Source organism: Rhizobium grahamii (genome assembly GCF_009498215.1).
Classification (GTDB): Bacteria; Pseudomonadota; Alphaproteobacteria; order Rhizobiales; family Rhizobiaceae; genus Rhizobium; species Rhizobium grahamii_A.
This window is the reverse complement of sequence record NZ_CP043498.1, coordinates 3354305-3411975: the sequence shown is the minus strand read 5'-3', so window position 1 is coordinate 3411975 and position 57671 is coordinate 3354305. Positions and strand designations below refer to the sequence as shown.

The 57671-nt window shown below is 58.7% G+C and carries 47 protein-coding genes and 2 pseudogenes (2 of these 49 running past the window's edge); 21 read left to right on the top strand and 28 right to left on the bottom strand.

Going from position 1 to position 57671, the window contains the following annotated elements; translation table 11 throughout:
• The 3 genes from addB to trxA form a co-directional block, all read left to right on the top strand.
• A protein-coding gene (addB, locus tag FZ934_RS16390) for a double-strand break repair protein AddB (RefSeq protein WP_153271936.1) crosses the window boundary here: on the top strand, window positions 1-1087 show its end. Its footprint begins 2108 nt before the window's first position; the window shows 1087 of its 3195 coding nt (coding positions 2109-3195); its start codon lies off the left edge, out of view; the stop codon is at window positions 1085-1087.
• Window positions 1080-4631 (top strand): double-strand break repair helicase AddA, encoded by a 3552-nt coding sequence (gene addA, locus FZ934_RS16385; protein WP_153271935.1) that lies wholly within the window; start codon window positions 1080-1082, stop codon window positions 4629-4631. Before addB ends, addA begins: the two co-directional genes overlap by 8 nt.
• A 73-nt stretch (window positions 4632-4704) precedes the next feature.
• Complete coding sequence (trxA, locus tag FZ934_RS16380; RefSeq protein ID WP_007528746.1) at window positions 4705-5025, top strand: thioredoxin; 321 nt, start codon at window positions 4705-4707, stop codon at window positions 5023-5025.
• A gap of 51 nt (window positions 5026-5076) precedes the next feature.
• Here trxA and FZ934_RS16375 read toward each other — a convergent pair whose 3' ends face one another.
• The 10 genes from FZ934_RS16375 to FZ934_RS16330 form a co-directional block, all read right to left on the bottom strand.
• Window positions 5077-6429: a bifunctional folylpolyglutamate synthase/dihydrofolate synthase gene (locus FZ934_RS16375; protein ID WP_153271934.1), complete on the bottom strand. Its 1353-nt coding sequence runs from the start codon at window positions 6427-6429 to the stop codon at window positions 5077-5079.
• A 21-nt stretch (window positions 6430-6450) separates the two neighbouring features.
• Window positions 6451-7353 carry an acetyl-CoA carboxylase, carboxyltransferase subunit beta gene (gene accD / locus FZ934_RS16370; protein WP_153271933.1) on the bottom strand — a complete coding sequence of 301 codons (903 nt, stop codon included), beginning with the start codon at window positions 7351-7353 and terminating at the stop codon, window positions 6451-6453.
• A gap of 39 nt (window positions 7354-7392) precedes the next feature.
• Window positions 7393-8232, bottom strand: a complete 840-nt coding sequence (gene trpA, locus FZ934_RS16365; RefSeq protein ID WP_153271932.1) for a tryptophan synthase subunit alpha — start codon at window positions 8230-8232, stop codon at window positions 7393-7395.
• A 3-nt stretch (window positions 8233-8235) separates the two neighbouring features.
• Window positions 8236-9456 carry a tryptophan synthase subunit beta gene (gene trpB / locus FZ934_RS16360; RefSeq protein WP_153271931.1) on the bottom strand — a complete coding sequence of 407 codons (1221 nt, stop codon included), beginning with the start codon at window positions 9454-9456 and terminating at the stop codon, window positions 8236-8238.
• 2 nt (window positions 9457-9458) lie between these two features.
• The gene (locus FZ934_RS16355; RefSeq protein WP_153271930.1) at window positions 9459-10127 is read right to left on the bottom strand and encodes a phosphoribosylanthranilate isomerase; all 669 of its coding nucleotides are present in this window, start codon (window positions 10125-10127) and stop codon (window positions 9459-9461) included.
• 74 nt (window positions 10128-10201) lie between these two features.
• A complete protein-coding gene (locus FZ934_RS16350; RefSeq protein ID WP_153271929.1) occupies window positions 10202-10963 on the bottom strand; it encodes a M48 family metallopeptidase in 762 nt (253 codons plus the stop codon).
• 93 nt (window positions 10964-11056) lie between these two features.
• On the bottom strand, window positions 11057-11491 hold the full coding sequence (locus tag FZ934_RS16345) for a DUF2852 domain-containing protein (RefSeq protein WP_153271928.1): 435 nt from the start codon (window positions 11489-11491) through the stop codon (window positions 11057-11059).
• Between the two features lie 146 nt (window positions 11492-11637).
• The gene (locus FZ934_RS16340; protein WP_153271927.1) at window positions 11638-12915 is read right to left on the bottom strand and encodes a polyhydroxyalkanoate depolymerase; all 1278 of its coding nucleotides are present in this window, start codon (window positions 12913-12915) and stop codon (window positions 11638-11640) included.
• A 204-nt stretch (window positions 12916-13119) separates the two neighbouring features.
• Complete coding sequence (locus tag FZ934_RS16335; protein ID WP_153271926.1) at window positions 13120-13962, bottom strand: fumarylacetoacetate hydrolase family protein; 843 nt, start codon at window positions 13960-13962, stop codon at window positions 13120-13122.
• 96 nt (window positions 13963-14058) lie between these two features.
• Window positions 14059-15012, bottom strand: a complete 954-nt coding sequence (locus tag FZ934_RS16330) for a glutathione S-transferase family protein (protein WP_153271925.1) — start codon at window positions 15010-15012, stop codon at window positions 14059-14061.
• A 206-nt stretch (window positions 15013-15218) separates the two neighbouring features.
• Here FZ934_RS16330 and FZ934_RS16325 point away from each other — a divergent pair, with 206 nt between their 5' ends.
• Window positions 15219-15812 (top strand): nitroreductase family protein, encoded by a 594-nt coding sequence (locus FZ934_RS16325; protein WP_153271924.1) that lies wholly within the window; start codon window positions 15219-15221, stop codon window positions 15810-15812.
• Window positions 15813-15875: 63 nt separating this feature from the next.
• Here FZ934_RS16325 and gyrB read toward each other — a convergent pair whose 3' ends face one another.
• The 5 genes from gyrB to FZ934_RS16300 all read right to left on the bottom strand — a co-directional run bounded on the left by gyrB (window position 15876) and on the right by FZ934_RS16300 (window position 21204).
• On the bottom strand, window positions 15876-18311 hold the full coding sequence (gene gyrB, locus FZ934_RS16320; RefSeq protein ID WP_153271923.1) for a DNA topoisomerase (ATP-hydrolyzing) subunit B: 2436 nt from the start codon (window positions 18309-18311) through the stop codon (window positions 15876-15878).
• Window positions 18312-18442: 131 nt separating this feature from the next.
• Window positions 18443-18820, bottom strand: a complete 378-nt coding sequence (locus tag FZ934_RS16315; RefSeq protein WP_153271922.1) for a helix-turn-helix domain-containing protein — start codon at window positions 18818-18820, stop codon at window positions 18443-18445.
• Window positions 18817-19389, bottom strand: coding sequence for a Smr/MutS family protein (locus tag FZ934_RS16310; RefSeq protein ID WP_153271921.1), 573 nt, complete (start codon window positions 19387-19389; stop codon window positions 18817-18819). The genes FZ934_RS16315 and FZ934_RS16310 overlap by 4 nt, the downstream gene beginning before the upstream one ends.
• Entirely contained in the window at window positions 19386-20507 is a 1122-nt protein-coding gene (mltA, locus tag FZ934_RS16305; RefSeq protein ID WP_153271920.1) for a murein transglycosylase A, read from the bottom strand. The genes FZ934_RS16310 and mltA overlap by 4 nt, the downstream gene beginning before the upstream one ends.
• Entirely contained in the window at window positions 20500-21204 is a 705-nt protein-coding gene (locus tag FZ934_RS16300) for a Tim44/TimA family putative adaptor protein (RefSeq protein WP_153271919.1), read from the bottom strand. Before FZ934_RS16300 ends, mltA begins: the two co-directional genes overlap by 8 nt.
• A 127-nt stretch (window positions 21205-21331) precedes the next feature.
• Between FZ934_RS16300 and FZ934_RS16295 the strand changes: the two genes are divergently transcribed.
• Together FZ934_RS16295 and secB are read left to right on the top strand one after the other, a co-directional pair.
• On the top strand, window positions 21332-21823 hold the full coding sequence (locus FZ934_RS16295; protein ID WP_153271918.1) for an FxsA family protein: 492 nt from the start codon (window positions 21332-21334) through the stop codon (window positions 21821-21823).
• 89 nt (window positions 21824-21912) lie between these two features.
• Window positions 21913-22389 (top strand): protein-export chaperone SecB, encoded by a 477-nt coding sequence (gene secB / locus FZ934_RS16290; RefSeq protein WP_113359836.1) that lies wholly within the window; start codon window positions 21913-21915, stop codon window positions 22387-22389.
• A gap of 48 nt (window positions 22390-22437) precedes the next feature.
• Here the strand turns inward: secB and dnaQ are convergent, their stop codons facing one another.
• The 5 genes from dnaQ to FZ934_RS16265 are packed head-to-tail and all read right to left on the bottom strand — an operon-like array spanning window position 22438 to window position 26056.
• Window positions 22438-23151: a DNA polymerase III subunit epsilon gene (gene dnaQ / locus FZ934_RS16285; RefSeq protein WP_113359837.1), complete on the bottom strand. Its 714-nt coding sequence runs from the start codon at window positions 23149-23151 to the stop codon at window positions 22438-22440.
• Window positions 23144-23755 carry a dephospho-CoA kinase gene (gene coaE / locus FZ934_RS16280; RefSeq protein WP_153271917.1) on the bottom strand — a complete coding sequence of 204 codons (612 nt, stop codon included), beginning with the start codon at window positions 23753-23755 and terminating at the stop codon, window positions 23144-23146. The genes dnaQ and coaE overlap by 8 nt, the downstream gene beginning before the upstream one ends.
• The gene (locus FZ934_RS16275) at window positions 23755-24612 is read right to left on the bottom strand and encodes a shikimate dehydrogenase (protein WP_153271916.1); all 858 of its coding nucleotides are present in this window, start codon (window positions 24610-24612) and stop codon (window positions 23755-23757) included. The genes coaE and FZ934_RS16275 overlap by 1 nt, the downstream gene beginning before the upstream one ends.
• Window positions 24605-25204 (bottom strand): Maf-like protein, encoded by a 600-nt coding sequence (locus FZ934_RS16270; protein ID WP_153271914.1) that lies wholly within the window; start codon window positions 25202-25204, stop codon window positions 24605-24607. Before FZ934_RS16270 ends, FZ934_RS16275 begins: the two co-directional genes overlap by 8 nt.
• A gap of 30 nt (window positions 25205-25234) precedes the next feature.
• Window positions 25235-26056 carry a pyruvate, water dikinase regulatory protein gene (locus tag FZ934_RS16265; protein ID WP_153271913.1) on the bottom strand — a complete coding sequence of 274 codons (822 nt, stop codon included), beginning with the start codon at window positions 26054-26056 and terminating at the stop codon, window positions 25235-25237.
• Between the two features lie 426 nt (window positions 26057-26482).
• On the opposite strand from FZ934_RS16265, the gene hemE reads away from it, so the two are divergent.
• The 8 genes from hemE (at window position 26483) to FZ934_RS16225 (ending at window position 35265) form a co-directional block, all read left to right on the top strand.
• Complete coding sequence (gene hemE, locus FZ934_RS16260) at window positions 26483-27496, top strand: uroporphyrinogen decarboxylase (protein WP_432443589.1); 1014 nt, start codon at window positions 26483-26485, stop codon at window positions 27494-27496.
• Window positions 27496-28032: a protoporphyrinogen oxidase HemJ gene (gene hemJ / locus FZ934_RS16255; protein ID WP_153271911.1), complete on the top strand. Its 537-nt coding sequence runs from the start codon at window positions 27496-27498 to the stop codon at window positions 28030-28032. Before hemE ends, hemJ begins: the two co-directional genes overlap by 1 nt.
• A gap of 185 nt (window positions 28033-28217) precedes the next feature.
• Window positions 28218-29483, top strand: coding sequence for a transcription termination factor Rho (gene rho / locus FZ934_RS16250; RefSeq protein WP_113359851.1), 1266 nt, complete (start codon window positions 28218-28220; stop codon window positions 29481-29483).
• 115 nt (window positions 29484-29598) lie between these two features.
• Window positions 29599-30912 carry a tRNA uridine-5-carboxymethylaminomethyl(34) synthesis GTPase MnmE gene (gene mnmE, locus FZ934_RS16245; protein ID WP_153271910.1) on the top strand — a complete coding sequence of 438 codons (1314 nt, stop codon included), beginning with the start codon at window positions 29599-29601 and terminating at the stop codon, window positions 30910-30912.
• Window positions 30913-31020: 108 nt separating this feature from the next.
• Window positions 31021-32883 carry a tRNA uridine-5-carboxymethylaminomethyl(34) synthesis enzyme MnmG gene (mnmG, locus tag FZ934_RS16240; protein WP_153271909.1) on the top strand — a complete coding sequence of 621 codons (1863 nt, stop codon included), beginning with the start codon at window positions 31021-31023 and terminating at the stop codon, window positions 32881-32883.
• 35 nt (window positions 32884-32918) lie between these two features.
• Complete coding sequence (gene rsmG / locus FZ934_RS16235) at window positions 32919-33536, top strand: 16S rRNA (guanine(527)-N(7))-methyltransferase RsmG (RefSeq protein WP_153271908.1); 618 nt, start codon at window positions 32919-32921, stop codon at window positions 33534-33536.
• Window positions 33537-33554: 18 nt separating this feature from the next.
• Window positions 33555-34349: a ParA family protein gene (locus FZ934_RS16230; protein ID WP_153271907.1), complete on the top strand. Its 795-nt coding sequence runs from the start codon at window positions 33555-33557 to the stop codon at window positions 34347-34349.
• Between the two features lie 31 nt (window positions 34350-34380).
• Window positions 34381-35265, top strand: coding sequence for a ParB/RepB/Spo0J family partition protein (locus FZ934_RS16225; RefSeq protein WP_153271906.1), 885 nt, complete (start codon window positions 34381-34383; stop codon window positions 35263-35265).
• Between the two features lies 1 nt (window position 35266).
• Here the strand turns inward: FZ934_RS16225 and holA are convergent, their stop codons facing one another.
• From holA to leuS, 3 genes are read right to left on the bottom strand one after another with little or no spacing between them, the layout of a single operon-like run.
• Window positions 35267-36301, bottom strand: a complete 1035-nt coding sequence (holA, locus tag FZ934_RS16220; RefSeq protein ID WP_153271905.1) for a DNA polymerase III subunit delta — start codon at window positions 36299-36301, stop codon at window positions 35267-35269.
• A 10-nt stretch (window positions 36302-36311) separates the two neighbouring features.
• Complete coding sequence (lptE, locus tag FZ934_RS16215; RefSeq protein WP_153271904.1) at window positions 36312-36833, bottom strand: LPS assembly lipoprotein LptE; 522 nt, start codon at window positions 36831-36833, stop codon at window positions 36312-36314.
• Window positions 36823-39453, bottom strand: a complete 2631-nt coding sequence (leuS, locus tag FZ934_RS16210) for a leucine--tRNA ligase (protein WP_153271903.1) — start codon at window positions 39451-39453, stop codon at window positions 36823-36825. The genes lptE and leuS overlap by 11 nt, the downstream gene beginning before the upstream one ends.
• Before the next feature lie 198 nt (window positions 39454-39651).
• On the opposite strand from leuS, the gene FZ934_RS16205 reads away from it, so the two are divergent.
• Together FZ934_RS16205 and FZ934_RS16200 are read left to right on the top strand one after the other, a co-directional pair.
• The gene (locus tag FZ934_RS16205) at window positions 39652-40311 is read left to right on the top strand and encodes a YggS family pyridoxal phosphate-dependent enzyme (RefSeq protein WP_153271902.1); all 660 of its coding nucleotides are present in this window, start codon (window positions 39652-39654) and stop codon (window positions 40309-40311) included.
• Between the two features lie 81 nt (window positions 40312-40392).
• Window positions 40393-42303, top strand: a complete 1911-nt coding sequence (locus tag FZ934_RS16200; RefSeq protein ID WP_153271901.1) for a propionyl-CoA synthetase — start codon at window positions 40393-40395, stop codon at window positions 42301-42303.
• Between the two features lie 56 nt (window positions 42304-42359).
• Here the strand turns inward: FZ934_RS16200 and FZ934_RS16195 are convergent, their stop codons facing one another.
• Window positions 42360-43061: a DUF1013 domain-containing protein gene (locus FZ934_RS16195; RefSeq protein ID WP_153271900.1), complete on the bottom strand. Its 702-nt coding sequence runs from the start codon at window positions 43059-43061 to the stop codon at window positions 42360-42362.
• Window positions 43062-43283: 222 nt separating this feature from the next.
• Between FZ934_RS16195 and acs the strand changes: the two are divergent.
• Window positions 43284-45238: pseudogene (gene acs, locus FZ934_RS16190) on the top strand (acetate--CoA ligase).
• A 26-nt stretch (window positions 45239-45264) separates the two neighbouring features.
• Here the strand turns inward: acs and FZ934_RS28190 are convergent.
• Together FZ934_RS28190 and FZ934_RS16180 are read right to left on the bottom strand one after the other, a co-directional pair.
• A complete protein-coding gene (locus FZ934_RS28190; RefSeq protein ID WP_246737899.1) occupies window positions 45265-45513 on the bottom strand; it encodes a hypothetical protein in 249 nt (82 codons plus the stop codon).
• A gap of 249 nt (window positions 45514-45762) precedes the next feature.
• A complete protein-coding gene (locus FZ934_RS16180; RefSeq protein ID WP_153272476.1) occupies window positions 45763-45990 on the bottom strand; it encodes a DUF1674 domain-containing protein in 228 nt (75 codons plus the stop codon).
• A 119-nt stretch (window positions 45991-46109) separates the two neighbouring features.
• On the opposite strand from FZ934_RS16180, the gene htpX reads away from it, so the two are divergent.
• The 4 genes from htpX (at window position 46110) to purH (ending at window position 51947) form a co-directional block, all read left to right on the top strand.
• A complete protein-coding gene (htpX, locus tag FZ934_RS16175) occupies window positions 46110-47072 on the top strand; it encodes a zinc metalloprotease HtpX (RefSeq protein ID WP_153271898.1) in 963 nt (320 codons plus the stop codon).
• Window positions 47063-48457 (top strand): RsmB/NOP family class I SAM-dependent RNA methyltransferase, encoded by a 1395-nt coding sequence (locus FZ934_RS16170; RefSeq protein WP_153271897.1) that lies wholly within the window; start codon window positions 47063-47065, stop codon window positions 48455-48457. The genes htpX and FZ934_RS16170 overlap by 10 nt, the downstream gene beginning before the upstream one ends.
• 110 nt (window positions 48458-48567) lie before the next feature.
• Window positions 48568-50238: a heparinase II/III family protein gene (locus FZ934_RS16165; protein ID WP_153271896.1), complete on the top strand. Its 1671-nt coding sequence runs from the start codon at window positions 48568-48570 to the stop codon at window positions 50236-50238.
• Between the two features lie 92 nt (window positions 50239-50330).
• The gene (gene purH, locus FZ934_RS16160; RefSeq protein ID WP_153271895.1) at window positions 50331-51947 is read left to right on the top strand and encodes a bifunctional phosphoribosylaminoimidazolecarboxamide formyltransferase/IMP cyclohydrolase; all 1617 of its coding nucleotides are present in this window, start codon (window positions 50331-50333) and stop codon (window positions 51945-51947) included.
• Window positions 51948-51960: 13 nt separating this feature from the next.
• On the opposite strand, the gene FZ934_RS16155 is transcribed toward purH, so the two are convergent.
• The gene (locus FZ934_RS16155; RefSeq protein ID WP_153271894.1) at window positions 51961-53346 is read right to left on the bottom strand and encodes an MFS transporter; all 1386 of its coding nucleotides are present in this window, start codon (window positions 53344-53346) and stop codon (window positions 51961-51963) included.
• A gap of 31 nt (window positions 53347-53377) precedes the next feature.
• A pseudogene (locus FZ934_RS16150) lies at window positions 53378-57671 on the bottom strand (NAD-glutamate dehydrogenase); it runs 481 nt beyond the window's last position.

The window sequence follows — 57671 nt, the reverse complement described above, 5'->3', positions numbered from 1 at the left end:
GAACGGCACCCGCCATCTGGTCTACTCCCGCGCGCTGCGCCAGGGATCAACGCCAACGGTTGGTTCGCGCTGGCTGCAGCGCTTGCTGGCTTTCGGCGGCAAGTCATTGGAAGCGGAGCTGAAAGCGCGTGGTGCGCGTTTCATTCATTGGGCAAATCTCATTGATCAAGGCGATCGGCAGGCTCCCGCCCAGCGGCCAAGCCCGACGCCGCCAAGAGAGATGCAGCCGAAATCCTACTCCTTCAGTGAAGTCGGCAGGCTGCGGCGCGACCCCTATGCGATTTACGCAAGGCGCGTCCTGCGGCTCGATCCGGTTGCGCCCTTCAATCGCGATCCTGGTGCGGCTGAGCGAGGAACGCTCTACCACACGATCATCGATCGCTTCATCCGGGAAGGCCATATGGCCGGGACTGATGATGCAGCCGACGCGATGGAGCGCATCCTGAACGAGCTCTTCGACATGGAGCAGTTGCCGCCGCATATCGATGCCGTATGGCGGCCACGTTTCCGCGAAGTTGCCAAGGCATTCCTGAACTGGGAAGCTGAACGGCGGCCCGATGTTCGCCGCACGCTGACAGAAGTTCGCGGCGGCGTCGAGCTGGAGACTGTCAATATCCGCCTCAGCGGTGTTGCCGACAGGATCGACATCAGGGGCCCTGGCGCTGCCGATATCATCGACTACAAGACGGGGTTCAACCCTTCTCCGGCTCAAGCCCGTGCCCTTCTCGACCCGCAGCTCGCACTCGAAGCCGCTGCGCTTAGCGCAGGTGCGTTCCGAGAGGCGGGAAGCCTTACGCCTCAAGACTTGCTCTATGTGAGGCTCCGGCCGGGCACCCGTTTTCAGGTCGACACCGTCAACAACGAGTTCTCAGGCAAGGGCGACAAGGCCAAATCGGCTATGGATCTTGCCGGCGATTCCATTGATCAGCTCATCAAGTTCGTATCTCTGCTGCAATCAGGCGAAAAGGGATTTACCTCCCGTCTCATCCCCGCACAGCAGTTCGAGTTCGGCGGTGATTACGACCATCTCGCGCGCGTATCGGAGTGGTCGACCGCCGAAAGCGACGAAGGAGGCGACGATGAATGATGAAACGACGCTGCCGGAGGGCGATGATCCTATCGCATGGACAAGCTGGACAACAATCCAGCAGTCGGTTGCCTCGGACCCAGAGCGTTCTGCATGGGTTTCGGCCAACGCCGGATCCGGCAAGACGCACGTCCTGACGCAACGGGTCATTCGCTTGCTGCTTGCCGGCGCGCGCCCCTCGGCAATTCTCTGCCTGACTTATACCAAGGCTGCGGCCTCCGAAATGTCCAACCGCGTGTTTGACCGACTGGCTGATTGGGCCGTCCTGTCAGACGACGATCTGAGCCAGCGGATCGGCCAGATCGAGGGCAAGCGGCCTGATCGCCTGAAGCTCGCCGAAGCGCGTCGGCTGTTTGCAAGGGCGCTCGAAACGCCGGGCGGATTGAAAATCCAGACAATCCACGCCTTCTGTGAAGCCCTGCTGCACCAGTTTCCGCTGGAAGCTAACGTCGCGGGTCATTTTTCGGTTCTCGACGACCGCGCTGCCGTCACTCTGCTTGCCGATGCGCGGCGTTCGCTCCTGACGGCGACGACGCCTGAAGATGATGCCACGTTGGCCGAAGCCTTCACCTATGTTCTCAATCTCGGCGACGAAAGCGGCCTGGAAAACCTGCTGAGTGAGATCGTTGCAAACCGCAACGCGATCCGCAGATTCACGCTCGCAGCGGAGCGCGCCGGCGGCCTTGATCTTGTTCTTCGCGACAGGTTGGGACTTCTTCCTGATGAGACAGAAGCAGCAATCGTCGCCAGCTATTGGCCGTTGCCAGTACTATCGGGCCCCGTGCTCGACCGCTATCTCGATCTCGCGGATGAGAAAGGTGGCGTCAAGGCTCAAGACGTTGCCGCGAACCTCCGGGCTGCGGGCAGAGAACGAGACGCGAAACGCCGCATCGCGCTTCTCGAAAAGACGTTCCTGACCGTCAAGGGCGAGGCGAAGGCGGATTCGCAGTTCTTCGTAAAGGCGATGCTGAGCGAAGCGCCGGCACTGGCAGATGCCATTGCGGCGGCACGATCGCACATTCTCTCTCGCCGCGACCGACTGAAGATCATCCGGATGCATGATGCGACGCGGGCAGCGTTGATCCTGGCTGATCGCCTCAATCGCGACTACGAGGACCTCAAGAAGCAGCGAAGCCAGCTCGACTTCGAGGACCTGATCACGCGCACGGCGGATCTGCTCAACAAGAGCGATGTCGGGCCCTGGATCCACTACAAGCTCGACCAGGGCATCGATCATATTCTTGTCGACGAAGCGCAGGACACCAGCCCGATCCAATGGAGTGTCATTCAGTCGCTGGCCGAAGATTTCTTTTCGGGAGAGGGTGCCCGAAGTGTTGTGCGCACGCTGTTTGCGGTTGGCGACGAGAAGCAGTCGATCTACTCGTTTCAAGGTGCACGGCCCGAGCGGTTCTCCGAAGAGAGCCGTCGGACCCGTCACCGCGTAGCCCAAAGCGGGCTTGCCTTTTCGACGGTTCGCCTGCCGCTATCCTTCCGCTCCACCGCCGATGTTCTGGCAGCCGTCGACCACATCTTTACACCCGAGGGTAACGCCCGCGGGCTGAGCGCTTCCAGCGAGCCCGTCGTTCACCGTTCCAACCGTATCGGTCATCCCGGCGCCGTCGATCTTTGGGAGATGATCGCTCCTGAAGTGACCGTCAAGGAAGAGGACTGGACCGCGCCCTTCGACGCGACGCCCGAAAGCGCGCCAGCAGCCGTTCTTGCTCGCAGGATGGCGCACACGATCGGCAATCTGGTCGGCAAGGAAACCATCATTGAGAAGGGTAAGGAGCGCCTGATCGAAGCCGGAGACATCCTCGTCCTGGTGCGGAAACGCGATTCCTTCGTCAATGCGTTGACCCGTGCCTTGAAGCGTCGTGACAACATTCCGGTTGCGGGCGCCGACCGCTTGAGGCTGACAAGCCACATCGCCATTCAGGACCTCGTCGCCCTCGGCCGGTTCCTGCTTCTGCCGCAGGACGACCTGTCGCTGGCGGCACTGATGAAAAGCCCCCTGCTCGATCTCAGCGAAGACGACATCTTTGCCGTGGCGGCGCTCCGTCCGGACGATGAGAGCGTTTGGACACATCTGCTGAAATTTGCGGACGATGGCAACGAGCGGCTGCAGGTCGCGGTTCGAAAGCTGAAGCTGTTCCTGAATGAATCGAAAAGCCTCTCTGTCCATGACTTCTACGCCCATGTGTTGGGGAGCAACGGTGGACGCCGACAATTTCTCGCTCGCCTGGGCACCGAGGTCAGCGATATTCTCGATGAGTTCCTGACCTTCGCGCTCGACCACGAGAATTCCGGCCTCCCTGGCTTACAATCGTTCATTTCGACGCTCGAACTGGAGGCCCCGGAGGTCAAGCGCGAGCAGGACAAAGGCCGCAACGAAGTGCGGATCATGACCGTCCACGCCTCGAAGGGCCTGGAAGCGCCGATCGTCTTCCTCGTCGACGGTGGCTCGAAAGCCTTTACGCATAGCCATATGCCGAAGCTGCGGCTGCTGGAGCAGCCGGGCGACGAGCCGCCGATGCCGGCATGGGTGCCGCTCGGGGATCTCAGCAACTCGCTGACACAGGCTGACGCGAGCCGCATTCAGTTGCTGGCCGAGGAAGAGTATCGCCGGCTGCTTTACGTGGCGATGACGCGAGCCGCCGACCGGTTGATCGTTTGCGGCTACCGCGGCGTGCGGCCGAACAGCGATACTTGGCATGCGATGATTTCAGCGGCGATGACTGATAGCCACCCACACGTCGCGGCGGCAACGTTCTCCGGTCCCGACGGCACCTGGTCTGGAATCAAATGGCGCGTTCCGCACATCGGAAGGAACTTCGAGCGGGCCGCACCACCTGAGCTGGCACAAACGAATGAAAGATTGCCCGAAAACCTCAGCAGACCGCTGCCGCCGCAGAGACAGTTGCCGCGACCTCTCAGCCCTTCCGGCGCGGGCACGGTCATTGATGAGCAGGCAGACGACCTGCTCGTCACATCCCCACTATTCGGCGACAAAGCAAAATCCGACCGCTCCTTGCTAAAGGGCCGGCTCCTGCACCGCATGCTGCAGACGCTACCGGACTTTTCACCGACAGATCGCCTGGCCGCCGCGCAACGCTATCTGGAGCGTTCGGCCCGGCGCTGGTCGCAGGACGAGCGCGAAACGCTGATCCGATCTGTCTTGCGACTGCTGGAAGCACCGACACTGCAAGGCGTATTCACCGGCCACGCCCAACCCGAAGTCTCGATCATGGGAACGCTATCCCTGAAAGGCCGCGACTACGCAGTCTCTGGCCGCGTCGATAGAATGGCGGTCTTCGACGATCGCGTTGTCGTACTCGACTACAAGACCAATCGCGTCCCGCCGCAGACAGCGGAAGCAATCCCCTTTGCTCACAAGGCGCAGCTTGCCATTTATCGGGAGATCCTGGCGCCGCTCTACCCAGGCAAGCGCATCGATTGCGTGCTCGTCTACACCGAAAATGGCTCCGTTCACACGCTACCGCCGGATGCCCTGGCGTCGGCGCTTGCGCAACTCGAGACAAAGTGAAATACCGGGCATTGAAATTCCCGCGCCGCACGCTCACATGTGCTTCAACAGGAAATCCGTAAAGGAGCAGCCTATGGCTACCGTAAAAGTCGATATCAACAACTTCCAGTCGGAAGTTCTGGAATCCGCAGAACCCGTCGTCGTCGATTTCTGGGCTGAATGGTGCGGCCCGTGCAAGATGATCGCCCCCAGTCTCGAAGAACTCGCTGTCGAGTTTCAGGGCAAGGTGAAGGTCGCCAAGCTCAACATCGACGAGAATCCGGAATTGGCCGCTCAGTTCGGCGTCCGTTCCATCCCGACGCTCGCCATGTTCAAGGCCGGCGAAGTTGCCGACATCAAGGTTGGCGCTGCACCGAAGACCGCCCTTTCGAGCTGGATCTCGAGCGCCGCCTAAGCATTGCGCATAAGCAGACAAGAAGAAGCCCGGCATTTGACCGGGCTTTTTTCATTTCGGGGGTGTGCCGTTGTCGGCAAGCACATCGCCGACGAGATAGAGAGAGCCGCCGATCAGGATGCGCGGCGGATGGTCCTGTTCGAACGCGCCTTCCTTGATTGCTTCCAATGCGTCGCTGACAGTCGACATCGGCTCTGCCACAAGGCCGGCATCATAGGCGGCATTCGCCAGGATGACCGGATCGATCATCGCGTCGCTACCACGGATCGGCACGCAATAGACCTTCTCGGCCAAGCCCTTGAACGCCTTGAAGTAGCCAACCGGATCCTTGGTGTTGATCATGCCGATGATTAGGAAGAGCGGCCGTGGCTGCTTTTCCTCGAAGTTCGCCATTGCTTCAGCGATCACCTCGCCGGCGCCGGGGTTGTGACCGCCATCGACCCAGATTTCCGCTTTTGCCGGAGCGCTGGCCATCAGGTTGCCGTCGCTCAGACGCTGAAGACGGCCCGGCCACTCGACCGAGAGCAGCGCCTTCTCCATCATCGTCTCGGTGACTGTGAAGCCGGCAGCCTTGACGGCGCGGATCGCGGCCGCGGCGTTGGCATACTGGTGACGGCCAGGAAGGCGCGGCAATGGCAGATCGGCCAGGCCGAACTCGTCCTGATAGACGAGGCGTCCGTATTCTTCATGCGCCATATAGTCCTGACCGAAGACGGCCGTCGGGCAGTTCAGCCGTTCGGCGGTCGACATCAGCACGTCGAGCGCGGCGTCATATTCCTGCTTACCGATGACAACGGGATGCCCGCGCTTCATGATCCCGGCCTTCTCCGCCGCAATCAGTTCGACACGATCGCCCAGATACGGCTGGTGATCGAGCGAGATCGGCATGATGACCGAGACGGCGGGATCGGAGATGACGTTGGTGGCGTCGAAACGACCACCGAGGCCAACCTCGAGGATAGCGGCATCCGCCGGATGCTCTGAAAACAGAATGAAAGTGACTGCCGTCAGGATCTCGAAAACAGTGATCTTCTGGCCATCATTGGCGGCCGCAACGCGTCGGACGGCCTCAGCGAAGACGGCATCATCCACCAGTTGCCCACGACCGCCTTCGACACCTATCCGATAGCGCTCGTGCCAGTTTACGAGATGCGGAGAGGTGTGGACATGGGCGCTGTAGCCGCCGGCCTCCAACAAGGCACGGCAAAAGGCGGTTACCGAGCCTTTGCCGTTGGTGCCCGCCACATGAATGACGGGCGGCAGCTTCTTCTGCGGATCACCGAGAACAGAAAGCAGACGGGTAATGCGATCCAGGGACAGATCAAAGCCCTTGGGATGCAATCCCAAGAGCTTATCGATTTCCTGCGCTGCTTCGCTCACTACGGCTTGGCCCCTTGGTATCATCGCGCGACCCGCCTAGTTGGATCAGGCGCTCGCGGCTATGGCGAGCGTCCCGCTTTCCTTGTTGAGGTTTGCTGCAGGCTTCTTGGTCAGGATTTTCAGGACGCGTGCCAGCGTATCCGGAATATCGTGGCGCTTGACCACCATGTCGACCATGCCGTGTTCCAGCAGGTACTCAGAGGTCTGGAAGCCTTCCGGCAGTTTTTCGCGGATCGTCTGTTCAATGACGCGCTTGCCGGCAAAGCAGATTTCCGCGCCAGGCTCTGCCAGATGAAGATCGCCAAGCATCGCATAGGATGCCGTGACGCCACCCGTGGTCGGGTTTGTCAGAACGACGATGTATGGAAGTCCCGCTTCCTTCAGCATGTCGACGGCAACCGTCGTGCGCGGCAGCTGCATGAGCGAGAGGATGCCTTCCTGCATGCGGGCACCACCCGATGCCGGGAACATGACCAGCGGGCATTTTTCAGCGATGGCTCGCTCGAACGCCTTCACGATTGCCTCGCCGGCAGCAATGCCGAGCGAGCCGCCCATGAAGTTGAATTCGTGAACGACCGCGACGAGCTTCAGGCCGCGAACCTTGCCGACGCCGGCAACGATCGTGTCTTCCTGCTCGGTCTTGATGCGGCTGTCCTTCAGGCGATCCGCGTACTTTTTGGAATCGCGGAACTTCAGCGGATCCTGCGGGACCTTCGGCTGGACCAGCGCTTCATAGGCGCCGTCATCGAAAAGATCGGCAAGGCGAGCCTTCGCCGGCATCTTCATGTGATAGCCGGAGGCCGGGATAACCCACTTGTTGTTCTCCAGATCCTTATGGAAGACCATTTCACCCGTTTCCGGGCACTTGATCCAGAGGTTCTCCGGCACTTCGCGGCGGCCCAGCATGGAATTGATGCGGGGGCGGACGTAGTTGGTGATCCAGTTCAAGTCGAAAACTCCTGATTGACTATTGCCAATGTGGGGAAACTATTCGGCAGCAACAAGGCGCGCCGAACGTGTACCCGTTGACAATCCACGAACAAGCGTGGCGACGGCCTGGACGGTATCGGCTGTTGCCTTCCCATCCTTGGTGAGGCTCGTTGCCACCTGATTGACAATTGCGGTGCCGACGACGACACCATCGGCCGAGTTGCCGATAACCTTCGCGTGGTCGGCGGTCTTGACGCCGAAGCCGACGCAGACAGGCAGATCGGTATGCTGCTTGATGCGCTTGACGGCGCCCGATACCAGCGAAGGATCCGGCAACACCGAGCCGGTGATGCCATTCATCGAGACGTAGTAGACGAAGCCTGAAGTGTTCCGCAGAACGGTCGGCAGACGCTTCTCATCGGTCGTCGGCGTTGCCAGACGGATGAAATTGATCCCCTTCCTGAGAGCGGGGATGCAGAGCTCGTCATCCATTTCTGGCGGAAGATCGACGACGATCAGGCCATCGATGCCGGCTGCCAACGCGTCATCCAGAAACGTCTCGACGCCGTAAATGTAGATCGGGTTATAATACCCCATCATCACGATCGGCGTTGCGTCATCGGTCTTGCGGAAGTCGGCCGCAAGCTGCAGCGTCTTCTTCAACGTCTGGCCGCCCTTGAGGGCACGCTGGCCGGCCATCTGGATCGCCGGGCCGTCAGCCATCGGGTCGGAGAAAGGCATTCCGAGTTCGATAACATCGGAGCCTGCTTCCGGCAGCGCCTTCATGATGCCGAGCGAGGTTTCATAGTCCGGATCACCGCCCATGAAATAGGTAACGAGTGCCGGCCGGCCTTCCGCCTTCAGATCGGCGAAGCGTTTGTCCATACGTGCGGTCATGACTTACTCACCCATTCCCAGAAGCTTGCCGACAGTGAAGATGTCCTTGTCGCCGCGGCCGGAGAGGTTCATCAGGATGATTTCATCCTTGCCCATCTTCGGCGCGCGCTTGATGACTTCGGCCAGCGCATGCGACGGCTCCAGCGCCGGAATGATGCCTTCGAGGCGTGTGAGCGTCTGGAAGGCTTCCAGCGCCTCATGGTCCATGATCGGGACGTATTCGACGCGACCGATATCATTCAGGTAGGAATGCTCAGGGCCGATGCCGGGGTAATCGAGACCGGCGGAAATCGAGTGACCTTCTTTGATCTGGCCGTCGCCGTCCTGCAGCAGATAGGTGCGGTTGCCGTGCAGAACGCCCGGCGAACCCGCGGTGATCGAGGCGCAATGCTCGTCGCCACTCAAGCCCTTGCCGCCGGCTTCGACGCCGACGATCTTGACGCCTTCATCATCGAGAAATGGATGGAAAATCCCGATCGCATTCGAACCGCCGCCGACGGCAGCGATGACGAGATCCGGCAAGCGTCCTTCGGCTTCCAGGATCTGCTGACGAGCTTCTGTACCGATGACGGCCTGGAAGTCGCGGACCATCTCAGGATAGGGATGCGGGCCGGCGGCCGTGCCGATCAGGTAGTAGGTATCGTCGACGTTGGTGACCCAGTCACGCAGCGCCTCGTTCATCGCGTCCTTCAGCGTGCCGTGGCCGGCCGTGACAGGCTTCACTTCGGCGCCGAGAAGCTTCATGCGAAACACGTTGGGCGCCTGACGCTCGACGTCGGTTGCGCCCATGTAGACGACGCAAGGAAGGCCGAAGCGGGCGGCAACCGTTGCAGAGGCAACACCATGCTGGCCGGCGCCGGTTTCAGCGATGATCCGGGTCTTGCCCATGCGCTTGGCAAGCAGGATCTGGCCAATGCAGTTGTTGATCTTGTGCGAACCGGTGTGGTTCAGCTCTTCGCGCTTGAAGTAGATCTTCGCGCCACCGAGTTCGGCAGTCAGGCGTTCAGCGAAATAGAGCGGGCTCGGGCGACCGATATAGTGGGTGCCGAGCTGCTTCAGCTCCGCCTGGAATTCCGGATCGTCCTTTGCCTTGTTCCACTCGTCCTGAAGGTCGAGGATCAAAGGCATCAGCGTCTCGGCGACGAAGCGGCCGCCGTAAATGCCGAAACGGCCATCTTCATCGGGGCCGGAACGGAAGGAATTCGGTTTTGGCGTCTCGTTCACTCTCAACTCCCTGAGGCCGCTTCAGGCTGACAGGCCCATTCGACCGCATCGAAAAACTCATCGATCATTGCCACGTTCTTGACGCCCGGCGCGCTTTCGACACCGGAGGACGCATCGATCCCGGGTGCCTTGGTCATGGCGAGCGCTTCGGCAATGTTGGCTTTGTTCAAGCCACCGGAAAGCATGTAATCCACATTGTGGTCAAGCCAGGACAACAGGCTCCAATCGAAGGAAACACCGTTGCCACCGGGCAAATCGGATCCCTTCGGAGGCTTGGCGTCGAACAGGAACCGATCGGCAATGCCGATATAGGCCTCCACGCGCTTCAGGTCGTCAGCCGTCCGCACGGAGAAAGCCTTCATGACCGGCAGGCCGTAGACCGCCTTTATGGTCAGAACGCGCTCCGGGCTCTCGTCGCCGTGCAACTGAATAATATCAGGCTTCAACAGCGCCACGATCTCATCGAGGTCGTCATTGCTAGGGTTGACAGTGACAGCAACGATCTTGGCCTTGCCGCGAGCCGGTTCCGCAAGCTTGCCGGCGATATCGGGCTCAACATAGCGCGGGCTCTTTTCGAAGAAGATGAAGCCGATATGGGTCGCACCGCGCGCAAGGGCGCGATCGATGGTTTCAGCCGTGCTCAGCCCACAGATCTTGATATCCGGTTTCATGGCAGCGGAGTGACACGAAAAGCGTTTGGAGTCGAGCCAAATCGCGACAAAAGCTGAATTTTGCGAGGCTTTGATCAGTCGAAATCAATGGCGTGAAGCTGACTGCCGTGGCGCTTCAACCAGGCCTTTGCTTCGTCCATGTGGGGGCAGAGCTTCTTGCAAAGTGACCAGAAGCGTGGGCCGTGGTTCATCTCTCTGAGATGGGCTACCTCATGGGCCGCCAGATAGTCGACGACGGATGGCGGCGCCATGACGATGCGCCAGGAGAAGCTCAAATTCCCCTCGGACGAACAGGATCCCCAACGGCTGCGGGTGTCCTTCATGGAAATCGATCTAATCGGCGTGCTGATCGAACGGGCATGCAGCGCTGCCAGCCGCTCGAGGTCCGCCCTCGCCTCCTTTTTAAGGAAGGTCGCGATGCGGCGTCCGACATGCTCGGGCATGCCGCTGACCTTCAGAACAGGCTTGCCATCGACAACAATCGCTTCGGTCAATCCGCGAAGGCTGCCCGTGTGATGAATACGGTGCGACACGCCGCGAAAGAGGATGCTGCTGCCGTCATGCAGGCCGGAATCCGTTGAGAACTTGGCAAGCTTGGTGAGCAGCCACCCCTGATGGCGGTCGAGAAATGCATTCACCTCGCGCTGCGCCAGCCCGCTTGGGATCGTCATCTTCAAAGCGCGACCGCCGGGTTCGATACGCAACGTAATACGTGTTGCCCGCTCGTGCTGCTTGATCGTCAACGGCATCAGGCGACCAGCCACATCAAGCGTCCGGGTCTCGGGCGGAGCGGGCTTCCGGGCGCTGCGGCGCGGCTTTGCGAGGAGCGGGAACATGGACATTTTCTATATGATTCGCGGGGATTCTTTGCAAAGAAAAGCCGGCATCGATGATGCCGGTTGAAGTTTCGGTGCTGAACAGTGCCGACGTTACGGGGTCTGGTATTCTGCGACCGGTCCGTTGTCGTCGCGCTTGGCGTTCCTGCGATCGCGCATGAAGCGATCGAACTCTTCCTGATCCTTGGCGCGGCGCAGTTCGCGCATGTAGGAATCGAACTCCTCGCGCATTTCATCAAGCTTGCGGCGTTCTTCTTCCAGCCGATCGAGTTCGGCCTTGCGCCAATCGTCGAAGGCTACATTACCCGTCGAGAAGTGCGGGCGATAGCGACCATGCGAACGTCGGCAGCCGGCAAAGAATCCATCCGCAGCGCTGTTGGCGTCGCGCTTGAAACCACGCAGGCGCTCCCCGAAAATAATGTAGGCAAGCATGGCGAGACCCAGAGGCCAGAAAACCACGAAGCCGAGGATCATCAGGGCAATGGTAGCCGGAGTCCAATCCGGGCGAAGCAATGCTGACTGGTTCATCGTGCGGTGTCCTCGCATTTTTCCGCGTCCGGCAAGATACCGAACGCTGGAATCGATGTGGTTACACCCCAGGTCAGCTTCAAGGCGATGTTAGTCCAAATCGGACAACGCCTTGAAATGAAGGCACTAATTCAGAACATTCTAAATCAGCTTGATTTTCCGCCTTTGATCACCCGCTTCACGACAGGCTTTCCTGTCCGGCTGTGCTCCCGGACAAAATTGACGATGCGCGGTGCGATTTCTCGGCGGAAGCGCGAGCCATTGAAGACACCGTAATGTCCGACATCGGGCTGCAGGTAGTGCATCCGCATGTTTTCGGGAATGTTGACGCAAATTGTCTGCGCGGCCTTGGTCTGGCCGACACCGGATATATCGTCGTTCTCCCCTTCGACCGTGAGCAGCGCCACGTTGCGGATCGCAGCCGGATCGACCGGCCTGCCGCGATGGAGCAACTCGCCCTTCGGCAGCGAATGCTTGATGAAGACCTGATCGACCGTCTGAAGATAGAACTCGGCGGTCAGATCCATAACGGCAAGGTACTCGTCATAGAAATCGCGGTGCTTCTCTGCCGGCTCACCGTCGTTCTTCACGAGGTGCATGAAGAATTCCTTGTGGGCGATCACATGCCGATCGAGGTTCATCGACATGAAGCCCGACAGCTGCAGGAAACCCGGATAAACGGGACGCATGAAGCCCGGCTGCGGCCAAGGTACATTCATGATCACGTTATCCGCAAACCACTCAAGGGAGCGCTCCTTGGCGAGCTGGTTGACGGCTGTCGGGTTGATGCGCGTGTCGATCGGTCCGCCCATCAGCGTCATCGACGAGGGCGAGAACGGGTCATTGTCGGCTTCCATGACGGCAGCGGCGGCAAGGACCGGCACGGAGGGCTGACAGACGGCGATCACGTGGGTGTCGGGACCGAGGAAGCGCAGCATTTCAATGACATAATCGACGTAGTCATCGAAATCGAACGTGCCTTCGGTCATCGGCACCATGCGGGCGTCGATCCAGTCGGTGATATAGATATCGGCGCTTGGGAGGAGCGCTTCGACGGTACCGCGCAACAGCGTCGCGTAGTGGCCCGACATCGGCGCGACGATGAGGATACGTGGATCTGGCGCCTGGCCGCTTGGAACATTGCGCGCAAAATGGAGCAGATTGCAAAAGGGACGCGACCACACGACCTCTTCCCGCACGGCGATCTTGCGATCACCAATCACGGTATCGTTCAGGCCGAATGACGGTTTGCCGTAGCGACGCGTCGTGCGCTCGAACATTTCGAGGCTAGCGGCCACCGTGCGACCCCAAGGGGTCTGCGAAATCGGATTAAGCGGATTGGCATAGACCATGCGCATGATATCGGCGAACGCACGATAAGGCGCCAATGCAGCATGGTTCAATTCATAAAGCTGGTAAAACATGAGATGCGCCACCTTTCTCTAATCTGGAAGACGACAGCCTGTGAAAGGCATCGGATTCTTTCCAACGACGTGCTGGCACCTCAACGCAGATTAACAGGTTTTTGTTGCGCAGCAACATTGCCATCCGCACCGCAATAAGAAATGCCGGGGAATTTACCCCGGCATGATGGTGCGCCTGAATGTTTAATGATCACAGAATGGCTGTCAGCGATCCGCCTGGAAGGTCTGCTTCTGCGTGCCCAGACCTTCGATACCGAGCTCCACGACATCGCCAGCCTTGAGGAAGCGCGGCGGTTTCATGCCCATGCCAACGCCCGGAGGCGTGCCGGTCGAAATCACGTCGCCCGGGTGCAGGGACATAAACTGGCTCAGGTAAGACACCACATGCGCAACGCCGTAAACCATCGTCTTCGACGAGCCGTTCTGCATGGTTTCGCCGTTTACCTTCAACCACATGCCGAGGTTCTGCGGATCGGCAATCTCGTCCTTGGTGACAAGCCACGGACCGATCGGACCAAAGGTGTCGCAAGACTTGCCCTTGGTCCACTGACCGGCACGTTCCGTCTGGAAGGCCCGCTCGGAGACATCGTGGGACACGCAGTAGCCGGCGACATAGTCGAGCGCGTCGGCTTCGCTGACGTACTTTGCGGTTTTACCGATGACAACGCCGAGTTCCACTTCCCAGTCGGTCTTCTCAGAGCCGCGGGGGATCAGGACATTGTCGTTAGGGCCAACGATTGCCGACGTTGCCTTCATGAAGATGACGGGTTCAGGCGGCACTGTCGCGCCGGTTTCAGCGGCATGATCAGAGAAATTGAGGCCGATGCAGATGAATTTTCCGGTGCCCGCAACGCAGGCACCGATGCGAGCCGGCGACAGCTCGGGCAGACTCTGGAGGTCGATGGCCTTGATCTTCGCAAGCCCTTCCGGCGAGATCGCGTCGCCACCAATGTCCGAAACATGCGCCGACAGGTCGCGGATCTTGCCGTCGGAATCGAGTATCGCCGGCTTCTCGCGACCAGCTTCTCCAACACGCATAAGCTTCATGACATTTCCTCCTTAAGCAAGACCGACATTTCGATCACCTATGAACGAGATATTCGCGGGTGTCATTATGGCTTTTTGCCCGAGCGGTACGCTGCTTCAGAAAATCTCGGCCAGATCAGGCCCGACCGGAACGATCCTCGTCGGATTCAGGCTCTCGATCGAGTAGTAGCCACGCTTTATATGATCGAAATTGACGGTCTCCGCGACACCCGGCCACTCCAGCATCCGCCGGCAGAAAGCACGAAGCTTGCTGTAATCGGCAACGCGGCGCAGGTTGCATTTGAACAGGCCGTGATAGGCGACATCGAAGCGCGCAAGCGTTACAAAGAGGCGTATATCGCTTTCTGTCGGGTGTTCAGCAAACAGGAACGGCCGATCGCCAAGCTCGTTTTCGACCCAATCGAGGCACTCAAATACGCCCGCGAATGCTTCTTCATAGGCGAGCTGCGTGGTGGCAAAGCCCGCTCGATAGACCCCATTGTTGAGGCTCGGATAAATCCGTTCGTTGAAGGCGTCGATTTCGGCGCGACGGGCAGCGGGGTAGAGATCGATCGGATTATGGGCAAGATCGCCAAAGCCCTCGTTCATCATTCGCAGGATGTCAGCTGATTCGTTGTTCACGATCGTCTGCGACTGCTTGTCCCACAGAACGGGCACCGTCGCCCTGCCGGTAAAGCCGGGCGCAGCGCTCGTGTAGATCTGGTGCATGTAGGTGGCACCTTGGATCTGGTCTTGCGTCGCTCCCGGATAGTCGCCGAACCGCCAGCCTTGCTTTGTCAGCGCAGGCTCGACCACGGAAACCGAGATGGCAGATTCCAGCCCCTTCAGCTTTCGGCCGATCAGCGTCCGCGAAGCCCAAGGGCAGATGTAGGCGACGTAGAGATGATAGCGACCTGCCTCGGCCCTGAAGCCGGATTCCCCTGTCGGGCCTGCGGCGCCATCCGGCGTAACCCAATTGCGGAAACTTGAAGTCTGACGGACGAAGCCGCCCTTCTCATCCTTTGCCTGGACCGGTTGCCAGTCTTCTGTCCACTTACCGTTTACGAGCAAGGCGCTCTCCCTAGATTACCGATTTCGGCAATCCTTAGCTTTCTTTCGCGCGCACGGGAGGACACATTTATTGAAACAGACTGTGCACGGATCATGGAAGTCACCAGTTGCTTGCCAAGCTCGATGCGAGGCGCCTAAGACTGTGAGCCGCACCCAAAACTACGGCGATCTCGCCAGCAAGCCTCAATCAACAGCCTGGAAAAGCCATGACCAACAGCAACAATCGCGAATCCCATTATCCTATCGAACCCATATTCCTCGATCGTTGGTCGCCGCGGGCGTTTACCGGCGAGGTGATCGCCGAGGAGCAATTGTTAGCCGTTCTCGACGCGGCGCATTGGGCGCCCTCGTCGGCGAACCAGCAGCCCTGGCGCTTCATTTACGCGCTACAGGGCTCGGATGACTGGGAAAAATTCGTCGGTTTGCTCGTGGAAGCCAACCAGGAATGGGCAACGAACGCGTCAGCCCTGATCTTCGTCGTCTCCAAGGGCTTCAGCGGTGAGTTCTCCGAAGGACGGAAAAGTTACACCCATTCCTTCGATGCCGGCACGGCCTGGGGTTATCTCGCCCTGCAGGCAAAGTTCTCCGGCTTCTATGCGCATGGCATGGGCGGCATCAAGCACGAAGAGATTCAGCGGACCTTCGCCATCCCGGAGGGCTACCGCGTGGAAGCCGGGATAGCGTTTGGACGACTTGCAGACAAGAGCGTCCTATCGCCCCGCAATCAGGAGCGCGAATTCCCGAGCCAACGCAAACCCCTTGCCGAGGTGGCTTTCCGAGGAAAATTCATTGCCGACTAAATAATGAAACAAAAAACCCCGCGCCTGATGGTGCGGGGTTTTCATTTGGAAGCGCTTGAACGCTTAGATGTCCAGGTTTGCAACGCTCAAGGCGTTGTCCTGAATGAACTCGCGGCGCGGCTCCACTTCGTCGCCCATGAGGCGGGCAAAAAGACCGTCTGCATCCGTCGCGTCATTCACCTTGACCTGCAGAAGCGAACGAACATTCGGATCGAGCGTGGTTTCCCACAGCTGCTCGGCGTTCATTTCGCCAAGGCCTTTATAGCGCTGCATCGTCAAGCCCTTGCGACCGCTTGCAAAAATTGCATCAAGCAGAGCTCGTGCGCCGGAGATTTCGAGGCTGCCTTCACGGCGGGTCAGCGAGGGCGGTGTGAGGTAGATTTCCTTCAGTCGACCCGACAGCTGATCGATATGACGAGCATCCTGCGAACCGAGAAGTGCCATATCCAGCACAACGACTTCCTTGACGCCACGCACCATGCGCTCAAGGCGCAAGCCGCCGTCACTGGTCAAGCCGCCTTCCCACCCACGCTCAGTCTCTTCCGCGATCAGATCAAGCCGCTTGGCGACTTCACCGGCCAATTGTTCGGCACGGCCGCGATCGCTGACCGCTTCGGCATTCAGCGCGCCGGCAATGGCTGCCTGCTCGACGACGGCGCGGTTATAGCGCGAGTGGAGATTGTCGAGGAGCGCGCGCAGACGCAGGGCGTCGCCGATCACTTCACCGAGATCCTGCCCAACGCGCACTTCGCCACTGCCAAGCTTCAGCGCGGCATCTTCAAGACCCTGCGCAATCAGGTAATCCTCAAGTGCCTTCTCGTTCTTCAGATACTGGATCGATTTGCCGCGCGAGACCTTATAGAGCGGCGGCTGAGCGATATAGAGGTGCCCACGCTCGATCAGTTCCGGCATCTGCCGGAAGAAGAAGGTCAGCAACAATGTTCGGATATGAGCGCCGTCGACGTCAGCGTCCGTCATGATGATGATCTTGTGGTACCGCAGCTTTTCGGCGTTGAACTCATCCTTGCCTATGCCGGTCCCGAGCGCGGTAATCAGCGTGCCGATTTCCTGGCTCGACAGCATCTTGTCGAAACGAGCGCGCTCAACGTTCAGGATCTTACCGCGGAGCGGCAGGATGGCCTGATTTTCGCGCGAACGCCCCTGCTTGGCCGAACCGCCTGCCGAGTCACCCTCGACGAGAAAAACTTCAGACTTTGCGGGATCACGCTCCGAGCAATCCGCAAGCTTGCCGGGGAGTGATGCGATATCGAGCGCTCCCTTGCGGCGCGTCAGTTCGCGCGCCTTGCGTGCTGCTTCACGGGCGGCTGCAGCTTCGGCAACCTTGCCGACCAGCACTTTTGCCTCGGCGGGATGCTCTTCCAGCCATGTTCCAAGCGCCTCGTTGACGAGACGCTCGACGACCGGTCGCACTTCCGACGACACCAGCTTGTCCTTCGTCTGCGACGAGAACTTCGGATCGGGTACCTTCACCGACAGAACGGCCGTCAGACCTTCGCGGCAGTCGTCCGGGGCGAGCGTTACCTTTTCCCTCTTCGTGATCCCCGACGTGTCAGCGTAAGAGGTGATCTGGCGCGTCAAGGCTGCGCGGAAGCCAGCCATATGCGTGCCACCGTCGCGCTGCGGAATGTTGTTGGTGAAGCAGAGGACGTTTTCGTGGTAGCTGTCGTTCCACCACATCGCCACTTCGACGGTGATACCGTCCTTCTCGCCGTGGATCGCAATCGGCTTTTCAACCAGCGGCTTTTTCGCACGATCGAGATAGGTCACGAAGGCCTCGAGACCGCCGTCATAGAGCATCTCTTCCTGGCGAACATCCGAATGCCGCTTGTCGGTCAAACGAATGCGAACGCCGGAATTCAGGAAGGCGAGTTCGCGCAGACGATGCTCGAGCGTTCCATAATCGAACTCCGTCATCGTGAAGGTTTCGCTGCTCGGCATGAAGCTGACTTCGGTGCCCGTCTCGTCGCCAGCTTCGCCAATGACCTTCAGCGGCGCATCCGCAACGCCATGCGTGAAGCTCATTTCGTGGATCTTGCCTTGACGGCGGATCTTGAGCTTCAGCCATACGGAAAGCGCGTTGACAACAGACACACCGACGCCGTGCAGACCACCGGAAACCTTGTAGGAATTCTGGTCGAATTTACCGCCGGCGTGCAGTTGCGTCATGATGACTTCAGCCGCCGATACGCCTTCGCCGCTGTGAATATCCGTCGGGATGCCACGGCCGTTGTCCGTTACAGTTACCGATCCGTCGGGATTCAGCGTGACCGTGACGATGTCAGCATGTCCCGCGAGCGCTTCGTCGATCGCGTTGTCCACGACTTCGTAGACCATGTGATGCAGGCCCGAACCGTCATCCGTATCGCCGATATACATACCCGGGCGTTTGCGCACGGCATCCAGTCCCTTGAGGACTTTGATGGAGTCTGCGCCATATTCAGTGCTGACGCCGTTTTCCGTCGCGGAGGTATCGGTCATATTGTCGAGAATTTCCCTGTTACCAAAGCCTGATGCCCTTGCGAATCACCGGCCTTATTCAGATCAGAATATAGGATTTTTGGGCTGAGTTCCCAATGCTGCCATGTTTTCAGAGCGCATAAATCAGGGGATTATGACCGTTTTCCGTGCGCTTTTTCGGCAATTTCCAAAAGCTCGGTCAGTTTTGTCAACAGTGGCTCGTCAATATCGCGAATGCAGAGCGCCAGGCGGTTCGCGAAGGCCGTGTGTTCAGCCGATAAACCCGACGTATCGATGACCACCTTGGGGTCGGAGAACCGGGCAAGAAGAAACAATTCTTCGGCTTCATCCCAGATGATGTTGAAATAGCCGGCAATGCGCTGCAGCAAGTCGAATGTCGGCAATCCCCGCTTCCCATGCTCCAACGCCGAAAGGTAAGCCGGCGAAAGATTGAGGGCTGCAGCCATCTGTTTTTGCGAAACACCCTTCCGCAACCGCAGGCGCCGGACAGCTTCCCCAAAGGGCGTCATGATGCCTCTCCGGGGCGGCGCGCTAGCCTGATATACAACGCCCCCTCTCCTCCATGATGTCGGGCTGCCGCTTCGTACGACGAGATGAGGTAGCGAAACTCCGGTTTGGAAAACCAAAGGGGGACCGCACGCCGCAATGCCCCGTCGCTCCCGAGCGAGCTGCCCTTGCCGGTGATGACCAGCACATGTCGCATACCTCGCGTGTGTGCCCGGATCAGAAAATCGAGAAGGATGAGGTGAGCTTCGCTTTGAACCAACCCGTGAAGGTCGATGCGAGCCTCAAGAGCCACACGCCCGTTTGCAATCTTGCGCTTTACCGGACGCTCAAGCGGGTAATGGATGCCTGAGGACGCCTTTTTCGCCGCTTCGGTAGTCTGCTGAGAGCCTGAGCCTGCCGAACGAGGATCGGCGCCATCGCGTTTCTCGGTCGAGGCTTGTTGCTGCGCTTCATTCAGCAGCGCATCCAATTCATCCCGAGCGCCTGCCATGCCCTGGATGGGGCGGATGCTTCGGGCAACCTTGCCCCACAGGATCCTTTCGTCGGTGCTCAGTTTGCGGTCCTTCGTCATCCGACGAACCTCGCGGTGGCTTTCGCCGGGATCAGGATGAAGAAGTCCGCATCGTGGCGCACCGTGCCTGCGAGTTCACCGGCAACTTCACCCGAGCCTGTGAAGATATCTCCACGCGCCGGGCCGACGATTGCCGATCCCGTATCCAGAGCGAGCATCAGGCGTCCAAACGGTTTGCCGTCGTCCAGATGGCGAAGGCTCTCCGACCGGATGAAGAACGGGAAGCCGAACGTGTGGATATTTCGATCCACCGCCAGCGATCTGCCGGCCACAAGCGGCACCTTGGCGGCAGCGATCGGCCCCTCGTTTGCATCTCCGAACGGCACCTCACGGAAGAAAATATATGATCGATTGTGCCACAGCACCTCATCCATCTGGTCGGGATGCACAGCCAGCCAGGCTCTGATGGACTGCATCGAGATTTGGGAAGGCTCGATCTCACCGCGTTCGATCAGCAACTTGCCAATAGCGGAAAACGGATGCCCGGCTTTTGCTGCGTAGGTTATTCGACCGCGCCGTCCGTCAGGGTAACGAAGCCTCGCCGATCCCTGGACGTGCGTGAAGAAGACATCGGCCTTTGATTTCGCCCAGGCAATTTCAAGTGACTTGCCTTCGAGCGCGCCCTGATCGATTGCCTTGCGGTCAGAATAAGGACTGATTACCCCGCCGGACAACAGGCCGAACGTATAGCTCGGATCGAGCGTGGCTGGCCGGTTCGAATCGTCCACATCGACGAGATCATCGGGGCGACGGTAGAAGGGAAAGCGATATTCTTCGTCCGGATGATCGGAAACAGCTACTTCTGGCTCGTAGAAGGCGGTCACGAAACCGCACTTGCCGTCGCTCCGCCTCACCAGGGAAGGCCGGAAGTTCTGCTCGAAGAAAGTCCGCGCCTCGGAGGCCGAACCCTGTTTGGCATCCATGATTGCGGCGCGAAGGCCCAAGAGATCGTCGGATGTCAGGCCAAGCGAGCCGGTTCGATATGGTTTGACCTCCGCTATATAGCGGCAACAGTTCTCCATAGCTGCAAAAAGGCTGGAAGGATCGTCGTCCCGCCAGCCCTTCAGTGCTTCGAAGCTTACTTCCTCGAGGGTAAAGCTCGTCGAACTTTCACTCATGTTCCGATTCGGTCGCCACCAGTTTCCAGTTCGGATCACGCGATCTTGTGTCGCGCGCAAAGGTCCAGAGATCGTTGACCTCGGCGACGTTCTCGGCGTCACCATCGACCAGCTTATCGTCCTTGTCGTAGGTCGCGGAAATCAACTGGCTAACGATCCGCATCGTTATCTGCGCTTCGCTATCCTTGACCTCGACGCTCTTGATATCGGCTTTTTCAATGCCGACGAAGGTGGACTTTACCTTCTCTCCCCGCGCTTCGCGCTCGGAAATCGCGGTATCGAAGCCATCATAAACTTCACGCGACAGGAGATTCTTGAGGGTCTTCCGATCGCCATCGGCGAAGGCGGTTACAATCATCTCGTAAGCCATGCGCGCGCCATTGACGAATTCCTTCGGATTGAAGGAGGCGTCGATCTTGTTCATCTCGCGCAGCGAATCATTGAGCGGTGTGCCAGCCGGGGCGAAGGTATCGATGGCCGCGAAGCGATCTTCTTCTTCTGCCGCCGGATCGCGACGCGGCAAGGTGACGACCTTTCCTCCGTCGGGCGTTTCGGGGCCGGCCGCATCGCGCGGCGTATAAAGATCCCGCGGCGGCTTCTCATTGCCTGTGCGGCGACCGAGCACGCTACGCAGCTGAAGGAAAATCAGCACCGCCGCAACCAGAAAAAACAATGTGATGAAGTCGTTTGAACCCATATCCTACCGAAACCGCCGTTAACATCCCTGATTTCTATACCCATATAGTCTGCATATACAGATGATTCAAATAGGTCTGCGCCGCAGATCGCCCTAAAGGAGTCCGGCCGGAACGCCGGAAAGAGATATGCGCCTATCAATGCTGCCAGGTTTTCTGCTTTTGCTGCCGCTCGCCGAGATTGCCGGATTTGTGGTTGTCGGCAAAGCAATCGGACTTTGGGCCACGCTGGCCCTGGTTATCCTGGGCTTTTTTGTCGGACTGGCAATCCTGCGGCAGCAGGGAATTGGCATTCTCAGGCGCATGTCGGCCGAGGGACGAAGCGGGGTTGTTCCGGGGCGCGACCTTTTGCGCCCGGCAATGCTTGTCATCGCCTCAATCCTACTGATCATTCCCGGCTTCATTACCGATCTCATCGCGCTGCTGCTGTTCATCCCCTTCGTGCGTGATCGCGCTTGGCAATATGTCAGCGGTCGCTTCGTCGTGGTCGGACGTACGGCTACGGCGGGACCCGGAACGCAGCACAGTCGAAGCGGCGCGAACGTTGTCGACCTCGACGAGGGAGACTATCGGCGCGAGCCTTCCGGTCAGTCACCGTGGTCGAAGCATCTAGGTGATTGACGCGCTTACCAGTTGCTTGGCCTCAGGGTTGTAAGGAAACCGCCGAAATGATAGATGCGGCTCAATCCAGTGCCCTCGAGGAAAAGCCAATGGCCAACGAAGACAGCAATAACGGTGCGACGAGCCCAAGCCTTACGATCCTTGCCCAGTACACCAAGGATCTTTCTTTCGAAAATCCCGGTGCTCCACGTTCGTTGCAAGCTCGTGACAAGGCCCCTGCAATCAACATCGCAGTTAACGTCAATGCCAATCCGCTTTCCGACACCGACTTCGATGTCGTCCTGTCCCTGAGCGCAGAAGCCAAGGATGGCGACAAGACCGTTTTCCAGGCCGAGCTCGTCTATGGCGGTGTTTTCCGGATTGCCGGTTTCCCCCAGGAGCACATGCTGCCGGTTCTTTTCATCGAATGCCCGCGCATGCTCTTCCCGTTCGCGCGTCAGATCATTGCTGACGTGACCCGCAATGGTGGCTTCCCTCCGCTGATGATCGACCCAATCGATTTCTCTCAGATGTTTGCCCAGCGTGTCGCCGAAGAACAGGCCCGCGCCAAGGTTCAGACGAACTGATATCTTCCGTAGGATTAAATCGAAAGCCCGGGTCTCAGCCCGGGCTTTTTAGTTTGGGCGATCGTACTTGGACCAGATGCCCTTGGTTCCGAGCTTTGCGATCAACGCATCATGCGCTTCGGCTTCCACCTGGCTCAGACGAGACGTCAGCAGCCGCGGCCTTTCGATTATCTCGATGAGGATATCTGCCGAATCGCCGTCATTCGATGCCGCGCCGTTGCTCTGCGCCATACCGAGACCGAGCGCGGCCTGACGACCGCCGATCATCTCGATGTAGACTTCCGCCAACAGTTCTGAGTCGAGCAGCGCGCCGTGTTTTGTGCGGTGAGAGTTGTCGATACCGTAGCGCCGACAGAGAGCGTCCAGCGAATTCGGACCCATGGGGTTCTTCCGCCTTGCGAGCGAAAGCGTATCCGTTACGCGTTCCGGCAGAATTGGCGGCAATCCCAACCGCGCGAGCTCCGCATTGATAAAGCCCATGTCGAAGGTCGCGTTGTGCGCGATCCAGCGGCCATCTCCAAAGAACTCAAGGATCTGATCAACAACAGCGGAGAATGGCGGCTTGTCCTTGAGAAAGTCGTCGGTAATCCCATGAACCGCGAGCGCATCAGGGTGAACCTTCTGATCACCCGGGTTCACATAGAGATGCAGTGTCCTGCCTGTCGGGAAGTGATTGAGGAGTTCGATTCCGCCAATTTCAATCACGCGGTCGATACGATTATCCAGGCCGGTTGTTTCCGTATCGAAAATGATCTCACGCATTCTGAAATTCTCCACTGCGAAGCCGGCGCTTCAAATCCTCAACGATCTCGGCAACTCTTTGCTTAGAGGCTTCCAGGGGCCCACTCGTATCGATGAGGTAATCGGCTCGTTCGCGTTTGATGGCGTCCGGCGTTTGCCGAGACAGAATCATGTTGAATTTTTCTTCCGTCATGTTCGGACGCGCAAGGACCCGCTGACGCTGAATCTGTGGATCACATGAAACAACAACGACGACATCGACTCTCTTCTCGGCGCCCGTCTCGAAAAGAAGCGGAATATCGAGGAGGACGATCTCGGCACCTTTCGCCTGTTCCTGTTCGATAAACTTCTGCTCGCGGTTCCGGACAAGCGGGTGAATGATGCTCTCGAGCTTGTTGAAGCCGTCACGATCCGAAGAGAGTTGGCGAGATAGTTCCTGTCTATCGATAGCGCCATTCTTCATTGTACCGGGAAAAACGGCATCGACCAGCGCTGCGGCTTCACCCGCGTAAAGCTGATGGACGACTGCATCTGAATCATTCACGGGCACGCCGGCGTCGGCGAAGAACTTCGCCATTGTCGATTTGCCCATTCCGATGGAACCGGTCAGCCCAACGCGCAGCATCAATGCCTTTCCATATCCGCGATAATCAGGTCACGCAGATGCTCGTCAACGACCGGCCGCTTGCCGAACCACTTCTCGAAACCTGGCACCGCCTGGTGCAGGAGCATGCCCAGTCCATCGACGATGGCAAAACCCTGGTTCTGTGCCTGAAGCAGGAACGGCGTCTTGAGCGGCACATAGACGATGTCGGTCACGACGGCGCCATCTCGTAGTGGAGAAAAATCGATATGAGGCGCCTCGTCCCCATCCATTCCAAGCGACGTGGTGTTGATGAACAGACCGGCGCCGCTCATGACTTCTCGCAGAGCCTGTATCGGATGCGCCGTCACTGCCGACCCGAAGCGATCCGCCAACTCCCTGGCACGGTCGACCGTTCGATTGACGACGCGGATGTCCTTGAAACCACGATCACGAACTGCCTGAATGATCGCGCGGCTGGCGCCACCGGCGCCGAAGACAATGGCTACCTCTGCGTTGTCCCAGCCGGGATGGCGCTCATCGAGGTTGGCGGTGAATCCCCGACCGTCCGTGTTTGTCGCCTTCAACTTGCGGTCTTCGAGCCAAAGTGTATTTGCCGCGCCGAGCTCTTTCGAAAGTTCATCCGGTTCGTCCGCGAGCTGGAACGCCATTTCCTTATGCGGAATTGTGACGTTTCCTCCGACGTAAGGCTCCTCTCCCGCTTTCATCGACTGGACAAACTGCCCGAAGTCAGCAGGCGCGATTTCCCGCGCGCCATAGTTTCCCGGCAGTTTGAGGGTATTCAGCCAGTAGCCGTGAATGAGGGGTGATCGCGAATGCTTGACGGGAAATCCCGTCACGAAGGCCTGAGGGCCGATTGTTTCACGTGAATCATCCATCAATAGCACCACGAGATCTCAGTTCTTTCAAAAGCGGTAACATCGGCAAGCCGACAATCGTGAAGTAATCGCCGTCCACGCGGGAGAAGAGTTGCAACCCCTCCCCTTCGAGCTGGTAGGCGCCGACACTCGACAGAGCCTTCACACCGACGCGCTCGAGATGTCTTGCAATAAAGTCCGAACTCAGCGGACGCATTGTAAGGTCAGCAGTCGAGATGTGTTCCCATATGACCTCGCCCGCATAGGCAAGCGCGATGGCGCTATTGAGGCGGTGGGTTTTCCCCGACAAGGACGTGAGATGATCGGCTGCAGCCGCCATGTCCCTAGGCTTGTGAAATGTTCGCTTACCGAGGGACATTGTCTGGTCGGAGCCAATCACGAGTGCTTTGGGAAAGCGATCGCTGACCTCTTTTGCCTTCGCCTTGGCGAGCTCGAGTGCCACCTCATCAGGCGTGGCGCCGCCTTCTTCCAGCGGCTGTTCGATCGCCCGCTCATCAATATCGGCGGCATGCGCGTCGAATGTCAGTCCGGCATTCTGCATGAGCATGCGGCGGAAAGGGCTGGAGGATGCGAGAATGAGCTGAGACGTCATAGAACCTCGATGCAGATAGCTGCTTTGCGCTTAGCGTAGCTTTGGCCGGAGGGCAACGATTGCTGCTGCCGTCTCCTCGATCGACCGCCTGGTCACATCGATCATCGGCCAATTGTGTCTTGCACAAATGGAACGCGCATATTTCAGTTCCTCGGAGATCGCCGCGCGGTCGGTATAGTCGCCTCGGTCAAATCCGGAGGTCGCACCAAGCACGCGATTTTCTCGGACCTGAGAAATCCGGTCGGTCGTTGCGATGAGGCAGACAATTAAAGGTCTCGACGCCGCCAGCAGGCTCTCAGGCAATGGTACACCACTGACGATCGGTATGTTCGCCGTCTTGATGCCGCGGTTCGCCAGATAGATGCTGGTCGGTGTCTTCGATGTGCGACTGATGCCAATGATGACGACATCCGCCTCATTATAGTCGTCCGGCATCTGTCCATCATCGTGATCCATCGTGAAGTTCAGCGCTTCGATGCGCGCGAAGTATCCGGCGTTCATCACATGCTGTGCACCGACCCGCCGGCGCGATGGAGCGCCAAGATAGATCTGGAAGGCATTGAGGACAGGCTCGAGAACATTGACCGATGCGACGCCCATCTCGACACATCGCTCATCGACCAACGTCGCGAGTTCGCGATCGACGATCGTGTAGAGAACGATGCCGGGCTCCTTGTCGATAGCCTGGAGTACGGTCAGCAACTGCTTGCGGTTGCGGATCAACGGATAGACATGCTCGATCGGCTGGGCCGACTTGAACTGAGCTGAGGCAGCCCGGCCGGCCGATATCAGAGTCTCCCCCGTTGAGTCAGAAATCAGATGGAGATGGAAGAAGTTCGGCCTGTTCTCCACGATATTTTCCGCTACCTGTTGAAAAGACTGGATGACTGAGAGGTAAGGGCCGGCGGGTCGGTAAGGCAAGGGAAAACATGCCTAGTTTTCCACATTTCGAATTTTCGGCAGGGCGTTTTCGGCCGGCTGTGGATGCTGTGGAAGAAGAACAGATGTCCGATGCTGTGCACAGCTTTTCCACAGATACGGTCGGCTCAGGCGTGGCGCTATCTCTCTGTAAATATGAAATTTTCCGGATCACTCCCCGATATCTTCGAGACGCATGGATTCAATTGCCGGATAAATCCGTCGACGCGTGACAATTCGTATCGGTCGTGGATGGATTTTAATCCTTGATAGTCACCGACTCTAAGAAATAGAAACCTTTTAAATATCTTTGTATTTTTTATAGGGAAGATGAGCTTGAGCGAGATGCAGCGGAGAATAATGCGGGTTCTAGAGGGAGAGACTCTGGCTCCGCCTCCGATCTGGCTGATGCGTCAGGCGGGACGATACCTTCCGGAATATCGTCAGACGCGGGCACAAGCAGGAAGCTTCCTGGATCTCTGTTATTCGCCTGATCATGCGGTCGAAGTGACACTTCAGCCCATTCGTCGATATGGCTTCGATGCAGCGATCCTCTTCTCGGACATCCTCGTCATTCCCGATGCAATGAAGCGCAACGTGCGGTTCACCGAAGGACATGGTCCTGAGATGGATCCGATCGATGTCGCGGGGATCGACGCACTCGATCCGACCAATGTTATCGACTATCTGAAGCCGGTTCTGGAAACGGTTCGCCGACTGAGAGACGAACTGCCGGGCGAGACGACCTTGCTCGGTTTCTGCGGAGCTCCGTGGACCGTGGCGACCTATATGATCGCTGGACATGGGACACCCGATCAGGCACCTGCCCGGCTCTTCGCCTATCGGAATCCGAAAGCGTTCGAGAAGCTGCTGATGGTCCTTGCCGAAATCTCGGCCGACTATCTGGTTGCGCAGATCGATGCCGGCGCCGACGCCGTGCAGATTTTCGATTCCTGGGCTGGTGTCCTCGGTGAGCATGAATTCGAGGCATTCGCTGTCCGGCCGGTCGCCCGCATGATCGCCTCGATCAAGTCCCGGCGACCGAAAGCCCGTGTCATCGCGTTTGCGAAGGGGGCTGGCTATCTGCTGAAGAATTATCGGCAGGCGACGAATGCGGACGCGATCGGGCTCGATTGGTCTGTCCCGCTCGATTTCGCCGCTGAACTGCAAAAAGAGGGGCCGATACAGGGAAACCTCGACCCGATGCGTGTTGTCGCCGGCGGCGCTTCTCTGACCGAAGGAATCGATCGCATTCTTCAGTCTCTCGGCAACGGCCCGCTGATCTTCAATCTCGGGCATGGAATTACCCCACAGGCGGATCCCGAGAACGTCCGGCTGCTCGTTGAGCGGGTGCGGGGCGGAAAGGGCCTCTGATGGAACGCCAGACCGATGAGAGGCCGGGTACCTATGCACGCAGGCGTGCCGATTTCGCCATTCTCTTTTTCGTCGTGCTTGCCGTCGGGCTATTCGCCTGGAACCCGGATACCCTCTATCTCTGGATCAAAGCGCTTCACGTTATCGCCGTGATCTCCTGGATGGCGGGGCTGTTCTATATGCCGCGGCTGTTCATCTACCATACCGACGCGGAGCCGGGCTCGGTGCAGTCGGAGACATTCAAGGTCATGGAGCAGAGGCTTTTGAAAGTGATCATGAATCCGGCGATGATGATCAGCTGGATTCTTGGCCTTTACCTCGCCTGGTCCGTTTACGATTTTCAGGGCGGTTGGCTGCACGCAAAGATCGGGCTTGTCGTCCTCATGACAGTCGTGCACGTCTTCTTCAGCCGCGCCGTGAAAGCCTTTGCGCGCGACGAGAACCGTCACTCGGCCCGCTACTGGCGGTTCATGAACGAAGCGCCGACGCTCCTCATGATCGCGATCGTTATCCTTGTCGTCGTGAAGCCGTTCTGACCCCGGTTAAATTTATTTCATTTTAAGCAGCCCCCTTGCGGCGAGGCACCTTAGCAGCTATTTTCCCGTCACCTCATCCTTGTGGCGTGTATGTAAAGTTCAATCGCCTGCGAGCTTTATCGCAGAGCCGATTACTGCCTTCGACATCGCCTTCTCCCTTGAAAATATAGAGTATTGGTCACTTCATGGCTGAAATGAAGCTTCAGGAACTTAAGAGTAAATCCCCGACAGATTTGTTGGCGTTCGCCGAATCACTTGAAGTCGAAAACGCGAGCACAATGCGCAAGCAGGAATTGATGTTTGCGATACTCAAGGTTCTGGCGAGCCAGGATGTGGAAATCATCGGCGAAGGTGTCGTCGAAGTGCTCCAGGATGGTTTCGGGTTCCTGCGCTCGGCCAACGCGAACTATCTCCCCGGTCCTGACGACATCTACATCTCCCCATCGCAGATCCGTCGTTTCTCGTTGAAGACGGGCGATACCGTCGAAGGTCCGATCCGGGGACCGAAGGAAGGCGAGCGTTATTTTGCGCTGCTGAAGGTCAATACGATCAACTTCGACGATCCTGAAAAGATCCGTCACAAGGTTCACTTCGATAATCTGACGCCGCTCTATCCGAACGAACGTTTCAAGATGGAACTCGACGTTCCGACGTCAAAAGACCTTTCGCCGCGCGTCATCGATCTTGTCGCGCCACTGGGTAAAGGTCAGCGCGGATTGATCGTGGCGCCGCCACGTACCGGTAAGACGGTTCTGTTGCAGAATATCGCGCACTCGATCACCGCAAACCATCCGGAGTGCTATCTGATCGTCCTTCTGATCGACGAACGTCCCGAGGAAGTGACCGATATGCAGCGGTCCGTTCGTGGCGAAGTTATTTCCTCGACGTTCGACGAGCCCGCAGTTCGCCACGTCCAGGTCGCCGAAATGGTGATCGAAAAGGCAAAGCGTCTCGTGGAACATGGGCGCGACGTTGTCATCCTGCTGGATTCGATCACACGCCTCGGCCGCGCCTATAACACTGTTATCCCCTCCTCCGGTAAGGTATTGACCGGTGGTGTCGACGCGAACGCTTTGCAGCGTCCCAAGCGCTTCTTCGGCGCGGCGCGTAACATCGAAGAAGGCGGTTCGTTGACGATCATCGCAACGGCGCTGATCGACACCGGCAGCCGCATGGATGAAGTGATCTTTGAAGAGTTCAAGGGCACCGGTAACTCCGAAATAGTGCTCGATCGTAAGGTCGCCGACAAGCGCATCTTCCCCGCGATGGACATCCTCAAGTCCGGCACGCGTAAGGAGGACTTGCTGGTTCCGCGGCAGGATCTCCAGAAGATCTTCGTGCTGCGACGCATCCTGGCACCGATGGGCACGACCGATGCAATCGAGTTCCTGATCGACAAGCTGAAGCAGACGAAAAACAACGGCGATTTCTTCGAGTCGATGAATACCTAACATTAGCCGGATTCGATCGGTAAAGCCGGCCACGCGAGTGGTCGGCTTTTCTATTTCTACACCGCCATACTTGATGGCGGCGATTGATTCGGTATCGAACCGAACAGGTGCATCCATGGCTGAACACAATGATACGATCTATGCGCTGGCCAGCGGGTCCGTCCCGGCCGGCGTTGCCGTGGTGCGAGTAAGTGGTCCAACCGTCCGAGAATTGACGATCGGACTAGTGGGTGTCCTGCCTACCCCAAGGCGAGCGATGCTGCGGACGATTCGGACTCGTAACGATCTCGCAATTGATTCCGGCCTCGTAGTGTTTTTTCCAGGGCCGGCCTCGTTTACCGGCGAGGATGTCGTCGAATTCCAGCTCCATGGTGGGCGCGCAGTCGTCGATGCGCTTTGTCGGGAACTGAACACGTTTCCCCATACGCGACAGGCGTTGGCTGGGGAATTCTCAAGGCGAGCCTTTGATAATGGTCGAATGGACCTCGTAGAGGTCGAGGGGCTGGCGGACCTCATTTCGGCGGAGACGGAGATGCAACGTCGGCTGGCGGTAGAGCATAGCAATGGCGGATTGTCTGCCCTCTATAGCGCTTGGGCCAGCCGGCTTACCCGCGGACGCGCGCTGATCGAGGCGGAGCTGGATTTCGCGGACGAGGACGATGTTCCAGGATCGGTTTCCGATCAGGTTTGGGACGACATGGAGTTGCTCTCAACTGAACTCGACCAACATCTGCGCGACGCGGATGCGGGTGAGATCATTCGCGACGGCTTCAAGGTGGTGATTGCGGGGGAACCGAACGCCGGCAAGTCGAGCCTGATGAATGCACTCGTCCGGCGTGACGTCGCGATCGTTACTGACATTGCCGGCACGACGCGCGACGTCCTGAGTACAGATCTGAATATCGATGGATATCTCGTGCGGCTCTCGGACACCGCTGGTCTGCGGCATACCGAAGAGGTGGTTGAACGCGAGGGCATAAGACGCGCCCGTCAAGAGATCGCCAGAGCCGATCTTGTGCTCTACCTCGAAGATCGCTCGGTCGTTGCGCAGGCCCATGATGTTCCCGCCGGCGCGCTGCGTGTCGGAACAAAGGGAGATCTGCAACCCGGAAGCCAAGGGACCTACGACGTGATCATCTCTGTTGAGACCGGTGAAGGCCTGCCGGAGCTGAGACAGTTGATCACGACTGCGCTTTTATCCAAGGTGCATGTTCAGTCACTGGCGATTCCGAATCGTAGACGGCATAAAGATTCGCTTACGCAATGTGTGAGGGCAATACGAACGGCATTACTGGATTCCGAAAAACCGCTCGACCTCCGCGCCGAGGATTTGAGAGTGGCTTCGGATGCATTAGGCCGCGTCACTGGTCACGTTGATGTCGAAAACCTTCTTGACGTAATCTTCGGAGAGTTCTGCATCGGCAAATGATTCACGTGAAACACATCGCGCCGTGTTTAAAGTTTGACGTTTCACGTGAAACGTCTTGACTCGCGAGAATACATCCCTCATCACCGAGGCCATCTCAGGAGTTTTAAAATGACCACGTCCCCGTTTGATGTCATCGTCATTGGTGGCGGACATGCTGGCTGCGAAGCTGCGGCCGCTTCTGCACGCCTGGGAGCAAGGACAGCTCTCGTCACTCACCGAAGAGATACGATTGGCGTGATGTCCTGTAATCCCGCAATTGGTGGCCTCGGCAAGGGGCATCTTGTTCGCGAGGTGGACGCACTCGATGGCTTGATGGGCCGAGTTGCCGATCTCGGCGGCATTCAGTTCCGTATGCTCAACCGGAAAAAAGGCCCCGCGGTTCGGGGCCCTCGGACGCAGGCGGATCGTAAACTCTATCGTTTGGCGATGCTTGCGGCGATCGAATCGATCCCGAACCTGACGATTGTTGAGGGTGATGCCTATGACGTCGAGATACGCGGTGAACGCGTCGCTGCTGTGGTTATGAAAGATAGCCGGATTCTGTCCTGTGGCGCCGTCGTCCTAACAACAGGCACCTTCCTTCGGGGCTTGATCCATATTGGGGACAAGAAGATCCCTGCAGGTCGCGTGGGAGAGGAGCCGAGTTTGGGCTTGTCGCAGACGTTGCTCGGTCTCGGTCTGCGGCTCGGTCGCCTTAAGACAGGAACGCCGGCGCGGTTGAATGGCAAGACGATCGACTGGGCCTCCGTTGGGCGTCAGGGTGCGGACGAGGACGCTGTGCCGTTCTCTTTCATGACCGATCGAATCACAAATCCTCAGATCGAATGCGGTGTGACCCGTACTACCGAAGCGACCCATCGCATTATCGTCAACAATTTGAAGCGCTCCGCGATGTATTCTGGGCAGATCGAAGGCGTTGGACCTCGCTATTGCCCCTCGATCGAGGATAAACTCGTGAAGTTCGGCGAGCGCGATGGCCACCAGATTTTCCTCGAGCCGGAGGGTTTGGATGACGACACTGTCTATCCGAACGGCATATCGACCTCCCTCCCCGCCGAGGTGCAGGACGCCTTTATCCGAACGGTCCCTGGGCTCGAAGGTGTTGAAATTCTACAGCCGGGTTACGCGATCGAGTATGACCATGTTGATCCGCGCGAACTCAAGCCATCGCTCGAAGTCAAAAAAATGAATGGCCTGTTCCTGGCGGGACAGATCAATGGTACGACGGGTTACGAGGAAGCGGCAGCTCAGGGCCTGGTCGCCGGACTGAATGCGGCGAGACTAGCCGGAAATCAGGAAGCGATCCGGTTCAGCCGAACAGATTCCTATATCGGCGTTATGATCGACGATCTTACCTCACGTGGCGTTGCTGAGCCCTATCGCATGTTTACCTCTCGCGCCGAATACCGGTTGTCGCTGCGAGCCGACAACGCAGATGTGAGGCTTACTCCATTGGCGATCAAGGTCGGCCTAGCCTCTCAGGAACGGGCCGAGCGCTTTTCACGCTATGAGGGGAAATTATCGGCAGTGCGGGACGAATTGAAGTCGTTGGCCGTTACACCAAATGAAGCACGGCGTGCCGGCCTGAAGCTTAACCTGGATGGCCAGCGCCGGACGGCGTACGAATTGCTGGCGTATCCAGATTTTTCGCTCTCTGTCCTCTCATCAATCTGGCCATCGCTGAATGAGATTGAGCGGCCAGTTGGCGAGGCGTTGGAGATCGAGGCGAGTTACGCCGTCTATATGGAGCGCCAGTCTGCTGACATTCAACACATCAAGCGCGATGAGGACAGGATTATTCCTTCAGATTTCGATTTTGATGGTTTGTCTGGGCTTTCGAACGAGCTTAAGCATAAGCTCAAGACGTCGAGACCATATGACGTGGCGCAGGCGACCCGCGTTGATGGGATGACACCGGCAGCTATTTCCTTACTGCTCATTCACCTCCGTCGAGCCGAGAATGCGGCTTAGACGATCGCTCCAATACACTATTTGAGAGTCCGGATATGAATTTGAACGGTCGGCGTGTTTCACGTGAAACACAGGAACGGTTGGAGCATTTTGCCGCGTTGTTTCAGCGCTGGGCGAAGGCGATCAATCTTACCGCTCCCTCCACGATAAGCGATATTTGGAGCAGGCACATAGCGGACAGCGCTCAAATTTTTCAGATGCAGTCGAACCCCGGGACCTGGCTTGATCTCGGCAGCGGTGGGGGTTTTCCGGGTATCGTCACCGCGATTTTTCTGGCCGAGATCGGTGATGGGTGGGTCAATCTGGTCGAGAGCAACAACAAGAAAGCTGCGTTCCTGAGAACTGCTCTGAGGGAGACGAGCGCCCGCGGATCGGTTCATCCGGTGCGGATCGAGGAGGCTCCAACCATTGTTCCGACTGCAGATCTTGTATCAGCCAGGGCGCTCGCGGATCTGGATGGCTTGTTCGGCTATATTGAGCCGTGGTCCTTAGAGAACTCTGACTTGCGGTCATATCTCCATAAAGGCCGGGATTATCGGACCGAGATTGAGAAAGCCCGTAGTGGCTGGTCATTCGATCTGCTAGAACACAATAGCGCCGTCGAACGGGAATCTGTGGTGTTGGAAGTATTCAACCTGCGGCGTTTGGGCTAACAGATCGGGCACTTGAGCATGGTTGCTGAACGAAATCGCATCATTACGATTGCAAACCAGAAGGGTGGCGTCGGCAAAACAACGACCGCCATCAACCTCGCCACGGCGCTCGCTGCTATTGGTGAGCGCGTCCTGATCGTTGATCTCGATCCTCAGGGCAATGCCAGCACCGGTTTGGGGATCGACAGAAAGCATCGCCGCCTGTCGTCCTACGATCTGCTATTGGGCGACAATAGCATTCTTGAGGTTGCGCAGGAGACGGCTGTACCAAATCTCTTCATCGTGCCGTCGACGATGGACCTGCTTGGCGTCGAGATGGAGATAAGCCAGCAGAGCGACCGTGTCTTCAAGCTGAAGAAGGCGCTGGCGTCCGAGGATGCATTTCGGTTCTCGTACATCCTCGTCGACTGCCCTCCCTCGTTCAACCTGTTGACGATGAACGCGATGGCGGCGGCCCACTCGGTGCTTGTGCCGCTTCAGTGCGAATTCTTCGCATTGGAAGGTCTGAGCCAGTTGTTGGAGACGGTTGATCAGGTTCGCAAGACCGTCAATCCGCATCTTGATATCCAGGGTATTGTTCTGACGATGTTCGATTCAAGAAACAATCTGGCGCAGCAGGTCGTGACGGATGTTCGGACGCACCTCGGCGAAAAGGTTTATCATACGTTAATTCCCCGGAACGTTCGGGTGTCGGAAGCGCCTTCTTACGGTAAGCCGGCCATCCTTTACGATCTCAAGTGCGCTGGAAGCCAGGCCTATCTGCAGCTCGCCTCGGAAGTTATCCAACGCGAGCGTCAACGTCTGGCGGCGTAGACAATACCAACGTTAGTGGCGAGTGACTGTGATGAACGATGATGTTTCGAAAAGACGGCTTGGACGCGGTTTGGCTGCGTTGATCGGTGAGATGGATCAGCCGGTTCCAGCAGAGGCTGCACGTCCTTCGGTTAGCGCCGATCGTTTGGTTCCTATCGAGTTTATTAGCAGGAACCCTCGGAACCCGCGTCGTTTCTTCGACGATTCCGAGCTGCATGATCTGGCGAGCTCCATCCGTCAACATGGTATCGTGCAGCCCGTCGTCGTGCGTACGTTGTCCGCGGAGCGATACGAAATAATAGCCGGCGAAAGACGTTGGCGAGCCGCTCAGTTGGCAGGCCTCATCGAGATCCCCGTTATCGTAAGGGACGTTGACGACAAGACTGCGCTAGAGATAGCAATTGTCGAGAACGTTCAACGTTCCGATCTCAATGCGCTGGAAGAGGCGCTTGGATACGAACAGTTGATCGCCGAGTATGGCTACACGCAGAATGATCTCGGTGAGATTATCGGCAAGAGCAGAAGTCATGTGGCGAATTCACTTCGTCTGCTTAAGCTTCCTGACCCTGTGCGCGACATGTTGGCTGCCGGCAGCCTTTCCGCCGGCCATGCCCGTGCCCTCGTCTCCACCTCCGATCCGTCAAGCCTCGCACGTACGATCGTTTCCAAGGGGATGTCGGTGCGTGACGCCGAGCGATTGGCGCAGAACGCCATCAAGGCTCAGTCAGAACCGAAGCTGGCCGCGCAGCAGCGAGATCAGAAGGATTCCGACACGCTCGCTCTCGAGCGGACGCTTTCGGATGCCTTAGGTCTCGATGTAACGATCAACCACAAGGCCAGTGGCGGGCAGGTTCGTATTTCCTATAAGTCGCTGGAGCAGCTTGAGGAGATATGCCGGCTTCTGGAGCGGCGTTAAGTCAGCGGCGCGCGGATTGCAGCGTCGTTGACAGCAGCGTCTGAAGCGCGATCGTATCTTCCAACGATGCCCGCATCCGCGTCTGCAGGATTGCTGATTGCAGACGGTTCATTTCGCGGGCGATGGCTTCGGCGGACCAGGTCCTCAGTGCTTGTTCCAGGATTGGCTTGCGCCGAAAGTGGATATGTCTTCCGAGCGTCTGCATAACCTGTCCGGACGGGATGCGCTTCTCGTCCATCTCGATCCTCATCGAATCCATGAGCTGGAATTGCCGTAGGCACCCCTGGACGACCAAAAAAACGGCCGTCTTCGAGCTTATGATTTTTTGCATGGCATGGAGAAAGGCGTTTGAATTGCCACTGAGAATGGCATCGACTGCGTCATCAACGGAGATAGCGCTCGCATCCCCGATGATATCGGTAACGTGGTGCTCTTCTATGAGGTCGCGACCGAGGCAATAGAGAACGAGTTTCCTCACCTCGTTGCGAGAGGCGATACGGTCTCCGCCAATCAGTTCAATGAGGGCCTGCCGGGCTGCCGGCGTAATCCTCAGGCCGGACTCGCTGATCTCCCGGTCTATCAACGCGTTTAGCGCGCGTGCATCGTCGGCATAGCAGGGAATGACGGCTATCTGTCGAGACGGCTCGACAAGCTTCCGAAGCAGCGATCCCTTCTTGAGATCACTGGCTTCAACGATGATGTGCGTTGCTTCCGGAGGGTTTGCCGCTAGAGTCTGAAGGGAATCGGCCAGGTATTTTTCATTTGCAGCGCCGCGAATCCAGATCAGCTTGTCACCACCGAAAAGGCCGATCGCTCCGGCCTCATCAAGAAGGCGTCCCTGATCGCGCTGCAGGTCGCCAATATCAAGTTTGATCAGAGAAAACGGATCATCAAGTGCGACGCCGGTGCGTGCCGCTATCTGGGTGGCTCGCTCGGAAACGAGCCCCCGATCCGGGCCATATATGACGAAAATGCGGTAGTTGCGGGCGGACTTGTCGAGGAAACCCTCAAACTCATGCGATTTTATTTCCGCCACGCACCTGCTCCTATCGGCCGAGCGCGGCGGCTATATCTGCTCCAACCAGTTCGGCCGCTTCGCGCGAAGCGCGATCTTCGGCGTCACGAATGGCGCGTTGCTTCGCGAATTCCTGGGCAGGGAAATCCACCAGCGCGGTGACCGAACGGTTGCCCGCCTTGATCACATGATCGTCCTTCGTTGATTTCAGTGTGTAGTCGACGCTGACGGTCGCACGGCCGGCGCGCGAGGTGTCGGAAGAGGCGATCAGCAGGGTGCCGATGACGCTCGACTTTGCATTGAACTCGACCTTGTAGTCGGCGTTCGCCGGCTCGCCCGCGCCACGCGAGGCGAGGAAGATTAAGCGGTTTCTGACTTCCTGCTCAACGCGGTTCGTTGCTTCAGAGAAGGCAACGGATTCAAGCTTTCCTGCAACGCCGGAGCTTTCCGAATAGAGCGGCCGCACCTGGCAGCCAGCAAGAAAAACCGTGGCTACCAGCGTTGCCACGAGACCCACGCGGCCAGCCAGCTTCGAAACGATTCTAGACGACAATGTTCACAATCCTTTGCGGAACCACGATGATCTTCTTTGGTGCCTGACCGTCCAAGACCTTCTTGACCTCGTCCAAGGCAAGCGCAGCCTCGCTGACGGCATTCTGATCTGCGTCGCGCGAGATTGTCAATTCAGCCCGCTTCTTGCCGTTGATCTGTACCGGCAGAACGAGGTCGTTCTCGGTGACGAGGCCTTCCTCGAACGCCGGCCAAGGCTGCTTGGCGAGCACGCCGCCGGAGCCCAGGGTTGCCCAGCATTCCTCGGCCAGATGCGGCGTCATCGGCGCAACCAGTTGGATGAGGATCTCAGTCGCATTCTTTACGGCAGCGCGATAGTCGTCACTGGCCTTGCCGGCGGCGACGTTGCTCAACGGCGCTGCCAGCGCGTTCACCAGTTCGTAGATCCGCGCGACAGCCTTGTTGAACCACAGCTTGTCGTAGTCGTTCTGGACGGCTTTCAGCGTCTTGTGGGCAATCTGCGAGATCGCCAGAGCGTCGCCTTCCTTAGCCGGAGTCGGCTGGATGTCGCGAAGGCTATCAGCAGCCTCGGACACCAGGCGCCAGAGACGCTGCGTGAAGCGATGTGCACCCTCGACGCCCGCCTCCGACCAGATGACGTCACGCTCAGGCGGTGAATCCGACAGCACGAAGAAGCGTGCGGTGTCGGCACCGTAAGAGGCGATGATGTCGTCGGGATCAACGACGTTCTTCTTCGACTTCGACATCTTCTCGATCGAGCCGATCGAAATCTCTTCGCCATTGGAGAGAAGATAGGCGCGGCGCTTACCGTCCTGTTCGTCGATGCTGATATCGGCCGGGGCGACCCACTCGCGGCTCATGCCGGCGCCACGGCTGTAAGTCTCGTGGACCACCATGCCCTGCGTAAACAGGCCCTTGAAGGGTTCCTTGACGTCGACATGCCCGGTTTCGCGCATGGCGCGCGTGAAGAACCGCGAATAAAGAAGGTGAAGGATGGCGTGCTCGATGCCACCGATATACTGATCGACCGGCAGCCAGTGATTGGCGGCCTGAACATCGGTAGGTACCTGCTCCCAAGGCGCGGTGAAGCGGGTGAAGTACCAGCTGGAATCCACAAAGGTGTCCATCGTGTCCGTCTCGCGGCGCGCGTCTTTGCCGCAATGCGGGCAAGCGACGTGGCGCCATGTCGGATGGCGATCAAGCGGGTTGCCGGGCTGATCGAAGGTCACGTCTTCCGGCAGCTTAACCGGCAGGTCCTTTTTCGGGACCGGAACGACACCGCAATCCTCGCAGTGAATGACCGGAATCGGGCATCCCCAATAACGCTGGCGCGAAATGCCCCAGTCACGGAGACGGAAGTTCACCTTCCGCTCGCCCTGTGGCTGATTGCCAAGAGCGGTTGCGGTCAGGCGATCGGCGACGATCTCGAATGCTTCCGCTGTCGTCTTGCCGTCGAGGAAGCGCGAGTTGATCATGACGCCGTCGCCATCATAGGCAACGTCGTCAACGCTGAAGGTCGCCGCGTCGCCGTCTTTCGGCATGACAACCGGAACGACGGGAAGATTATACTTGCGAGCGAAATCGAGGTCGCGCTGGTCGCCGCACGGGCAACCGAAGATGGCGCCGGTGCCATAGTCCATCAAGACGAAGTTAGCGACGTAGACCGGCAACTCCCAGGTCGGGTCCAGCGGATGCTGTACCTTGACGCCGGTATCGATCCCCTTCTTTTCAGCAGTTTCGAGAGCCGCAAGCGACGTGCCCGCACGGCGGCATTCCTCGCAGAATGCTTCAATGGCAGGATTCTTGGCGGCAACTTCCTTGGCAAGCGGATGATCCGCGGAGATTGCCAGGAACGAGGCACCAAAAAGCGTGTCAGGCCGCGTCGTATAGACCGTCACTTCGCTCTCGCCGGCTGGAGCCGTGCCGGGGACGATTGCCCAGCGGATCGCCATCCCCTCGGAGCGGCCGATCCAGTTCTTCTGCATCAACCGGACCTTCTCAGGCCACTGGTCGAGCGTATCCAGTGCGTCCAGCAGGTCCTGGCTGAAATCGGTGATCTTGAAGAACCACTGCGTCAGTTCCCGCTGTTCGACCAACGCACCGGAACGCCAGCCGCGTCCGTCGATGACCTGCTCGTTGGCGAGAACGGTATTGTCGACCGGATCCCAGTTCACCTTGGACTGCTTGCGGTAGACCAGGCCTTTTTCGAGGAAGTCCACGAACAGATGCTGCTGGTGCTGATAGTAGGCAACATCGCAGGTCGCGAACTCCCGGCTCCAATCGAGCGATAGACCCATCGCCTTCAGCTGCGCCTTCATCGAGGCAATGTTCTGGTATGTCCAGGCAGCCGGATGGACCCCGCGTTCCATGGCGGCATTCTCGGCCGGCATCCCGAACGCATCCCAACCCATCGGGTGCAGCACGTTGTAACCGCGCGCGCGCTTGTAGCGCGCTACAACGTCACCCATGGCGTAGTTCCGGACGTGCCCCATATGGATCCGGCCGGACGGATACGGAAACATTTCAAGCACATAGTACTTGTCCCGCAGATCGTTGTTGTCGGTCTCGAAGACCTTCTCCTCGTTCCATTTCTGCTGCCAGCGAGGCTCAGCATCGCGCGGGTTATAACGTTCGGTAGCCATGGTATTCGTATTTCCGGAAAATCAAGGGAAGTTGGTGCTGACCTTCACCATGAAACCACCTTAGCGTCAAGTTTTGAGGCCATCGGAAGCGTCGTATCATCGCGACTACGTGACAAATTGCGGCTTTTCGGCCTTGGCAATCTCCAGCGAGCTGTTTAGTCAATGCGAAATTCCTTCGACCATCCGCAGGGGCGCAAAATGGAACTTCAAGAGCGATTGAACGAAGTGCGTTCGAAGATCGACGCCGCCGAGCGCCAATCGGGGCGGATCGCCGGTTCGGTTCAGCTGGTCGCGGTTTCCAAGACTTTCGATGCCGATGCGATCAGGCCCGCGATTGCTGCGGGCCAACGTGTATTCGGCGAAAACCGGGTCCAGGAGAGCCAGGGAAAATGGCCACTTCTAAAGTCGGAAACGGCGGGGATCGAGCTGCATCTGATCGGTCCGCTGCAGTCCAACAAGGCGGCCGAGGCGGTTGCCCTCTTCGACGTGATCGAAACGGTTGATCGTGAAAAGATCGCGCGAGCGCTTGCTGAAGAGATGAAGCTTCAGGGCAAAGCCCCTCGGCTGTTCGTTCAGGTCAATACCGGACTCGAGCCTCAGAAGGCTGGCATCGCGCCCGACGACGTTGTTGCGTTCGTGGAATTCTGCCGCCGGGACCTTGGCCTGGAGATCGAGGGCCTGATGTGCATTCCCCCCGCCGACGAGAATCCGGGGCCGCATTTTGCGCTTCTGGCGAAGCTCGCCAAGCGCTGCGGCGTGGCAAAGCTCTCCATGGGTATGTCCGGCGACTATGAAACGGCGGTCGCTTTCGGCGCGACCAGTGTCCGGGTAGGTTCAGCAATATTCGGCGCTCGCTGATACGCTGCTTTCGTCTGGCTTTTACACTTGCGTTCCCTCCCCTAGATTGAGGCTGTAGTTGCATATCCTGGGGAGGAGCAGATGCAGGGAGCTTACGAACGCGCGTATGCTGAATGGCGACGCGATCCCGAAGGATTCTGGCGGGACGCTGCGCGGGAGATCGCCTGGTATCGCAGCCCGACCCAGATATTCACTGCGGATGGCGGGCCATACGGACGATGGTTCGCTGATGGGGAAACAAACACCTGCTATAACTGTCTCGACCGCCACATAGCCGATGGCAGGGGTGGTGATACGGCGGTCATCTACGACAGCGCGATCAGCTCGACAAAACGCAGCTATACGTTTGATGATGCCTTGCGCGAGGTGAACGCAATTGCGGTCGTGCTGCGACGCCTGGGCATCCAGAAGCGTGATCGGGTCGTCCTCTATATGCCGATGGTGCCGGAGGCTATTTTCTCGATGTTGGCTTGTGCCCGCATCGGCGCGGTGCATTCGGTCGTTTTCGGCGGATTTGCAGCCAATGAATTGGCATCTCGAATCGATGATTCGGAAGCGAAACTAATCATTACGGCCAGCTGCGGCCTCGAGCCTGGGCGCGTCGTGCCTTATAAGCCACTGGTCGATCAGGCGCTTGCGCTTGCAAAGGTCAAGCCGCAACATTGCCTTGTTCTGCAACGGCCGCAGTTGACGGCGGACCTTACAGCCGGGCGCGACCTCGATTTCGAAAGCCTGATCACGGACGCACGGGGGCAAGACGTCGAGTGCGTTTCGGTGAAAGCGACCGATCCTCTCTATATCCTCTATACGTCGGGCACGACCGGCCAGCCGAAGGGCGTGGTGCGTGACAATGGCGGCCATATGGTCGCGTTGAAATGGTCGATGGCCAATATCTTCGGGGTCAGGCCAGGCGAAGTCTTCTGGGCGGCGTCCGATATCGGCTGGGTCGTCGGCCATTCCTATATCGTCTACGCGCCTCTCTTGAGTGGGGTGACGACCGTTGTCTTTGAAGGCAAGCCGATCGGTACGCCCGATGCCGGTACTTACTGGAGGATTGTTTCGGAGCATCGCGTCCGGGTTCTCTTTACCGCACCGACAGCGTTTCGGGCTATTCGCCGCGAGGATTCCGAGGGCAGCTTCATCCGCACTTATCCGATGCCGGAGTTCCGCGCGTTGTTCCTCGCCGGCGAACGGGCCGATCCGGAAACGTTAAAATGGGCGGAGCGGATGCTTGGGGTGCCGGTCATCGATCACTGGTGGCAGACGGAAACCGGGTGGCCGATGGTGGCGAATCCATTGGGAATAGAGCAATTGCCGGTCAAGCACGGCTCGCCGTCAGTGCCGATGCCGGGTTACGACATCAGCGTGCTTGACGATGCCGGTCACCTGGTACCCTCGGGAACGCTTGGCAACATCGTCGTTCGCCTTCCCCTCCCCCCGGGCTGCCTGCCGACATTATGGAAGGCTGACGAGCGATTTCGCCAAGCCTATCTCGAAGAATTTCCTGGCTACTACAAGACGGCGGATGCCGGATATGTCGATGAGGATGGATATCTCTTCATCATGTCGAGAACCGACGACATCATCAATTGCGCCGGCCATCGCCTATCGACGGGCGCAATGGAGGAAGTCGTCGCAACGCATCCTGACGTCGCCGAATGCGCAGTCATCGGTGTTGCCGATGCGCTCAAGGGGCAGGTCCCCTGCGGGTTGCTCGTGCTCAAGAAAAGTGTTTCACGGGAAACACACGCCATCGAATCCGAGGTGGTAGCCCTGATCCGCGACAAGATCGGCCCCGTCGCCTGTTTCCGAACCGCAATCGCCGTCGATCGCCTGCCGAAAACGCGCTCTGGCAAGATCCTGCGCGGCACGATGCAGAAGATGGCAGATGGCCTTCCCTGGAAAATGCCGGCAACCATCGACGACCCGGCCGTACTGGAGGAAATCGCGGCTGCCCTGCGCACGCGCGGCTTTGGCGGGCTGCCGATGTAGGCAATAAAAAACCCGGCCGAGGCCGGGTTTCCAGAATGCTTCACTGACCGATTGGATCAGTACCGGTCGTCCCCGTCCTCATCCTTGGTGGAGGACTTCAGCGACTTCAGCTTTGCGAAGACCGCATCCGCATCGATTTCCTTCTCCTCTTCGCGCTCGAAGCTCGGAGTCAGTCGTTCGGTTTCCTGAGCGGACTGCAGGGTTGCGCCAAGTTCGGCAGCGGTCGGCAGCGGCCGGTTCTTCGCGGCCTTCTCGACTTCCATATCGAGATCGATCTGGCTGCAGAGGCCAAGCGTGACCGGATCCATCGGCGTCAGGTTCGCGGCGTTCCAGTGGGTGCGCTCGCGGATCTGCTCGATGGTCGACTTGGTCGTGCCTACGAGGCGAGAAATCTGGGCGTCCTTGAGTTCCGGATGGTTGCGGACCAGCCATAGAATCGCATTGGGGCGATCCTGACGCTTCGAAACTGGCGTATAGCGCGGGCCACGGCGTTTCGACTCGGGAACGCGAACCTTCGGCTCGGAGAGCTTGAGCTTGTAAGCCGGGTTGTTCTCGCCGCGGGCGATTTCGTCGCGCGAAAGCTGGCCGGTGGAGATCGGATCAAGGCCCTTGATGCCCTGTGCGGCCTCGCCGTCGGCAATTGCCTTGACTTCGAGCGGATGCAGTTTGCAAAACTGGGCGATCTGATCGAAAGACAGGGCTGTGTTGTCGACGAGCCAGATGGCGGTCGCCTTCGGCATAAGCAGCTGTTGAGCCATGGATATAGTCCTTCTGTCGTCCGCGCCGGTGTCGCGGTCCGTGGGTTGTCACCACTATGTCCGGGAAATATGGCGCTATATAACCGCAGTGACGCAGAATTGCAATTGATCGTAAGTGAAATGACCTTTGTCTAATTGCCGGGCCTTTGCGACCTGCTATGAATGCGCCGTTGCGGTGCGTATTGCGGCACAGCGATCGATGCCCGAGTGAGGAGGATTTCAATGTCGGAGAAGATCTACCCGGTTCAAAAACCGGTTAAAAGCCATGCGCTTATCGACAAGGCCAAGTACGAAAAGTGGTACGAAGAAAGCATCGAGAATCCCACCAAGTTCTGGGATAAGCATGGCAAGCGGATCGACTGGTTTAAGCCTTACACAAAGGTCAAGAATACCTCCTTCACGGGCAAGGTCTCCATCAAATGGTTTGAAGACGGACAGACGAACGTCTCCTACAACTGTATCGACAGACACCTGAAGACGAACGGCAATCAGACCGCGATCATCTTCGAAGGCGACAACCCCTACGTCGACAAGAAGATAACGTACAACGAGCTCTACGAGCACGTCTGCAAGCTCGCCAATGTCCTGAAAAAGCACGGCGTCAAGAAAGGCGACCGGGTCACCATCTACATGCCGATGATCCCCGAGGCGGCTTATGCGATGCTTGCTTGCGCGCGCATCGGCGCCGTGCATTCGGTCGTATTCGGCGGTTTCTCTCCGGAAGCATTGGCCGGCCGCATCGTCGATTGTGAATCGACCTTCGTTATCACCTGCGACGAAGGCGTGCGCGGCGGCAAGCCAGTGCCGTTGAAGGACAATACCGATACGGCAATTCATATCGCTGCGCGACAGCACGTGATCGTCGAAAAGGTTCTGGTGGTTCGCCGCACCGGCGGCAAGACCGGATGGGCGCCTGGCCGCGACCTCTGGTATCATCAGGAAACCGCAACGGTGAAAGCTGAGTGCCCGCCGGTTAAGATGAAGGCGGAAGATCCGCTCTTCATCCTCTATACGTCTGGTTCGACCGGCAAACCGAAGGGTGTTCTGCACACGACCGGCGGCTATCTGGTCTATGCTTCGATGACGCATGAATACGTTTTCGACTATCACCCCGGTGACATTTACTGGTGCACGGCGGATGTGGGTTGGGTGACGGGACACTCCTACATTGTCTATGGACCGCTCGCGAACTGCGCCACGACGCTGATGTTCGAGGGTGTTCCCAACTTCCCAGATCAGGGCCGATTCTGGGAAATCATCGACAAGCACAAGGTCAACATTTTCTACACAGCGCCGACGGCGATCCGCTCGCTGATGGGTGCGGGGGATCACTTCGTGACCCGCTCCTCGCGGTCGACGCTTCGCCTGCTCGGTACGGTTGGCGAGCCGATCAACCCCGAAGCCTGGGAATGGTACTACAACGTCGTTGGCGACAAGCGCTGCCCGGTCATCGACACCTGGTGGCAAACGGAGACTGGCGGCCACATGATCACGCCGCTGCCCGGCGCAACCGATCTGAAGCCCGGTTCCGCCACGCTGCCTTTCTTCGGCGTGAAGCCTCAGCTGGTGGATAATGAAGGCAAGGTGCTCGAGGGTGCAGCGGATGGCAATCTCTGCATCACGGACAGCTGGCCGGGACAGATGCGAACGGTCTACGGCGATCACGAGCGCTTCATCCAGACCTACTTCTCGACCTACAAGGGCAAGTACTTCACCGGCGACGGATGCCGTCGTGACGAGGATGGCTACTACTGGATCACCGGTCGCGTCGATGACGTTCTCAACGTGTCCGGCCATCGGCTTGGCACCGCCGAGGTCGAGTCGGCGCTGGTCTCGCACAGCCTCGTTTCCGAAGCCGCGGTGGTTGGCTATCCGCACTCGATCAAGGGCCAGGGCATCTACTGCTACGTCACGCTCATGGCCGGGAACGAAGGCTCCGATGAGCTGCGCCAGCAACTGGTAAAGCATGTCCGCGCGGAGATCGGTCCGATTGCTGCGCCCGACAAGATCCAGTTTGCGCCCGGTCTTCCAAAGACGCGTTCCGGAAAGATCATGCGCCGTATCCTGCGCAAGATTGCCGAGGATGACTTCGGTTCCTTGGGGATACTTCGACCCTTGCGGATCCGGCGGTTGTCGAGGATCTCATCGCGAACCGCCAGAACAAGGCGACGGCGTAAGCTACAAGCCGCCAGACTCTGGCGGCTTAGTTCTCTTCGAGGCAGGGGGTGGCCGGCTTGCGGCCACCATCGTAAGCGCGGACAATTCCCGTCGAGAGAAGATATTGAGCCGGATTCCGGCCATCCGCCAACGTCACATTTGCCAGAATCCGACCGAAATATTTGTCGCCTGCGATCGCGGTGAGCTTTATTTCCGGAGAAATGTTCGTCATCTCCTCAAGCGCATGGCGGGCATCGATGCCGGCGCGCCTGACTGCAGCGCATTTGGAGTGCATCTCCGGTGCGTCGATGCCTCGAATGCGAACGTAGACTTCCATGCTCTGCTGCGGCCACGGCCGCGCCTGAACCAGAAGAGTGTCGCCATCGATTACCCGTAGGATTTCCGCCGACACAGGACCTTCGATCTCGTCGCGTGCCGCCGCACCGGTCGCGAAAGCGATCATATAGACCAGGAGGAAAAACAGGCGCGTCGTCATATGAGGAATAAATTCCGATATTGACGGCAAGTCAATAGGAATATTTACTTAGAAATCGATTGCGCGACCATTGATTTCCCAGTCGCCGAAACGTGCGGGGTCGGCTCCGCCTCGTCCGCCGATCTCTTTCGGCATGTCGACGGGCGCTTGTTGCTTCCTTCGTTCCTCGGCTTCCGCCAGCGCGCGCCTGGCGGCTGGTGACAACATTTTGCGCTGAGACGCAGAGTCATCGTTGACCACTGGCTCTGCATTGTCGTTGTCTGCTTCCTGCGTCATGTGCTGTTGCCTGAAAAATATTGAAAATGGGCTGTGAGCAACCAAATCATAGTGCGCCGGCAGCATGATTGGAACCTCCCAAATTCACGCGGCCTGTCTGAACCGCCATGGAGAAACCGATGAATCTTGTTCGTACCGCGATGTTGCTGGCCTTCATGACGGCGTTGTTCATGCTGGTTGGCTTCATGATTGGCGGCCGCGGCGGCATGATGATTGCCTTCCTGATGGCCGCGGGCATGAACTTCTTTTCCTATTGGAATTCCGACAGGATGGTGCTCTCGGCCTATCGCGCGCAGGAAATAGACGAGCGCAATGCGCCGGAATTCTACACGATTATCCGCGATCTTTCGCACAATGCCGGTTTGCCGATGCCTAAGGTCTATCTTTACGATAGCCCGCAGCCAAACGCCTTTGCGACGGGGCGCAATCCTGAAAATGCTGCCGTAGCGGCATCAACGGGCCTTCTCAGCGCGCTCTCGCCAGAAGAGGTCGCCGGAGTCATGGCGCATGAACTGGCACACGTTCAGAACCGCGACACGCTGACGATGACGCTTACGGCAACGCTCGCGGGCGCGATTTCGATGCTGGGCAATTTCGCTTTCTTTTTTGGCGGCAATCGCGAGAACAACAACAATCCGCTCGGATTTATCGGCGTATTGCTTGCCATGATCGTAGCGCCGCTGGCTGCCATGATGGTTCAGATGGCCATCAGCCGCACGCGCGAATATTCTGCGGACCGGCGCGGGGCCGAGATTTGCGGAAATCCGCTCTGGCTGGCTTCGGCACTTGGCAAGATCGCCCGCGGGGCGTCGCATATTCCGAATGCAGATGCTGAGCGCAATCCGGCGACTGCGCATATGTTCATCATCAATCCGCTGACCGGCGCCGGCATGGATAATCTGTTCTCCACCCATCCAAACACGGAAAACCGGATCGCCGCCCTCGAGGAAATGGCGCGGAGCGGGATGAACGTCTCGACGTCCCCTGCTCGTGCTGCTAATCCGGTGCGCAAATCGCGCTCTGTTCCGAATACGGGCCTCAGCCGCGGTGGCTCGCAACCGCCAAAGGGTCCCTGGTCTTGAATTCAGACGGCAAGAAAAAGCCATTTCGCAAACAGAAATCTCCCGCTTCTCGTGGGGCTGAGGCCGTCGAGAAGCCAGGATTGCAGGCGCGGGCGGCGGCCGCAAAGATTCTGTCGGCCGTCGTGGATCGCAAACTGCCGCTCGACGGGGCTCTCGACCACGAGCATGGAAACCCTGCCTACAAGGTTTTGGCCGAAGATGATCGAGCCCTCGTCAGGGCAATTCTGAACAGCGCACTTCGTCATCTGCCGCGTATCGAAGCTGCGGTTTCGTCGCTTCTCGACTCTCCTCTGCCGGAAGGCGCACGCGCTCTTCAGCACGTTATCTCCGTTGCGGCGGCGCAGATCCTCTATCTCGACGTGCCCGATCATGCTGCCGTCGACATTGCAGTGGAGCAGGCAAATCGGGATCCACGCAATCGTCGCTTTGCCAAGCTCGTGAACGCCGTCTTGCGTCGTCTCAGCCGAGAGAAGGTCGAGATACTGGAGCAGGTCGCCAGCGTTGCTGTTATGCCGGAGTGGTTTGTCCGGCGCCTAGAAGCGGTCTACGGGAGAGATGCGGCACATGCTATTTCGAACGCGCAGCTCGAGCCGGCGTCGATTGATCTTACCGTCAAGTCCGATGCGGCCAGCTGGGCGGAGCGATTGAACGGTTTCGTGCTGCCGACCGGAGGCGTGCGACTGGCTGCCTTTGAGGGCGGCATTCCCTCTTTGCAGGGCTTCGAAGATGGGGACTGGTGGGTTCAGGATGCTGCCGCCAGCATTCCTGCACAGCTCTTCGGCGATCTGACGGGAAAGCGGGTCGCTGATCTTTGTGCGGCGCCCGGAGGGAAGACCGCTCAGCTTATCGTCGCCGGCGGGGCGGTGACGGCTATCGAGCAGTCGGAAAATCGCATCAGGCGCTTGCGGAGCAATCTTGATCGCCTTGGACTGGAGGCGGAAACGGTCGCCGCCGATCTGACCAAGTATCAGCCGGACGAACTGTTCGACGCCATACTTCTCGACGCACCCTGTTCATCAACAGGCACCACCCGGAGGCACCCGGATGTGCTGTGGACCAAGGGGCCGGAGGAGATAGAGAAGCTTGCTGGCGTTCAGGAGCGCCTTCTGCGTCATGCGTTGACCCTCGTCAAAACCGGTGGCGTCATCGTGTTCTCAAACTGCTCGCTTGATCCCGCCGAAGGGGAGGCCGTCGTGGCGCGCATATTGGCCGATACGCACGGCTTCGAGCGTGTGCCGATAGAGCCGCGCCGCTGGCCTGGATTAGAGCGCGCAATCACGCCTGATGGTGAATTCCGTACCACGCCAGATATGCTTGTTGCTCCAACCGGCTTTGCTTCAGGGCTGGACGGCTTCTACGCCGCCATGCTGCGCCGTGTTGCCTGATGGAAAGGCAGCTGGCATAGTCGATCAGCCGTTTCAAAATGAATTGCCGACGGCTGTTGCTTCCGGGCCTGTTAATCCAATCCTAACTATATGAGTCGATAGACATAGACATGTGGTCCGGACGATTTTCAGGGCTTTACCTGCGGGAGGCTTGGCGGCGTATGCGCCTTCGCATTGCGCTGCTGCGCTTGCGATTGTTCAGGCATACCGTACAAGCACCTGATCGCCTCATCGTTGCTCCAACCGATCTGCGCGCAGTCGATCCGCACGTCGCGGAAGAGATCGTCAACGGCCGTTTCCCGCTTGCCGGACGACTATTGGAGACCGCCGGACGTTCGCCCTTTGCCTTGAGTCTACCGTCTCGTTCGTTCGCGATCAGGCTTCATAGCTTCGGATGGCTTCGGCACATGCGTGCCCGCAAGAGCGACGTACATTCAAACGCCGCCCGGGCGATCGTCAGTGGGTGGCTGGCCGTTCATGGTTCGCGCATGGAAGGTCTTGCGTGGGACATCGATGTCACCGCGCAACGCGTTATCGCCTGGCTCTCGCATTCACCGGTGGTGCTTCACAATTCTGACCGCGGTTTTTATCGCCGATTTGTGCGCTCGCTTGCTTTCCAGGTCCGTTTTCTTCGCCGGATGGCGCAATACGCCCCGCCGGGGGAAACGCTCTTTCGTCTGCGCATTGCACTCGCTATGGCATCGGTCTCGATGCCCACTCGTCAGGGCGCTTTGCGTAGGGCGGCAGAGGCGTTGGACCGCGAGTTCGATAGCCAGATTCTGCCCGACGGCGGGCACATCTCCCGCAATCCGCGCGTCGGACTGGAGCTGTTGCTCGATCTTCTGCCGCTGAGGCAGACCTACATCAATCTCGGTCACGACTTGCCGCAGAAACTGATCTCGGGAATCGACCGGATGTACCCGGCCTTGCGGTTCTTCAGGCATCAGGACGGCGACCTAGCCCTGTTCAACGGCGCGACTTCGACGCTGGCGACAGAGCTCGTATCCTTGCTGCGCTATGACGAGACCGCCGGCGAGCCTTTCAAGGCCATGCCGCATTCTCGTTATCAGCGGTTGGCCGCTGGGCGAACCGCGGTCATCGTCGATACCGGACTGCCGCCCGCTGGCGCCCTCTCCCGCACCGCTCATGCCGGCTGCCTGTCGTTCGAGATGTCGTCCGGACGCCATCGTTTCATCGTCAATGCCGGATCACCCAAATTTGCGGCTGCGAAATATACCCAGATGGCCCGAACAACGGCGGCGCACACGACGGTGACGCTCAACGACACATCTTCCAGCCGTTTTGCAACGTCGGACTTTCTCGCGCACGTGATCACCGATCCAGTGCGAATTGTCGATGTGGAGCGAACGCTTGCCGATGATGGGCGCGATGTCATTAAGGCAAGGCATGACGGATATGTGAAAGCCTTCGGTGCGCTGCACGAGCGCGAGTTGACGCTGAATGCGACCGGATCGATCATCACCGGCCGCGACACGCTTACCGTATCCGAGGAGAGAAAAAACGACGAAGCGCTGCAGGCCGTGGCACGCTTCCATGCCCACCCCTCGATCAATCTCAAGCAGATGGATCGCGAGTCCGTTTTGATGACGGCACCGGATGGGGAAACCTGGTTGTTTTCCTCGCCTGGAAACACGGTCGCTATTTCCGAGGACGTGTTCTTTGCTGACGCGTCGGGTATCTGCAGTTCGGACCAGATGGAGATAGCGTTCGCGCACCCTGGAAAGCCGGAAATCCGCTGGTTTTTATCGCGCAGAAGCTAGTGCCTGTTTTCGCGGGGCCAAAGCTGTGCTAACGCGGCGCCATATTCCGCGCACCTCGCCGGATGTCTCCCGAAGATCAACGGAGAAGCCAAATGGCCGTAGCTTCCAAGAAAATTCCCGCTCCCGATAAGGTCACCGTGAAAACCGCCTTGTTGTCGGTGTCCGATAAAACCGGAATCGTCGACCTGGCACGCGGCCTTGTCGAAAGGGGCGTTCGCCTGCTGTCGACTGGTGGAACGCACAAGGCAATCGCGGCGGCTGGCCTTGCGGTCACCGACGTTTCTGACGTGACCGGCTTTCCGGAGATCATGGATGGACGCGTCAAGACGTTGCATCCGACGGTGCATGGCGGCTTGCTGGCAATTCGCGACGACGCCGAGCATCAGGCAGCGATGCAGGAGCACGGCATCGAAGGCATCGATCTTGCGGTGATCAACCTCTATCCGTTCGAGGATGTCCGGGCGGCCGGTGGTGATTATCCGACGACCGTCGAAAACATTGATATCGGCGGGCCGGCAATGATCCGTGCTTCGGCGAAGAACCACGCCTACGTCACCATTCTGACGGATCCGGCCGACTACCCCGAGCTGCTTGCGCAGCTTTCTGCCGACGATGGTCAGACCGCCTATGCGTTTCGTCAACGCATGGCCGCCAAGGCCTATGCTCGGACCGCCGCCTATGACGCGGTGATCTCCAACTGGTTCGCGGAAGCCCTCGATATCCAGACCCCGCGGCATCGCGTTATCGGCGGCGTCCTGAAGGAAGAGATGCGCTACGGCGAAAACCCGCACCAGACAGCGGCTTTCTACGTTACCGGCGAGCAGCGCCCCGGCGTCGCGACCGCAGCGCTGCTGCAGGGAAAGCAGCTCTCCTATAACAATATCAATGATACCGACGCAGCTTATGAGCTGGTTGCCGAGTTCCTGCCTGAGAAATCGCCGGCATGCGCCATCATCAAGCATGCGAACCCGTGCGGTGTTGCTACCGGCTCCAGCCTACTCCAGGCGTATCAGCGTGCCTTGGCGTGCGATTCCGTATCGGCTTTCGGCGGCATTATCGCGCTGAACCAGACCCTGGACGCCCAGACTGCTGAAGAGATCATCAAGCTCTTCACCGAAGTCATCATCGCGCCGGATGTGACCGAAGAAGCGAAGGCCATTGTCGCGCGCAAGGCAAACCTCCGTCTGCTCGCTGCCGGTGGCCTGCCGGATCCTCGTATCGGCGGACTGACCGCCAAGACGGTTTCCGGCGGTCTCCTGGTTCAGAGCCGCGACAACGGCATGGTCGAAGACCTGGAACTGAAGGTCGTCACCAAGCGTGCGCCGACGGCACAGGAGCTTGCTGATATGAAGTTCGCCTTCAAGGTGGCCAAGCACGTCAAATCGAACGCCGTTGTCTATGCCAAGGATGGCCAGACCGCCGGTATCGGCGCCGGTCAGATGAGCCGCGTCGATTCAGCCAGGATCGCCGGGCTGAAGGCGGAAGAGGCTGCGCGTACGCTTGGTCTACCCACGCCGCTGACACATGGTTCTGCCGTAGCATCCGAGGCGTTTCTGCCGTTCGCGGATGGTCTTCTGTCGATGATTGCCGCAGGGGCGACGGCCGTGATCCAGCCTGGCGGTTCGATGCGCGACCAGGAAGTCATCGACGCGGCGAACGAACACAACGTTGCCATGGTCTTCACCGGTATGCGGCACTTCCGCCACTGACCTTGATGAAATCCTACGCCCTGTCCGCAGGATAGGGCGTACGGATCAGCAGAGCTAGCCCGCCTGCAAGAAACAGCACGAGCGTCGCCATGCCAAGCCGCGAAGAGCCAGATGCAAATGTGACGGCCGAAAACAGCAGCGTCGCCATGAAGCTCGTTGCTCTGCCAGACAGGGCATAGATGCCGAAATAGCGTCCGGCTTCGCTGTAAGAGACGCTCCGGGCAAGATACGATCGTGACGAGGCCTGAACGGGGCCGAATGCGAGCCCGATCAGCAAACCATAGCCGATGTAAGCCTTTTCAGCCGCTGTCCCGAAGAGGACGCCGCTATCTGCCGCTGACAACGAGACCAGGCCGAAAAGCGTGTAGCCGGGTCCCGTCGACACAATCCCGATGGTTGCGAGCAGCAACATCGTCAGACTGACGAGCACGGTCGCCTTCGACCCGATCCGGGAATCGATATGTCCGGCGATCAGGCATCCGAAGATCGCGACGACGTTCAGGATGATGCCGTAGATGCCGATCTCGATCGTCGCCCAGCCGAACATGCCGGCAGCGAAGGCGCCACCGAGGATAAGCAGTCCGTTGACGCCGTCCTGATAGATCATGCGGGCGATCAGGAAGCGGAGGATACCGGGCCGGTTTCGCAGCTCCCGCAGAGTGTTTTTCAATTCGGACAATCCGACGCGGATCGCGCTCCTCAAAGGTCGTCCGCGAGCAGCATCCGGTGTGAAGAAAAACATGGGCAGGATGAAGATCAGATACCAGGCTGCCGATATCGGGCCGGTGATGCGTGCGTCCTCGCCGGTGTGCGGGTCGAGGCCGAACAGCGGCGTTAGACCGAGAATGGTCTTGCCGGTCTCGGGGCTGCCCGCCAGCAGCACGACGACTGCGATCAGGACGATCATGCCGCCAAGGTAACCCAGCCCCCAGGCAGTGTTCGAGAGCTTGCCAACTTCGTCGCTGCCCACGAGCCGTGGCATCATCGAGTCGTTGAAGACGATCGAAAACTCGGCGGCTATCGAGGCGAAGATCATGAAGATCATCGGATAAATGACCGGCGAGCCCGGTGCGGCATACCAGAGGCCGCACAGGCTGACGATCTTGATGATGGCGAAGAAGCCGATCCACGGCTTCCGTCTGCCCGACTGGTCCGCAATCGAACCCAGGATCGGCGAAAGGATGGCAATGATCACCGACGAGATCGTTGCCATATTGCTCCATGTCGTCTGCGCCGAGACCGGATCGGCGGTCAACCGCGATACGAAGTACGGCCCGAAGATAAAGGTCGTAACAACTGTAAAGAACGGTTGAGCCGCCCAGTCGAAGAACATCCAGCCCCAAATGCCCGCGCTAGAGGCTCTTGCAGGTCGCGCTCCCGTCCAGTCAATGCGATTCACCGGTCTGCTCCAATTTTTGGAGCGGACTGTCTCACCTCATTCCATCTCGTGCAAGGTCGGTCAGCAAACCGGCCGCAACTGTAATGCGGGCGAGGTTTGGATCGCCGCTTTCACTGAGCGCAGAGAGTTCCTCGGCGATGCGGTTGATCTTGATACGATCGCTTGCATGCCAGGCGTGAACGGGCAGCTTCTCGGTGCCGTGGTTGGAGAGGGCGGACACCACGATGTCCCGCCTTGCGCTGGCGATCTGATCGAGGCTACGCGCAAGCGCCAGATAATCGTAGTGATCCGACGTGACGATCCGGCCGCCGGCAGCAAGCAGACGCCCAATTCTGAAGGTCTGGCTTACGGCGAAGTAGCTTTCCGCGGAGCGTACGAGCGGCTCGCCGGTGCGTTCGGCGATCTGCATGATCTCGGGCACAAGGACGAACCTCAGCAGATGCGCGATCTCGGCTGCGAGCTTCTCCGGCACGCCAGCGCTTTGGTACTCGGCTTGGCGAGCCTGGAGTTCCGGAACGACCTGCGCGGCAAAGACCGGCTGCAGCTTCTTGAGAGCCGCGCGGAGCCGCTCGATCGTTTCGGACATATCGCCCTTGGTCATCTGCATCTTGAGAAGAAGCCGGGTCAGGACCGTGAAGACGTGGCTGATCTCTTCGTAGATCCTGTTCTGCATTTCGCCCGATATTTTGCCATCCAGCGCGTCGGTCTCGGCCCAAAGCTTGGTGAGGTCGAAGCCATCCCTTGCAATGATCGCGGCCCGAACAACCTCCGGCGCAGCGGCTGCCGTCGCATCCATCATGCTGACCACGAAGCCGGGGCCCCCACGGTTGATGGCATCATTGGCAAGAACTGTGGCGATGATCTCGCGGCGCAGACGATGGCTTCCGATATCGGCGGCGTTCGTCTTGCGCATCTTGGCGGGGAAATACTGCGCGAGGGTTGCCGCGAAGTAGGGATCGTCGGGCAGGTCACTGGCCGCCAAGGCGTCGAACAACACAATCTTTGCGTAGGACAGCAGCACGCCGATCTCGGGACGCGTCAGCGGCTTGGACGCGGCATAGCGCTCAGTCATGACGGTTTCGTCAGGCAGCATCTCGACCTTGCGATTGAGCTGCTTGGCCGCTTCCAGCACGTTCATGAAGCGCGCGAGCTCGAGGCCATTCGCAGTACCCCTGCGTTCGGTCAGCGATATTGCCAGCGATTGCAGGTAGTTGTTCCGGAGGACAAGGTCGGCGACCTCGCTTGTCATCGAGGAAAGAAGTTGATCGCGCTTTCCTCTCGTCAGGCGCCCGTCATGCATAGCGGCTGCCAGAGCGATCTTGATGTTCACTTCCACGTCAGAGGTGTTGACGCCGGCCGAGTTGTCGATTGCGTCGGAGTTGCAGCGCCCTCCCCGCAACCCGTAAGCGATACGGCCGCGCTGGGTGACCCCCAGATTGGCCCCTTCACCGATGACCTTGGCACGGACGTCTTCCGCGCTGATGCGGATAGGGTCGTTTGCGCGGTCACCAACCTCGGCGTCAGTCTCGAAGGCCGCTTTGACATAGGTTCCGATACCGCCGAACCAAAGCAGGTCGACCTGGCTCTTCAGGATGGCGGTGATGATCTCGAACGGTGTCGCGACGGTCTTGTCGATCCCGATCACGGCCGCTGCCTGCGGGGTCAGCGACACTGATTTCGCCGAGCGCGAGATAACCATCGCGCCCTCGGAGAGTACGCTCTTGTCGAAATCCTGCCAGCTAGACCGCGGCAGGTTGAACAGGCGCTGCCGTTCGGCAAGCGTCTTTTCCATATCCGGATCGGGATCGATCACGATGTCGCGGTGGTCGAACGCGGCGACCAGTCTGATCTTCGGAGACAGAAGCATGCCGTTGCCGAAAACGTCGCCGGACATATCGCCGACGCCTGCAACGGTAAATGGCGTCGTCTGGATGTCGATGTCCATTTCGCGGAAGTGGCGCTTCACCGTTTCCCACGCGCCGCGTGCAGTGATGCCCATCTTCTTGTGGTCGTAGCCAGCAGAGCCGCCGGAGGCGAATGCATCGTCGAGCCAGAAGCCGGCTTCCTGAGACAGCGCGTTGGCGGTGTCAGAGAAGGTTGCTGTGCCCTTGTCGGCGGCGACAACGAAATAAGGATCGTCGCCATCGAGCCGAACCGTATTGTCAGGAGGCACGATATCGGCGCCGGAGATGTTGTCGGTGATCGACAGCAGCGTGCGGATGTAGGTTTTGTAGGCTTCGCGACCGGCGTTGAAGATTTCGTCGCGGTTGCCGCCAACGGGCAGCTTCTTCGGATAGAAGCCGCCCTTCGCGCCGACAGGCACGATGACGGCGTTCTTGACCTGCTGCGCCTTGACGAGGCCAAGCACTTCGGTGCGGTAATCTTCCGCGCGATCCGACCAGCGGAGACCACCGCGGGCGACGCGACCGAACCGCAGATGCACGCCTTCAACCTCGACGCCATACACAAAGACTTCGCGGAACGGTTTCGGCTGAGGAAGGCCTTCTATCAGTTGCGGATCAAGCTTGAAGGCGAGCATTGCCTTCGGTGAGCCATCGGCGTTGCGCTGGAAATAGTTGGTCCGCAGGGTGGCGTCGATGACGTTCACATAGCGGCGCAGGATGCGGTCGTCGTCCAGGCTCGGCACATCGGCAAGCGCGCTTTCGATCCTGTCGTGAAGCTCGATGACCTTTTTTCCGCGGTTCTTCTCGGACAGTTTGGGGTCAAGCGCTTCGTGGAACAGACGGAAAGTAAGCGCGGCAATAGCCGGGTACTTGTCCAGCGTGTTCGCGATATAGTCTTGAGAGTAGGCAATGCCGGCCTGCCGAAGATAGCGTGCATAGGCGCGCAGGACGCTCGTCTCGCGAGCGGAGAGGTTTGCCGACACGATCAGCCTGTTGAAGCTGTCGTTGTCTATGATGCCGCCGAAGGCCGCTAGAAAAGCCTCTTCAAGTGTTGCGCCGTGGCGCTCTAGTTCGATCTTGGCGCTTCCTCGTGCCTCGAGTTCCATATCGTGAAGAACAACCAGCCGTTCCGAACCGTCGTTCAGCGTGACATCGATTTCAAATGTGCCTTCGCTGACGACGTTGAAGCCGAGGTTCTCCAAGAGCGGCACGCGTCGAGATAGTGCCAATTGATCGCCGGCATGGAAGATCTTCAGGCAAAGCAGGTCCTTGCCGTCCTTGGACCGCGTGTAGAAAGCGATGCGGATCTGTTCGCCGGACGCGCAGGCGGTGATGTCAGCGAGATCGCTGTAGGTTTCTTCCGGCGGGAACAGGTCCTGGAAAGCATGGCTTACGGCAATGCGCGGCGCCTTCGGCCCGGCGAGCAATTCGAACTGGCTGTCCCAGCGCGCCGTGATTGCACGGATCGCTTCTTCGAGCTTTGCCTGCGGGATGCGCGGCGTCTTGCCGCCAGAGCGACCGATGATGAAATGAACACGCGCAACGCCGCCTTCCGGAAACGCCGGATAATAAGCGGAGACGCGACCATCATACACCGTCTTCAGATAGGTGCCGATCCGCTCACGTACGATGGAATCGTACTCTTCGCGCGGCACATAGACGATAACTGAGACAAACCGATCGAAATGATCGATGCGGGGGAGTGCCCGGACGCGTGGCCTATCCGCAAGATCGTTGATCTGCTCTGCAAAGCCTGCAAGCAGCGTCGTGTCGATCTGGAAGAGATCGTCGCGCGGATAGGATTCCAGCGTGTTATCAAGCATGCGGCCTGAATGGCTCATCGGGTCGAACCCGAAGTAATCCTTCACCTTGGCGATCTTCGATCGCAGAAGCGGAATCTCCGCAGCCAGGGACGTATAGGCTGTCGAAGTGAAAAGCCCGACGATGCGCAGTTCGCCGGTTACGTTACCGTCGGCGTCGAAACGCTTGATCCCCACATAGTCCATGTAGGCGCGGCGATGCACGATCGACTTTACGTTCGCCTTCGTCACGATCAGGAATTCGGGGCCGTCGAGGAAGGCCAGAATTTCCGGCGTTGTCGTGACCGCGTCTTTGCCGGTACGAAGAACCAGGACGTCGGGGTTGGCAAGAATGCCGAGCCCCGTACCTTTTCCGCGCTCGACCTTCGCATTTGAGCCCTTTCCGGAATAGACGTATTCGCGCATTCCGAGGAAGGTGAAATTGGCGTCGCGCAACCATTTCAGGAAGGCTAGGGCTTCATCGCGATCAGCCTTGCGACGGCTGGCATTGTGCGAAGCGAGTTCGTCGATCACCATGCCCAGCTTTGCGAGCATGGGCTTCCAGTCGGAAACGGTCAGTCGCACCTGCTCAAGCACCAATTTGATGCGCTTGATGAGGTCT

Coding starts and splice junctions, on each gene's coding strand:
- hemJ (WP_153271911.1), top strand. CDS start 27,496: ATGGAACGCCAGACCGATGAGAGGCCGGGTACCTATGCACGCAGGCGT.
- FZ934_RS16195 (WP_153271900.1), bottom strand. CDS start 43,061: ATGGCTCAACAGCTGCTTATGCCGAAGGCGACCGCCATCTGGCTCGTC.
- mnmG (WP_153271909.1), top strand. CDS start 31,021: ATGACCACGTCCCCGTTTGATGTCATCGTCATTGGTGGCGGACATGCT.
- FZ934_RS16205 (WP_153271902.1), top strand. CDS start 39,652: ATGGAACTTCAAGAGCGATTGAACGAAGTGCGTTCGAAGATCGACGCC.
- coaE (WP_153271917.1), bottom strand. CDS start 23,755: ATGCTGCGCGTTGGGCTGACCGGTTCCATCGGAATGGGCAAATCGACA.
- FZ934_RS16295 (WP_153271918.1), top strand. CDS start 21,332: ATGCGCCTATCAATGCTGCCAGGTTTTCTGCTTTTGCTGCCGCTCGCC.
- FZ934_RS16300 (WP_153271919.1), bottom strand. CDS start 21,204: ATGGGTTCAAACGACTTCATCACATTGTTTTTTCTGGTTGCGGCGGTG.
- FZ934_RS16345 (WP_153271928.1), bottom strand. CDS start 11,491: ATGAACCAGTCAGCATTGCTTCGCCCGGATTGGACTCCGGCTACCATT.
- rho (WP_113359851.1), top strand. CDS start 28,218: ATGGCTGAAATGAAGCTTCAGGAACTTAAGAGTAAATCCCCGACAGAT.
- FZ934_RS16200 (WP_153271901.1), top strand. CDS start 40,393: ATGCAGGGAGCTTACGAACGCGCGTATGCTGAATGGCGACGCGATCCC.
- FZ934_RS16335 (WP_153271926.1), bottom strand. CDS start 13,962: ATGAAGCTTATGCGTGTTGGAGAAGCTGGTCGCGAGAAGCCGGCGATA.
- trxA (WP_007528746.1), top strand. CDS start 4,705: ATGGCTACCGTAAAAGTCGATATCAACAACTTCCAGTCGGAAGTTCTG.
- htpX (WP_153271898.1), top strand. CDS start 46,110: ATGAATCTTGTTCGTACCGCGATGTTGCTGGCCTTCATGACGGCGTTG.
- addA (WP_153271935.1), top strand. CDS start 1,080: ATGAATGATGAAACGACGCTGCCGGAGGGCGATGATCCTATCGCATGG.
- FZ934_RS16315 (WP_153271922.1), bottom strand. CDS start 18,820: ATGACGCCCTTTGGGGAAGCTGTCCGGCGCCTGCGGTTGCGGAAGGGT.
- mnmE (WP_153271910.1), top strand. CDS start 29,599: ATGGCTGAACACAATGATACGATCTATGCGCTGGCCAGCGGGTCCGTC.
- FZ934_RS16310 (WP_153271921.1), bottom strand. CDS start 19,389: ATGACGAAGGACCGCAAACTGAGCACCGACGAAAGGATCCTGTGGGGC.
- FZ934_RS16230 (WP_153271907.1), top strand. CDS start 33,555: ATGGTTGCTGAACGAAATCGCATCATTACGATTGCAAACCAGAAGGGT.
- purH (WP_153271895.1), top strand. CDS start 50,331: ATGGCCGTAGCTTCCAAGAAAATTCCCGCTCCCGATAAGGTCACCGTG.
- FZ934_RS16375 (WP_153271934.1), bottom strand. CDS start 6,429: ATGATACCAAGGGGCCAAGCCGTAGTGAGCGAAGCAGCGCAGGAAATC.
- FZ934_RS16325 (WP_153271924.1), top strand. CDS start 15,219: ATGACCAACAGCAACAATCGCGAATCCCATTATCCTATCGAACCCATA.
- mltA (WP_153271920.1), bottom strand. CDS start 20,507: ATGAGTGAAAGTTCGACGAGCTTTACCCTCGAGGAAGTAAGCTTCGAA.
- FZ934_RS16225 (WP_153271906.1), top strand. CDS start 34,381: ATGAACGATGATGTTTCGAAAAGACGGCTTGGACGCGGTTTGGCTGCG.
- FZ934_RS16165 (WP_153271896.1), top strand. CDS start 48,568: ATGTGGTCCGGACGATTTTCAGGGCTTTACCTGCGGGAGGCTTGGCGG.
- FZ934_RS16270 (WP_153271914.1), bottom strand. CDS start 25,204: ATGACGTCTCAGCTCATTCTCGCATCCTCCAGCCCTTTCCGCCGCATG.
- FZ934_RS16180 (WP_153272476.1), bottom strand. CDS start 45,990: ATGACGCAGGAAGCAGACAACGACAATGCAGAGCCAGTGGTCAACGAT.
- FZ934_RS16275 (WP_153271916.1), bottom strand. CDS start 24,612: ATGGATGATTCACGTGAAACAATCGGCCCTCAGGCCTTCGTGACGGGA.
- FZ934_RS16350 (WP_153271929.1), bottom strand. CDS start 10,963: ATGTTCCCGCTCCTCGCAAAGCCGCGCCGCAGCGCCCGGAAGCCCGCT.
- dnaQ (WP_113359837.1), bottom strand. CDS start 23,151: ATGCGTGAGATCATTTTCGATACGGAAACAACCGGCCTGGATAATCGT.
- rsmG (WP_153271908.1), top strand. CDS start 32,919: ATGAATTTGAACGGTCGGCGTGTTTCACGTGAAACACAGGAACGGTTG.
- secB (WP_113359836.1), top strand. CDS start 21,913: ATGGCCAACGAAGACAGCAATAACGGTGCGACGAGCCCAAGCCTTACG.
- hemE (WP_432443589.1), top strand. CDS start 26,483: ATGCGGGTTCTAGAGGGAGAGACTCTGGCTCCGCCTCCGATCTGGCTG.
- FZ934_RS16340 (WP_153271927.1), bottom strand. CDS start 12,915: ATGTTTTACCAGCTTTATGAATTGAACCATGCTGCATTGGCGCCTTAT.
- FZ934_RS16355 (WP_153271930.1), bottom strand. CDS start 10,127: ATGAAACCGGATATCAAGATCTGTGGGCTGAGCACGGCTGAAACCATC.
- gyrB (WP_153271923.1), bottom strand. CDS start 18,311: ATGACCGATACCTCCGCGACGGAAAACGGCGTCAGCACTGAATATGGC.
- trpA (WP_153271932.1), bottom strand. CDS start 8,232: ATGACCGCACGTATGGACAAACGCTTCGCCGATCTGAAGGCGGAAGGC.
- leuS (WP_153271903.1), bottom strand. CDS start 39,453: ATGGCTACCGAACGTTATAACCCGCGCGATGCTGAGCCTCGCTGGCAG.
- FZ934_RS28190 (WP_246737899.1), bottom strand. CDS start 45,513: ATGCACTCCAAATGCGCTGCAGTCAGGCGCGCCGGCATCGATGCCCGC.